General features: G+C 47.1%; 31 protein-coding genes and 1 pseudogene. 14 read left to right on the top strand and 18 right to left on the bottom strand.

Translation table 11 applies throughout. The annotated features are described in order from the left end of the window. The 9 genes from ABDW33_RS29610 to ABDW33_RS29570 all read left to right on the top strand — a co-directional run. A partial coding sequence (locus ABDW33_RS29610) for a gliding motility-associated C-terminal domain-containing protein (protein WP_343693712.1) occupies window positions 1-613 on the top strand: 613 nt, incomplete at its 5' end. Window positions 614-1,155: 542 nt separating this feature from the next. Further along, on the top strand, window positions 1,156-2,493 hold the full coding sequence (locus ABDW33_RS29605; protein ID WP_343693711.1) for a sigma-54 dependent transcriptional regulator: 1,338 nt from the start codon (window positions 1,156-1,158) through the stop codon (window positions 2,491-2,493). Between the two features lie 160 nt (window positions 2,494-2,653). Then, window positions 2,654-3,004 carry a hypothetical protein gene (locus ABDW33_RS29600; protein WP_343693710.1) on the top strand — a complete coding sequence of 117 codons (351 nt, stop codon included), beginning with the start codon at window positions 2,654-2,656 and terminating at the stop codon, window positions 3,002-3,004. Window positions 3,005-3,187: 183 nt separating this feature from the next. Further along, a complete protein-coding gene (kdpA, locus tag ABDW33_RS29595) occupies window positions 3,188-4,867 on the top strand; it encodes a potassium-transporting ATPase subunit KdpA (protein ID WP_343693709.1) in 1,680 nt (559 codons plus the stop codon). 12 nt (window positions 4,868-4,879) lie between these two features. After that, window positions 4,880-6,925 carry a potassium-transporting ATPase subunit KdpB gene (gene kdpB / locus ABDW33_RS29590; RefSeq protein WP_343693708.1) on the top strand — a complete coding sequence of 682 codons (2,046 nt, stop codon included), beginning with the start codon at window positions 4,880-4,882 and terminating at the stop codon, window positions 6,923-6,925. A gap of 11 nt (window positions 6,926-6,936) precedes the next feature. Further along, on the top strand, window positions 6,937-7,491 hold the full coding sequence (kdpC, locus tag ABDW33_RS29585; RefSeq protein WP_343693707.1) for a potassium-transporting ATPase subunit KdpC: 555 nt from the start codon (window positions 6,937-6,939) through the stop codon (window positions 7,489-7,491). 8 nt (window positions 7,492-7,499) lie between these two features. After that, window positions 7,500-8,099, top strand: a complete 600-nt coding sequence (locus ABDW33_RS29580) for an N-acetyltransferase (protein ID WP_343693706.1) — start codon at window positions 7,500-7,502, stop codon at window positions 8,097-8,099. A 138-nt stretch (window positions 8,100-8,237) separates the two neighbouring features. Then, window positions 8,238-9,362: a sensor protein KdpD gene (locus ABDW33_RS29575; RefSeq protein WP_343693705.1), complete on the top strand. Its 1,125-nt coding sequence runs from the start codon at window positions 8,238-8,240 to the stop codon at window positions 9,360-9,362. A gap of 1 nt (window position 9,363) precedes the next feature. Further along, entirely contained in the window at window positions 9,364-11,058 is a 1,695-nt protein-coding gene (locus ABDW33_RS29570) for an ATP-binding protein (protein WP_343693704.1), read from the top strand. A 170-nt stretch (window positions 11,059-11,228) separates the two neighbouring features. Here ABDW33_RS29570 and ABDW33_RS29565 read toward each other — a convergent pair whose 3' ends face one another. Together ABDW33_RS29565 and ABDW33_RS29560 are read right to left on the bottom strand one after the other, a co-directional pair. Further along, window positions 11,229-11,474, bottom strand: a complete 246-nt coding sequence (locus ABDW33_RS29565; protein WP_343693703.1) for a hypothetical protein — start codon at window positions 11,472-11,474, stop codon at window positions 11,229-11,231. A 73-nt stretch (window positions 11,475-11,547) separates the two neighbouring features. Next, window positions 11,548-11,925 (bottom strand): hypothetical protein, encoded by a 378-nt coding sequence (locus ABDW33_RS29560; RefSeq protein WP_343693702.1) that lies wholly within the window; start codon window positions 11,923-11,925, stop codon window positions 11,548-11,550. A gap of 357 nt (window positions 11,926-12,282) precedes the next feature. Between ABDW33_RS29560 and ABDW33_RS29555 the strand changes: the two genes are divergently transcribed. Continuing rightward, complete coding sequence (locus ABDW33_RS29555; RefSeq protein ID WP_343693701.1) at window positions 12,283-12,939, top strand: NAD-dependent epimerase/dehydratase family protein; 657 nt, start codon at window positions 12,283-12,285, stop codon at window positions 12,937-12,939. A gap of 208 nt (window positions 12,940-13,147) precedes the next feature. On the opposite strand, the gene ABDW33_RS29550 is transcribed toward ABDW33_RS29555, so the two are convergent. Both ABDW33_RS29550 and ABDW33_RS29545 read right to left on the bottom strand, forming a co-directional pair. Further along, window positions 13,148-14,113 (bottom strand): acyltransferase domain-containing protein, encoded by a 966-nt coding sequence (locus ABDW33_RS29550; protein ID WP_343693700.1) that lies wholly within the window; start codon window positions 14,111-14,113, stop codon window positions 13,148-13,150. Window positions 14,114-14,321: 208 nt separating this feature from the next. Beyond that, window positions 14,322-15,026, bottom strand: a complete 705-nt coding sequence (locus ABDW33_RS29545; protein WP_343693699.1) for an SMUG2 DNA glycosylase family protein — start codon at window positions 15,024-15,026, stop codon at window positions 14,322-14,324. Window positions 15,027-15,179: 153 nt separating this feature from the next. On the opposite strand from ABDW33_RS29545, the gene ABDW33_RS29540 reads away from it, so the two are divergent. Together ABDW33_RS29540 and ABDW33_RS29535 are read left to right on the top strand one after the other, a co-directional pair. Beyond that, window positions 15,180-16,574 carry an MDR family MFS transporter gene (locus ABDW33_RS29540; protein ID WP_343693698.1) on the top strand — a complete coding sequence of 465 codons (1,395 nt, stop codon included), beginning with the start codon at window positions 15,180-15,182 and terminating at the stop codon, window positions 16,572-16,574. Between the two features lie 154 nt (window positions 16,575-16,728). Further along, on the top strand, window positions 16,729-17,361 hold the full coding sequence (locus tag ABDW33_RS29535; RefSeq protein ID WP_343693697.1) for an HAD family hydrolase: 633 nt from the start codon (window positions 16,729-16,731) through the stop codon (window positions 17,359-17,361). Window positions 17,362-17,767: 406 nt separating this feature from the next. Here the strand turns inward: ABDW33_RS29535 and ABDW33_RS29530 are convergent, their stop codons facing one another. The 13 genes from ABDW33_RS29530 to ABDW33_RS29470 form a co-directional block, all read right to left on the bottom strand. Continuing rightward, a complete protein-coding gene (locus tag ABDW33_RS29530) occupies window positions 17,768-19,192 on the bottom strand; it encodes a glycoside hydrolase family 30 beta sandwich domain-containing protein (protein ID WP_343693696.1) in 1,425 nt (474 codons plus the stop codon). A 170-nt stretch (window positions 19,193-19,362) separates the two neighbouring features. Next, on the bottom strand, window positions 19,363-21,705 hold the full coding sequence (locus ABDW33_RS29525) for a glycoside hydrolase family 3 N-terminal domain-containing protein (RefSeq protein WP_343693695.1): 2,343 nt from the start codon (window positions 21,703-21,705) through the stop codon (window positions 19,363-19,365). Between the two features lie 101 nt (window positions 21,706-21,806). Continuing rightward, entirely contained in the window at window positions 21,807-23,273 is a 1,467-nt protein-coding gene (locus ABDW33_RS29520) for a RagB/SusD family nutrient uptake outer membrane protein (protein ID WP_343693694.1), read from the bottom strand. 19 nt (window positions 23,274-23,292) lie between these two features. Then, window positions 23,293-26,319, bottom strand: a complete 3,027-nt coding sequence (locus tag ABDW33_RS29515) for a TonB-dependent receptor (protein WP_343693693.1) — start codon at window positions 26,317-26,319, stop codon at window positions 23,293-23,295. Between the two features lie 302 nt (window positions 26,320-26,621). Next, entirely contained in the window at window positions 26,622-28,454 is a 1,833-nt protein-coding gene (locus ABDW33_RS29510) for a 7TM diverse intracellular signaling domain-containing protein (protein WP_343693692.1), read from the bottom strand. 111 nt (window positions 28,455-28,565) lie between these two features. Next, a complete protein-coding gene (locus ABDW33_RS29505; protein ID WP_343693691.1) occupies window positions 28,566-29,657 on the bottom strand; it encodes a hypothetical protein in 1,092 nt (363 codons plus the stop codon). Further along, window positions 29,647-30,732, bottom strand: a complete 1,086-nt coding sequence (locus ABDW33_RS29500; protein WP_343693690.1) for a hypothetical protein — start codon at window positions 30,730-30,732, stop codon at window positions 29,647-29,649. Before ABDW33_RS29500 ends, ABDW33_RS29505 begins: the two co-directional genes overlap by 11 nt. Then, window positions 30,729-34,667, bottom strand: coding sequence for a PAAR-like protein (locus ABDW33_RS29495; RefSeq protein ID WP_343693689.1), 3,939 nt, complete (start codon window positions 34,665-34,667; stop codon window positions 30,729-30,731). Before ABDW33_RS29495 ends, ABDW33_RS29500 begins: the two co-directional genes overlap by 4 nt. Next, window positions 34,664-35,335, bottom strand: a complete 672-nt coding sequence (locus ABDW33_RS29490) for a hypothetical protein (RefSeq protein ID WP_343693688.1) — start codon at window positions 35,333-35,335, stop codon at window positions 34,664-34,666. The genes ABDW33_RS29495 and ABDW33_RS29490 overlap by 4 nt, the downstream gene beginning before the upstream one ends. After that, entirely contained in the window at window positions 35,336-35,821 is a 486-nt protein-coding gene (locus ABDW33_RS29485; protein ID WP_343693687.1) for a hypothetical protein, read from the bottom strand. Further along, complete coding sequence (locus ABDW33_RS29480) at window positions 35,821-37,218, bottom strand: DUF3289 family protein (protein WP_343693686.1); 1,398 nt, start codon at window positions 37,216-37,218, stop codon at window positions 35,821-35,823. Before ABDW33_RS29480 ends, ABDW33_RS29485 begins: the two co-directional genes overlap by 1 nt. 23 nt (window positions 37,219-37,241) lie before the next feature. Continuing rightward, window positions 37,242-39,089, bottom strand: a complete 1,848-nt coding sequence (locus ABDW33_RS29475; protein ID WP_343693685.1) for a phage baseplate assembly protein V — start codon at window positions 39,087-39,089, stop codon at window positions 37,242-37,244. Window positions 39,090-39,235: 146 nt separating this feature from the next. Next, the gene (locus tag ABDW33_RS29470; protein ID WP_343693684.1) at window positions 39,236-39,748 is read right to left on the bottom strand and encodes a hypothetical protein; all 513 of its coding nucleotides are present in this window, start codon (window positions 39,746-39,748) and stop codon (window positions 39,236-39,238) included. 198 nt (window positions 39,749-39,946) lie between these two features. On the opposite strand from ABDW33_RS29470, the gene ABDW33_RS29465 reads away from it, so the two are divergent. Both ABDW33_RS29465 and ABDW33_RS29460 read left to right on the top strand, forming a co-directional pair. Continuing rightward, window positions 39,947-42,337: an ABC transporter permease gene (locus ABDW33_RS29465; protein ID WP_343693683.1), complete on the top strand. Its 2,391-nt coding sequence runs from the start codon at window positions 39,947-39,949 to the stop codon at window positions 42,335-42,337. Window positions 42,338-42,561: 224 nt separating this feature from the next. Next, window positions 42,562-42,948 (top strand): hypothetical protein, encoded by a 387-nt coding sequence (locus tag ABDW33_RS29460; protein WP_343693682.1) that lies wholly within the window; start codon window positions 42,562-42,564, stop codon window positions 42,946-42,948. Window positions 42,949-42,952: 4 nt separating this feature from the next. On the opposite strand, the pseudogene ABDW33_RS29455 reads toward ABDW33_RS29460, so the two are convergent. After that, window positions 42,953-43,213, bottom strand: a pseudogene (locus ABDW33_RS29455) (hypothetical protein); the annotation flags it as partial.

Raw genomic sequence — 43,213 nt, 5'->3', positions numbered from 1 at the left:
TGATGGAACAACCGATCCTGTGAGGGAAGTGAGCACCCCAGGTATGTACACAGTAACTGTCCTTGACAGGTATTGTAACCTGACCTCTTCTGATAGTGTGAGAGTAACAGTGGCAGGTATCGGAGATATCTCCCTGGGCAATGATACGGCGATCTGTATCGGTCAGACCCTGACCCTGAAGGTAGATGCCGGCACCGGCAACAACATCAGGTGGCAGGATGGTGCAACAGTTGCTTCTTATGTGGTAACAGGAACCGGGCACTATAAAGTAACAGTGTACAATGATTGTGGTTCCGTGAGCGACGACATCACGGTTACTTACAAAGAATGTGAAGGTGAACCTATCTTCCCGAATGCATTCACACCAAACGGCGATGGTAAAAACGACACATTCAAACCACACATCACCGGCCCGATGTATGACTATCATCTAAGCATCTATAATCGTTGGGGAGAATTGATCTTCCAGAGTAAAGAAGCTTCCAGCGGATGGGATGGTCGTTATAAAGGCATTTTAGTGGATGAAGGGACTTATGTATGGCTACTGACCTATCAGAAGAGTGCTGGTGGAACGAAATTGCTGAACAAGGGTGTGGTGAATGTAATTAAATAAATTTCTTAGTCATCAATCCGCAGACGGCCCTGGATTGCCAGGGTGTCTTTTTCCTAAGCATAGGGGATACCCCCGATCTTTCCAGGTTGGGGGCATTTTTAGGGATGAACAAATCCCTGAAATCGGAATGATCGCGGTTGAAAAAAGAATTCTTATAAATATGTAAAGTGGGAAAAGGGCCGGACAATACGACATGATTATTACCTGGTACCTATCCCTTTAATCTAGGCCAAAAATACCGCCCCGATCTGTCCAGGTCGGGGCATTTTTTTTTATATCTCACGAAATACATACTAATATTCTATATGCAGCAGCTGGTGCAGGCAGGTTTATTAATATAACAGCAGGCACCCATTGAATGACTTCTAAATTTCGCATCAACCAGATACATCCCTGATCAGAGAAAAGATAAGGTATCTTGTTGCAACAACCCCCAGGCTTGTTAAAATCCGCAGCATGAATGTGTATGTATTTTCTGAAAGAATGCTACAAATACAATAATCCATCGCGGAAACCTTAATTTTGCTCCTCAAATAAACTATATGACAGGAACTGTGCTCATAATCGACGACGAAGAGAAATTACGCAGCCTGATGAAACGCATCATCACCCTGGAAGGTTACAATGTACTTGAAGCCGGCAATATCAAATCCGCGCAAAAGATCCTCGATAAAGAAGAAATAGACGTCGTACTCTGCGACGTAAAACTCCCCGACGGCAGCGGCGTAGATTACTCCAAAACCATCAAAGACAAATTTCCCGCACTGGAAGTCATCCTCCTTACTGCCTACGGCAACATTCCCGATGGCGTGCAGGCCATCAAAAACGGGGCTTTCGATTACCTGACCAAAGGAGACGACAATAACCGCATCATTCCTTTACTACACCGTGCCCATGAAAAGGTACTGCTGCAAAAAAGGATCGAAAAACTCGAAAAACAAGTCGGGCAGAAATATAGTTTTGAAAGCATCCTCGGCAATTCACGCGCTATCTCCGACGCCATCGCCCAGGCCAGTAAAGTGGCACCGGCAGATACCACCGTGTTATTATTAGGAGAAACCGGAACCGGTAAAGAAGTGTTTGCACAGGCTATTCATAATAACAGCAAGCGCGCAGGAAAACCTTTCGTTGCACTGAACTGTAGCGCCTTTAGCAGGGAACTGCTGGAAAGTGAGCTCTTTGGCTACAAAGCCGGGGCATTTACGAATGCCACCCGCGATAAGAAAGGCCTGATTGAAGAAGCCAACAACGGTACTATCTTCCTCGATGAACTGGGTGAAATGCCGCTGGACCTGCAGGCAAAACTGCTCCGGGTATTAGAAACAGGTGAGTTCATTAAGGTGGGCGATACCAAACCCACAAAAGTGAATGTACGCATTATCGCCGCTACCAACCGCGATTTGAGGGCGGAAGCAGAGAAAGGACTGTTCAGGGAAGACCTGTACTACCGGCTGAATGTATTCGCCATTACCCTCCCCCCTTTAAGAGAAAGGAAGAAAGACATACCCGCACTGGCTGAATATTTTATCGCACTGGCTGCAAACAGGAATAACAGGAAGCCCCTGACAATGACGCCGGAATTTATCGATAAGCTCCAGTTACATGAATGGAAAGGGAATATCCGCGAGTTGAAAAACGTACTGGAACGCGCGGTGATACTCGCAGATAATGACGAACTGACCGTAGACCAACTTCCGTTCGACCTGCAGATCGCAGATAAATCCTCAGGCATCCTTTCCGCTTTTGACCTGGCAAGCGTTGAAAAACTCCATATTATAAAGGTGCTGCATCATACAAAGAACAACAAAACAGAAGCCGCAAAATTATTAAATATCGGCCTCGCCACCTTGTACAGGAAGATAGAAGAATATAAAATATAAGTAGGCTGCAAGGTCTATCCAAAATGATAAAACCCTCTCAAAATGAGAGGGTTTTATTTTATGCCAGATTTCACCAACGCCTGATTTTCAAACAGTTAACTCCACTTATTGACCCCGGCACATGAATTGGCTTCACTCCCCCGTATAAAAATCATTTTTTATGAACCAGTATGAAGCCGCTGCGGAAATAGCAGATGAAATACCCTCTATTCAAAAGGAAATAGTCAAAGCACCTGTATTCGGCTCTGCCTACCTCTGTATTAAGATATTGGCTAATTATACCTTGAAAATGATCCAGGACCACGAAATGAGAGAAGTAGAACACACCATGCTCCTGGCCGAAAAAATCTACAACAAAGGTAACCGGCTGGTGAAAACAGCCATCGAAAACGTGTTCATTTACAGCTTCAGTGCCATGAAAATGGTCTGCTCCCGCCAGGAATGGCAGGAGATCCAAAGTAAAATGCCTGTAAATATCTTCTCCGTCTACATTCAACAATTACACGCTTAAATATATGCTTACAGTTATCTACCTGCTCATCATAGCAGCCTGTTTTTACATTTTTTATAAATCTATTGACTTCTTCGAAAACATCTAAGCCATGATGACATTACTTCTGATCATATCCATCCTCGTATTCATTTACCTGGTGTATGTGCTCTTAAAACCTGAAAAATTCTGATTTCTTACACTATGAACAGCGAAATTACGGGTGTCTTAGTCACCTTTCTCATCACCTTACTGATTGCTTTCCCCCTCGGAAAGTATATCGCCAAAGTATTTAGCGGGGCACCTACCTTCACCGACTTCCTGAATCCTTTTGAAAGATTTCTCTACCGCATCTGCGGCATAGATCCCAATAAGGAAATGAACTGGAAACAGCACATGGTGGCTTTACTCACCATCAACCTGGTCTGGCTCATCTACGCCTTCGCGGTACTCCTGCTGCAAGGACACCTTCCCCTCAACCCGGACGGTAACGGCAGCATGACGCCCGATCTGGCTTTTAATACCAGCATCAGTTTCCTCGTCAACTGTAACCTGCAACACTACTCCGGCGAATCGGGCCTGACTTACCTCACACAGCTCATCGTCATCACCTTCCTGCAATTTGTATCCGCAGCGACAGGTGTGGCAGCGGTAGCGGTACTTTTTAAGGCGTTTGCGGGCAAAACGACAGAGAAACTGGGTAACTTCTTCGTTTTCTTTATTAAGACGATTACGCGCCTCTTATTGCCATTATCTGTGATCATGGCGATCGTGCTGGCATTCTCCGGCACCCCTGCCTCTTTCGATGGCAAGGATACCATTACCACCCTGCAGGGTGACACTGTTCAGGTATCCCGTGGTCCGGCAGCCGGTATGATCGCTATCAAGCACCTTGGTACCAATGGTGGTGGCTGGTTCGGGGCCAACTCCGCCCACCCGCTGGAAAATCCCAGCTACTTCACCAATATGGTGGAAGCCATCGCACAATGTATTTTGCCCATCGCACTGGTATTTGCCTTCGGGTTCTTTATCAACAGGAAGAAACTGGGCTACGCCATCTTTGGGGTCATGACCATTGGTATGCTCACTTTGATGATTCCGAATATGCTGTCAGAACTGGGCGGCAACCCGGCGCTCGCTAAAATGGGTTTACATGACCATACAGCCATGGAAGGCAAGGAAGTACGCTTCGGCGTGGCCGCCTCCGCTTACTGGCAGGTGATGACGACCATCATTTCTACCGGTTCGGTCAACTCCATGCATGATAGCTCAATGCCGCTTTCCGGTGCCATGCAATTACTCGGTATGATGGTTAACTGTTTTTATGGCGGTAAAGGTGTCGGCCTGCTGAACTACTTTATCTTCCTCATCATCGCGGTATTCATCTCCGGTCTTATGGTAGGACGTACCCCGGAATTCATGGGGCGTAAAGTAGAAGCCAAAGAAATGAAGATCGCGGCGATCATTGCCCTCTTCCACCCTTTCCTGATCCTGGTGGGTACAGCAATTGCCGCCTACCATCCGCAGGCTGCCTGGCTGAACAATCCAGGTCACCATGGGTTCTCAGAAATATTGTATGAGTTTACTTCCTCTTCTGCCAATAATGGTTCCGGTTTTGAAGGACTGGGTGACAACAATATTTTCTGGAACATCAGCACTGGTCTGATCATGCTGTTAGGCCGGTTCCTGCCAATCATTGGTCCGGTTGCCATTGCTGGTATCCTGGCGAATAAAAAGTATACGCCGGAATCTGCGGGCACCCTGCAAACCGACACCGCTACGTTTGGTATCATGACCTATGCCGTCATTATGATCGTAGCAGCACTGGCCTTCTTCCCTGCTTTGACACTGGGACCTGTGGCTGAATTCTTTCAATTATATTAATCGTTACCAGTCATGTCCAACAATAAATTATTCGAACCTTCACTGATAGCCGGCGCGCTGAAACAGGCGTTCGTGAAACTGTCTCCCAGGATCATGTTCCGCAACCCGGTCATGTTCACCGTAGAGATAGGTACTGCTATCATGCTGGTCGTAACCGCCTATACGTTTTTTACAAAGGATGCATCACAAGGTGCACCTGGCTATAATCTGACGGTCTTCATCATCCTGTTATTAACCCTGCTGTTCGCCAACTTCGCGGAAGCCATTGCTGAAGCGAGGGGAAAGGCACAGGCAGAGAGTCTGCGCAAGACAAGGGAAGAAACCCCGGCCAAAAAAGTACTGGCTGTCGGTGAGATCTTTATGGACGAAATAAAGATCGTTCCATCTTCCCAGCTGCGCAAAGGCGACATTTTCATCTGCGAGGCCGGAGATATGATTCCTATGGATGGTGAGATCATACAAGGTCTCGCCACCATAGACGAATCAGCCATCACAGGCGAATCTGCCCCGGTGATCCGCGAAGCCGGCGGTGATAAAAGTTCTGTAACCGGTGGTACAAAAGTGCTGAGTGATAAAATTAAAGTGAGAGTGACCACCGATCCAGGGGAGAGTTTCCTAGATAAAATGATCGCACTGGTAGAAGGTGCCAGTCGCCAGAAGACACCGAATGAAATTGCTTTGACGATCCTGCTGGCAAGTTTTACGCTGGTTTTCATTATCGTATGCGTGACACTGAAACCTTTTGGTGACTTCTCTCATACGCCTATCACGATCGCTGCTTTCGTCTCCCTCTTTGTTTGTCTTATTCCAACTACGATCGGCGGCCTGTTAAGCGCCATTGGTATCGCAGGTATGGACCGTGCACTGAGAGCGAATGTCATCACAAAGAGTGGCAAGGCCGTAGAAACTGCCGGTGACCTGGATACACTCCTGCTGGATAAGACAGGTACCATTACCATTGGTAACAGGAAGGCGACGCACTTCTGGCCTGCCAATACAGTGGAGCAGAAAGAATTCTTTGAAGCCTGTACACTCGCATCACTGGCAGATGAAACACCGGAAGGTAAATCGATCATTGAATTAGCTGCTGAAAAGGGTATCAAAACCAGTAGTTTAAACGCGAATGGTGCTACGTTTATTCCTTTTACAGCGGAGACACGCTCCAGCGGTTTGAACCTGGGTCATCTACGGATCCGTAAGGGTGCTTATGATGCCATCCGGAATATTGTGCTTCGCTCCGGCAATACATTTCCTGCAGAGACAGAAGAGAAAGTAAAAGAAATTTCCTCCAATGGAGGTACGCCACTGGTGGTAAGTCAGAATGAAATGGTGATGGGCGTGATCGAATTACAGGATATTATCAAACCTGGTATCCGTGAGCGTTTTGAACGACTTCGCCGGATGGGGGTAAAAACGGTAATGGTAACAGGTGATAATCCACTCACCGCAAAGTTTATTGCCGAGAAAGCCGGTGTAGACGACTTTATCGCAGAAGCAAAACCTGAAGATAAAATGATCTATATCCGCAAGGAACAGGAAGGCGGTAAACTGGTAGCGATGATGGGTGATGGCACGAACGACGCTCCTGCGCTGGCACAGGCCGATGTAGGTGTAGCCATGAACAGCGGTACACAGGCAGCAAAAGAAGCAGGTAACATGGTGGACCTGGACAATGACCCGACTAAACTCATTGAGATCGTAGAAATCGGTAAACAGCTGCTCATGACACGTGGTACGTTGACTACATTCTCCATCGCGAACGACGTGGCCAAGTATTTCGCAATCGTACCTGCACTGTTTGTAACAGCTATACCTGCTTTACAGGCGCTGAATATTATGCACCTGAAAAGTCCGGAGAGCGCCATCCTTTCAGCGGTGATCTTCAACGCGATTATCATTCCTGCATTGATTCCGCTGGCATTGAAAGGTGTATCCTATAAACCAATCGGGGCAAGCGCATTATTACGCCGAAACCTGTTCATTTATGGTCTGGGTGGTGTGATCATCCCCTTTATCGGGATTAAACTGATAGACCTGTTCTTATCCTTATTTATGTAAATAGTTCAATCATGAAAAAGTATCTTTTGCCTTCCATAAAACTTACGTTGATTTTAATCCTCTTGCTCGGTGTCGCTTATCCGCTGCTGATAGCGGGTGTGGCACACTTTGCCAGTGGTCAGGGTAAGGGCCGCACCATCACTGTGAATGGAAAAGTAGTGGGCTATGAAAATATAGGCCAGCTGTTTACAGAAGATAAATATTTCCAGGGACGACCTTCAGCGGTCAATTATAATGCAGCTGGTTCCGGTGGTTCGAACAAGGCTGCAAGCAATCCTGAATATCTCAAAACAGTACAGGAGCGTATTGATACGTTTCTGGCACACAATCCCGGCACCCTGCAGGCTGACATTCCGAGTGAACTGGTGACTGCTTCGGGGAGTGGCCTGGATCCTGACATCTCTCCTGCTGCTGCAGATATACAGGTAATCAGGATTGCAGCTACCCGCCATATGAGTGTAGCGACTATACAAAAACTGATTGCTGACCATACGGATAAATCGTGGTTAGGACCAGATAAAATTAATGTATTAAAACTCAACATCGCGTTAGACGCGTTAAAATAACAAGCACAATGGAACACGACCGGATTATCGTCAGGAAGGCGACCCTTGCTGACATTCAATATGCCGCTACGATCAGGGATGAGATGGAAGCTTCGGCAAAGGCGAGGGGAACAGGAATAGGAAAGCGACCTGTATCTGCTATTATAGATAAGATCAGGCAGGGAAAGGCAGTAATTGCGTTGACTGCTGACAAGGTTTGGGCAGGATTTTCTTATATTGAAATATGGGCGCATGGGGATTATGTATCCAATTCAGGCCTGATCGTGAACCCGGTTTTCAGGAATATGGGGGTGGCGTCAAGGATTAAGAAAAGGATCTTCCGGTTGTCGAGAGAACTGTATCCAACGGCGAAGGTGTTTAGTATTACAAGTGGGTTGGCGATTATGAAGATGAACAGTAAGCTGGGGTTTGAACCGGTGACATTTAATGAGATTACAAATGATGAGCAGTTCTGGGCCGGTTGTAAGGGTTGTGTGAACTACGATATCTTAACGCAGAAAAAATTTAAACATTGTATTTGTACGGCGATGTTATATACGCCGCAGGAGCATGGGGTAACGGGGAGCATTGAAGAGCATGGAGCTGTGAAAATGAGTGTAGTGAGTTGAAAGCACTGCCGGTAAGTGTAACGGCCGTAGCACGGGGAATTCTATTCAGCCTGCCGCAGGCACCGCTTTGAAACTTTTTGCCTTTGCCACAGGTAAACGCAAAAAGTTTCGCCTATTACTAAAACGTTCTTTTTATCCATGACTGAGAAAGAAAATAACGTCCAGCATTTCCTCGACCTGATCCGTCAATCACGGCGGGGAAAATTTAAAGTCTACATCGGCATGAGTGCCGGCGTAGGCAAAACCTATCGTATGCTTACGGAAGCCCGTACCCTGCTTCGGAATGGGGTCAACATCCAGATTGCTTACATCGAAACGCATAACAGGCCGGAAACGCATTCCCTCCTGGAAGGCTTGCCGGTCATCCCCCGCCGGCAACTTTTTTATAAAGGCAAGATGCTCGACGAGCTCGATATGCAGGCGGTGCTGAATCTGCATCCGGAGGTAGTGGTGATTGACGAACTTGCCCACTCCAATATCGAAGGCAGCAAGAATGAAAAGCGCTGGCAGGACGTTATGGAAATACTCGATGCGGGGATCAATGTGATCAGTGCGGTCAACATCCAGCATATTGAAAGTCTGCAGGAAGAAGTAAAAAACATCACCGGTATCGATGTCTCGGAAAGAATTCCGGACAGCATTCTGTTGCAGGCGGACGAAGTGGTAAACATCGACCTGACGGCAGATGAACTGATCACCCGCTTACAGGAAGGAAAGATCTACACGCCTGACAAGATTGCCGTGGCCATGAAGAATTTCTTTCAGCCGGAAAAGATCCTGCAACTGCGGGAGCTTGCGTTGAAAGAAGTGGCGTCGCAGGTAGAGCGCAAAATCGAAACCGCGCTTCCCCGTACGGCACACTTACGCAGTGAACGTTTCCTGGCCTGCATCAGCAGTAACCACGTCATTGCCCGTAAAGTGATCAGGAAAACGGCCAGGCTGGCTGCATATTACCATAGCAGGTTTTATGTACTGTATGTACAGACGCCTAAAGAAAACATGGACCGGATAGAACTGGCTTCCCAGCGGCACCTGATCAATAACTTCAAACTGGCGATGGAGCTGGGAGGAGAAGTACTGAAAGTAAAAAGTAGTAATATTGCCAAAACGATCATGGTTACGGCTGAAGAGAAGAATATCACGACCATTTGCATGGGTAAACCTCATCTCAATGTATTAGGTATGGTATTGAACACAGCTGTATTTGCCCAGTTGCTCGGTAAATTGTCTGAATCGGATATTGACGTTATAATTTTGTCATAAGATGCGCCTGAAAACGAAATTAAGTATAGGCATTGGGTTTTTATTTATCGCGATCCTGGTATCAGGATTACTGGGCATCTTCTCCATCAACCTGATGAAGAAGGATGCACATCTTGTATTGAAGGATAATTATGAGACGCTCGTGTATAGCAATAACATGTTGCAGACGCTGGAGCGGTTCCGTACCGATCCAAAGAGCATCCGGGCCTTTGAAGAGAACCTGTCTAAACAGGAGGCCAATATTACCGAACCTGGCGAAGGTGCTGCTACGGGGGCGGTAAGAGACCTTTTTGAAGAATTAAAAAAATCGCCGGGGAATGACTCATTGCAACAGCTGCTGCGTGAGAAAATCTACCTGATCAATACGGCTAACCAGCAGGCAATATTTGCGAAGAACAGTACTGCGATGTCGAATGCCAAACGATTTAGTAATTCGTTAATGATCATCTTCTCTTTGTTGTCATTGATTGCATTTACACTGGCGGTAAATTTTCCGGGTATTATATCTGAACCGATCAATGCCTTATCTGAAGGGATCAAATCGATCGTCAACAAGGACTATTCCCGCAGGATCCATCTGAACCAGCATGATGAATTCGGGGAGCTGGCGCAGGCATTTAATACGATGGCAGAGAAACTGAATGAGTATGAGCATAGTAACCTGGCGAAGATAAAGTTTGAAAAGTCGCGTATTGACACCATTATTAACCAGATGAATGATGGAATCATCGGGATTGATGATACCAGGCATATACTTTTTGCCAACCGGGTGGCAGAGAAGCTGCTCGGTTTGAAAGAGATGGAGATTGCCGGCAAATATGCACCGGATGTGGCGTTGCAAAATGACCTGATGCGTAGTTTGCTGCAGGAGAACAGCCGGGAGAAAGAGTTAAAGATCTTTGCGGATAATAAGGAAAGTTATTTTCACCTGGATGTGATCAATGTAGATAATAATGAGAAGGTGATCGGGCAGGTGATCGTATTGCGGAACATTACGCCTTTTCATGAATTGAACGAGGCAAAAACGAATTTCATTGCGACGATTTCCCATGAATTGAAGACGCCGATTGCGAGTATTAAGATGAGTGCACAATTGTTAGCAGACCATCGGGTGGGTGCGGTGAATAAGGAGCAGGATGAGTTGATCAGGAGTATAACGGATGATGCTGACAGGTTGTTGAAGATTACGAGTGAGTTGCTGAATATGAGCCAGGTAGAAACGGGGCATATACAGTTAAAAATAGCACCGGTGAGTCCTGGTATCATCATAGAAAATGCGACAAGTACGGTGAGTTTCCTGGCGCAGCAAAAGAATATCAGGGTAAAGGTAGAGCAGGCGGACAGGGATTGTAAGATGTTGACAGATCCGGAGAAGACGGCCTGGGTGCTGACGAATTTTTTGACGAATGCGGTGAAGTATTCGCCGGAAGATGATGAGATTGTATTGACGACTTCGGTGAAAGAGCATAATATTTATTTTACGGTGCAGGATCATGGAAGGGGGATTGATGAAAAGTACCTGCCTAAGATCTTCGACAGGTATTTTAAGGTGCCGGGTACGCCTGAGAAGGCGGGAACGGGCTTAGGGCTATCGATATCGAGGGAGTTTATTGAAGCGCAGGGAGGGAAGATCTGGGTGGATAGTAAGTTGGGAGAAGGGGCGACATTTGGGTTTAGTTTGCCGGTGGCGGTATAGGCTTTGATGCTTCAGGCTATCGGAATGAATTTAGTCCCCCGGGATCTGGTGTTTGAATAATTTGGATGAGCTTATAGATGACAGACAGACAACTACTACTATTACAGCCATTCTATTGAATGTAATAGTAGCAGTTGTCTGTTTTTGTTTTTACAATTCCCGGTTGCCTTTTACAAGCGGGCGTATACGCGCACGACAGGTCGTGGCCTTACCACTACGACGCCTGCGGGCGGTGGTGGTGGCAGCAGGGGTCTTGCAACGACGACGACCTTAGCGGGTGGCGGTGGTGGCACTGGTCTTGCTACGACAACTACCCGGCGGGCAGGTCTTACCACTACTACCTGTGCCCTGGCACCAGCACCTGCGAGTGCACTGAAACACAAACTAACAACGGAACAAATCAAGATCTTTTTCATAAAAACCTGGTTTAAATGATATTACAGTGCTTACTTTAATTCAGCCTTCATACTTAATAGCGCTTACGGGGTCTCAGCCCTTGCGATTTTTATAATTCTCTTTCATCTCCTCTCTCCTCGCCTTCTTATCCACCTGGAATTGTTTAAACTGCTCATCGGTTAGTATGGGCTTCAATGCCGCATCCCGTTCCTTATCAGCAGCTTTGAGTTGCTGGAGCTTTGCCAGCTTACCTCCACCGTCCTGCTTAATCCCTCCAAGTTTAGTTAGGAACTGTTGATTGATGTCGTACACCTTCCTGTACTGGTCATCATTCAACGAAAGATGCACCTGCATGGTATCTGTCATCGCCTTTACTGCCTGATCTTTCCGGCTGCCGTCCTGTGCAGATGCGGCCTGGGACATTCCAAAAAGCAGCACAAACACTGCAACTAATCCAATTTTGTTTTTCATGTTTTAGGTTTATAGCAAATAGACATAAATTCAGGGAATCGGGATACGGTTTCCGGGGTGAAACGGACAAATTGAAGGGTGAAGTATCGTACATTTGGAAACCCGGTGTCTGTCTGGTGTTAAAATAATGGGGGTTAGGTAGCTATGCTGGCTGCTATTGCCTGCCGGGTGTTGGTGATGGCGAGGGATGAGGTGTAAGGCGGGGCGATTGTCCCTCCGAGAAGCAGACAAGTTTGGAATTGAAAAACTGATTGCGATGGGTGATCGACAAAGTAGCGCGATTGCCCGTTCGATAAGCTGACATGAGAGGATTGAACACCTCAATACAGCATCAATTTATTACTAAAAAAAGTAATTATGAAAGTTATCGTTACCGGTACGACCGGGATGGTTGGAGAAGGGGTATTGGAAGAATGCCTTCGCCATCCATTGGTCACTGAAGTTGTATCATTTGCCAGAAAACCGTTTGGCAAATCGCATCCAAAGTTGAAAGAGGTCATTCATGCTGACTTTTTTGATATCCGTCCGGTAGCTGACCAGCTGAAAGGGTACGATGCGTGTTTCTTTTGCCTGGGAGTGACGTCTTTAGGTAAAAGTGAAGAGGACTATACCCGTGCCACGTATACCCTCACCCTGCATGTGGCAGAGGTGCTGAGCGGGCAAAATTCCGGGATGACATTTTGCTATGTATCCGGCAGTGGTACGGATAGCAGCGAGAAAGGGAAATTGATGTGGGCAAGGGTAAAGGGCAAAACGGAGAATGACCTGATGCAGCTTCCATTCAGGCAGGTATTTGCGTTCAGACCAGGATTTTTAAAGGCAGATAAAGATGCAAGGCATGTGTTGAAAGGATATAAATATATAGATTGGATTTATCCCATAGGCAGGATGCTATTTAAGAATGGGTTCTGTACGCTTGCAGAATTGGGTAAGGCGATGATTGCAGTGACGGACAAGGGGTACTTTAAGAAGACAATAGAAGTAAAGGATATAGTGGCGTTAGCCGGAGCCTGATCAGGGGAAGTGGAGAGGAAATCCTGTCCGGGTATAAGGCAGCAAATGCAGGAAAGCGATTGCGCCGGTATAGGACGAGTTCAGCTGAAAGAGTCATTACAGGCTGTCAAAACACAAAAGCAAGCCATTATAACTCCTTTATGTTTAAGGAATCATAATGGCCGCTTAAAAAATCATCTTCATACGGGCTATGTGCAATCCGGTTTCATCAAAACGAATACGCCTGTCGTTTTTGCAATAAGGCCTGCAGGTGCTTCACTTCCTGCCCGAACGGGCTCATAATCACCTGTTTTACAGACGACGAAGCCGGTGGGAGTATCTTCGTCAACAGGTTACTGCAACTCCCTGAGGGGCTGCAATCAATGTAAAAACAAGGCCCTGCATTTTCCAGTCTTTCAATAGCCGCACTAAATGCCACCGGCTGCCGTAGTACATCCCAGAAATAATCTGCATCCACCTGGTACATAGGAGTGGACTGTATGCCTGAGACAAAAGTCGCTTCCGGTGCACCATATCTCAATTGCTGCATAATACGGATCAGCGGCGCCCTGGCAGGTTCCATAAGAGGGCTGTGAAATGGGAAACGGACAGGTAACTGGTTATAAGATATGTCATGACTGTCCAGCCACAGTCTTACGGCCAGTAAGGTCCGGTCATCTGCAGATAAAGTGAAGAGTCCTTTATGGTCTACTGCGGCAAGTGTTGTATTCTCATACAATAGCGGCTCCTGCTCGTAGATAGCCGGATCTGTCAGAATGGAGATCATGCCGCCCTTGCTGCAGAGCCGTTCGATCATACGCGCCTGATCAATCATTGCTGTAAGCATTTCTGTCGGAGAGGCCATGCCACTGACAGCGGCAGCGACCATCTCCCCTACATTGCTGCCGACGACGTAATCAGGCCTTATTTTGAACTCTTCCTGCAGGAGGCGGCTTAAGGCATACTGCACCATGAAAAGGGCGGGATTGGTGTAGCGGATATCATCAAAAACACCTTCGCCATTGAGACGGTTACCATACAGGTATTCGACCACGGAAGTGCCGGTGTGGTTGCGGACTTCTTTGTCCAGATGGAGGATGGTGTTTCTGAAGAAGACGTTGCTGTGGTATAACATGGCACCCATGTTATAGTATTGGCTACCATGGCCGGAGAACATGAATACAAAGTCAGGCATAGTGGGTTGGGTTTTGGGTCAAACAATAATACTTTAAGATATAGGTTTTCATGGGAAAAAGCAAACTGAAATTATTACTAATACGTCCTTCTTGGCATGTCACAAAGGTCTATATGCCTGCCGATCAATTGCTGGATTTTTATGTAATAATTGGCAATATAAATAATGATATCCGGCGAGCAATTATACATCCGCGATAATTACCTTTTTACTTTTGGCCATATTCCTCAAAAGCCCCTAAATATTTATCTACAAATTCCTGTTTCCTCTTTGCCCGGTACTGCATCACAAACCTGGGATGTTCCAACGGTACCACCTTCTCAAAGAACTTCTCTTTTTCATTCAGTTTTATCAAAAACTGACTATTCTTCCCGGTTCCCAGGCAATAACACACACTGGTATCCACCCCGAATGCCAATTGCTTCCTTATATTCTCTACCATAAACGGATAAACTGCCTTTGTCAATTCTGCACTGTCATAATAATTATAATTAATCTCCGTACCATCTTCTTTTACTGAAGTAAACCCTAACGGAGACACAGAGGCAAAATAAAAATCATGGTAGAATTTTTCCGGACCCCCATAAGCCGCGATGACATCGTAGATAAACACTGACGATGGCTCGTGGGTTTGTATACCCGAAATGGATATACCGCATACGGATTGTAGTCGTTTGGTATCTGTGAAAGGGATGCCGGTAGCACCGGAACCCAGGCGACCAGGATTGATCCCCATAATGATTTGCCGGGGATGATGGTCGTTGTAAAAGCGGCGGTAAAATTGTTGCATGATGTCCATTACCTGCGGTTGTTCACGGAATGGGTTCATGATACGGATGCCTTTCGGCAACTTGCCGGTGTATGCAAGATGGGTGTTAAAATCGATGACGTGATCTGCGAAGGTCATTTTCATGAAGCGAAAGTAGGTAAATAATTCAAGTTGGGTGAAGAGCCGGGCTCATTCATGGTCGTGCTAAAAGACATGCTTCAAATTGGTATCAAAATCGATTGCTTTATTTGAAGGGTCTTTTTCACGAGAAGAAAATATTCAATAATTTAGTCGTACATGAAGCAACGTTTTGGAATTCTATTCCCCCTGATCCTGGGGACCTTTATGGCGGGAATAGACAGTAGTATCGTCAATGTTTCCCTCCCCACGATGAGCGCACAATTTGGGGTGGGACTGGATGCAATAGAATGGGTGATTGTAGCCTACATGCTGGGGTTTTGTGTATTTATGCCCCTTACCAGCTGGCTCAAGGAACAGATCGGTTTTTACGCATTATACCTGATCAGTTTGTCAATATTCACTTTCGGCTCCCTGTTATGTGCGATCTCTAACAGCCTTCCTGAACTTATTGCTGCAAGGGCGATCCAGTCCTTTGGCGGCGGAGCTATTACCCCTACTGCGATGGCCATACTTACGCTGGTTTTCCCACCCGAAGAAAGGGGAAAAGTTATGGGATGGTGGTCGTTGGGGAGTATTGCCGGACCTGCTATAGGACCGACATTGGGTGGTACGCTCACCAATATTTACGGGTGGCCTTCTATCTTTTATATTAACCTGCCTATCGGGATTTTAACGATTGGGATTGCTGCATATAGTTTACGTTTCTTAAAAGCGTCTGTCCGCCAGCCGGCGAAGTTTGATGCGGGCGGGTTTGGTTTATTTACCGTATTCATTATATTGTTTCAGTATGCGGTGGCGGTATTGCCGGATAAAGGGTTTACTTCGCTGGCAGTGTGGATCCCTTTTGTTGTCAGTATTATCGCAATTGTTGTATTTATCAGGCGTAGTTTGCCAAATGAGCATGCACTTTTTAATCTTCATATTTTCAGACACCGGATCTATACCTACTGTATCCTGATCACAAGTGTGCGATCGGTGGCGATTTATGGCGGGTTATTTCTATTGCCGTTTTTATTGCAGGGGCAACTGGGATTTTCGGAGATTGCTTCGGGACTGCTGATTTTACCGTTTTCTGCGGTGATGGCATTGGTAACGCCTATTGCCGGGTCACTCTCGGATAAGTTCGGGCCGCGGAGGTTGATTGTGGCGGGGTTATTACTGGTCGCAATCTCTATGGTGCAGTTGTCACAGTTGAATACGCCGAATCTCTTTCCTATTATTTCGGCGATGGTTGTACGGGGAATCGGAATTGGCCTGCTGGTGTCGACTATTACAGCGGCGGCGATGAGTGCGGTGCTGCCGGAGGAAGTGGCACAGGCGTCGTCTATGTTTTCGTTGATCCAGCAGTTGAGCGGGACGATTGGAATTGCGTTCAGTGGGTTGCTGCAGCAGTATATTATGCGGTATTATACTGATGGGAAAGGGTATACGGAGGCGGTAGCGCATCATTACGGGATACAGGATACGTTTTTTATAGCGGCGGTGTTGGTGATAGTGACGGTACCGATTGCGATTCGGTTGCCGCATTTTGTGAAACGGCCGGTGAAGTGATTGAGGGGAAATGATAACCTGTCTTTAAACGATCGCTCAGGCTACTGCCGTCAGTATTAAAAACAAGCAACAAAATACTCTTTCAATTGCTAATAGCAGACATACTTTACATCATTCTGCAATAAAATTATTCTATAAAATTAACATTCATACCATGCAGCATTCGGCAAAGATTACGACACTCTTCCTTGACATTGGCGGCGTATTATTAAGCAATGGCTGGGACCGCGCAGCCCGCAAAGAAGCAGCAAAAGTTTTTGATCTGGACATTATTGAACTGGAAGAACGACACCACCTCACCTTCGACACATACGAAGAAGGTAAGCTGACACTGGACGAGTACCTTACCAGAATTGTATTTTATGAGCACAGGGATTTTACAAGGAACGACTTCAAAGAGTTCATGTACAGCCGTACGACACCGTATCCTGAAATGATAGACCTGATCTGCAAGCTGAAAGAGCATTATAAGCTAAAGATCGCTATCGTGAATAACGAAGGCCGGGAGCTGAATGAATACCGCATTCGTACTTTTGGTATTGATAAATTTGTAGACTTCTTTATCTCTTCCTGTTTCGTGCACTTCCGTAAGCCGGATGCTGATATCTGGAGGATCGCACTGGATATTGCACTCGTTCGCCCGCAGGAAGTGTTATACCTGGAGGATCGTTCCATGTTTATTCACGTGGCTGAAGGCCTAGGCATTAATGGATTGTTGCATGAAAACTATGAGAAGACGGTGGAGAAGCTGAAAGAGTGGGGATTGGCATTGCCTCCGCAGGAGTAAAGAGGGATGAATGAATAATAAAAGAGCCTCCCGGCAATCGGAAGGCTAAAGGGGGTGCAAATCAACGTTATAGTAGATTTTACAGTATTTCTATTACAAATATATGTTTAGCCACATATAAAAAGTATCCCACGAACCGTGTAATTTTCGAAAGCCGCATGCCCCTGGTGACCTGAGGACATGCGGCTTTAGGTTATTTTAAAGTTAGCATAATCACAGAAAAAGCTGCTTTTGGGATATTATGGCTTAAATAACATCAGAGGAGATGCCACTTTCTGGTTATTCCCGGCCGAGCTAAGGTGACAGAACACGTTGTTTCCGGCTATTTTCCCTGGCCTACATCACAGAAGTGCTACACCGTGTTCATCTCAACTACACTACCACAACCCCGAATACCGCATTCAGGTTATTTCCACGCCAATGTTACCACCCCTCCCGGCTTCAGCTCATATTGATAAACCCTGCTCCCATCCTGCACAGAAAAAACCTTCGCCTTATCTTCCGTGTTCAACGCCACCAGTACCCGGCTGCCATCCTTATTCAAAAACGCCACATTCTCCAATCCCTCCGGATGGCTGGATGCAATTCTCTTCGCCCCCGGCCGTACAAACTTGCTGAAATGTGCCAGTGCATAATATTCTACATTCTTTACCACGGCACCACTATCAGACTTCACCGTTACTACCCCCCGACAGGTCATACATCCCCTGTTTACCTTCTCTCCTGCCGGACCAGGCTGATTGGTCGTTGGCCCGTTATGCTCGTCCAGTGCCATATTCCAAAGCAATACATTCCTTGACCAGTTATTGACGGTGCCAATCATCAGGTTACCCACCATATACTTCAGGTTACCCGCAAAATCAGGTGCCCAGCTACCACCGGAGCATTCTGTAAAGTATAACCCCTTGTCAGGGTAAGCGTCATGCACCTGGCTCATGGCTCCCACAGACCCTTCGTAACAATGAAAAGCCGCACCAGCCACATATTTGCCAGCTACGGAATCGCTCAGGATAGAAATCGGGTACTCCGGACTATTCCAGTTATGGTCAAATAACAAGATCTCTGTTTTGATACCCTTCTGCTGTAATACCGGTCCCAGGTGGTCCTTTATAAATGTCAGCTGTTCAGGCGCCGTCATTTTCATGGTGGGATAGGCCGCCTCGTACTGCGGTTCATTCTGTACACTCAGGCTAGTCACCTTGATACCATAGTTATCCATTGCCTGGATGTATTTCGCGAAATATTGTGCATAGGCACTATATACGTCCGGACGTAGCGAGCCCCCCTCCAGTTTATCGCTCGTCTTCATCCATCCAGGTGCACTCCATGGGGTAGCCATTATATGAATAGATGGATTGATGGCTACTACTTCTTTCAATACCGGGATTAAAGCGCCCGTATCTTTAGCAAGGCTAAAGTGTTGCAGACTATCATCCCGCTCACCCGCCGGCATATCATCATAACTATAAGGAGAGACTGAGAAATCAGATGCACCTATTGAAAGACGGATATAGTTAATGCCGATACCTTTGTCTGCATCAAATAGTTCGTTCAGCAACGCTTTACGCTTTGGTGCCGTCATGTACTGCTGCATTACATAGGCCGAGGATCCTGTCATGGCGGCACCGAATCCTTCTATCTCCTGGTACTGGAGACTGGTGTCTACTTTCACGTTTATTAATGCCGTATCCTTCGCCTGTTCAAGCGCTGTTTGCGGCTGAAATAACTGTTTTTCATCCGCTGTTGTCAGATAAACTGCTGCATTCTCTTTTTTCTGGGCACAACCAGCCAGTACCGATGCCACGCATCCGGCATACAACCATTTTTTCATGATAGAAAAGTTGAGAAACGGGAACCGGGACAGTTCCGTATTAATAAAAAATTGAAGACAGTAACAGTAGCCTGAAAGCACCTACACCGGTCTCTCACTAAGAATTATAAAGAGGGTGTTTCAAAAGCTGATTTACCAGCTACCTGTCTTTGAAACACCCTCCATTCAATTTACAACGTGAACTTCGCCGTCAGCTTTGCCACATGCACCTCAAAATCACCCGGCTCGAGTACCGGCTTGCCATCTATTCCTGCAAAAGCCAGTTGCTCTACAGGAATATCAAAGGTTACCGTCCTGCTCTCACCCGCCTGTAACAATATCTTTTCAAACCCACGCAACCGCTTCACATCCGGAGAGATCAGTGTCGCCACAAGGTCTGATGTATACACTTCTACCGCTTCCTTGCCTGCTCTGCTACCGGAGTTCCTGACATCCACACTTACCTTCAGTACACGGTTCTCTACCCCTACACGCAGGTTGCTATACTCAAAAGTTGTATAACTCAGCCCACTCCCAAACGCATACTGCGGGTTGTAATCTGCTTCATAGTTATACACACCTTCTGCTTTTGTCTGCTCCTCTGATGGCTTATGAATGTAGCCAATCAGTGCATTTGGATAACGTGGATAAGTATACGGCAATTTACCGGAAGGATTCACATCACCATACAGCACATCTGCAATCGCATCGCCACCAAAATTACCCGGCAGATACCCTAATACCACTCCTTTGACACCTGGCTCAAACCTGCTGATTATGCGCGGACGACCTTCCGTCAGCACCAGCACCACCGGCTTACCCGTAGCGATCAGTTGCTGCGCCAGCGCCGTCTGGTCATCACCTATATACAAGTCATTCAGATCACCGGGTTTCTCCGCATAAGAGTTCTCTCCGAGACACAGCACGATCACATCAGCATTCTTTGCCGCTGCGACAGCTTCAGCCATACGATCAGGTGCTTCTTCATACCATTTACCACCTGCCTTGTAACTGACTCCCGGCACATAAGTCACATTCCCGGCACCTGCTTTCTTTTTTAAAGCCGCCAGGATACTATTATACCGGGCTGTAAACAGCGGTACCTTTTCTCCCTGCCAGCTATAACTCCACGCACCATCCAGTGTCCTGATATCATTTGCATTAGGACCGGTTACCAGGATCTTTGCATCTTTTGCCAGCGGCAATATATTCCCTTCATTCTTCAGCAATGTAATGGCTTCTGCAGCTGCATCGTAGGAGGCTTTTTCAAATTCCTTACTTCCGAACTCAGGATAGTCTTTATAGTTAGTAACCGGTTTTTCAAACAAGCCGAGCTCAAATTTCACACGCAGTATTCTACGTACTGCATCATCCACCCTGGCCTGTGACACCTTACCTTCCTTCACCAGCGCAACCAGTCCATCACAGAAAGGCTCGTAGTTATAAGGGATCATAGACATATCTATACCTGCATTGATCGCCAGCATGATAGCTTCCTTATCATTAGCCGCGATATGATCACGGCGATACAGGTTTTCAATATCTGCCCAATCCGTTACAGCCAGTCCTTTGAAGCCCAGTTCTTCTTTCAATAGTTTGGTAAGGATTTCGTAATTCGCATGTACAGGAATACCATTAATCTGACCGGAGTTGATCATAATTGTATGTGCTCCTGCTGCTACCGCTGCCCTGAATGCAGGCAGGTGGTACTCATACAGCTGTTGCTGGCTGATGTTCGCCGGTGTACGGTCTTTGCCGGACACAGGTGCCTGGTACCCCAGGAAGTGCTTGATACTTGCCGCCACATGGGTCACATCGTTCACATCATTTTTCTCGCCTTCATATCCTTTCACGATCTCATGACCCATTTGTGCACCGATATAAGGGTCTTCACCGAAAGACTCCCAGATACGCGGGAAACGTGGATCAGCACCTAAATCCAGCACCGGGGAAAATACCCATGGTGTATTACTGGCCCGTGTTTCGTACGCTGTTATCTCTGCACCCCTGCGCACCAACGCCCTGTTTCGGGTAGCTGCCTGTGCAATCTGCTGAGGGAACAATGTCGCACCTGCCGTATATGTAGCTCCGTGAATTGCATCAATACCAAAGATCACCGGGATCTGCAACGCATTTCCCTTCATTGATACCTGCTGAATATAGCTCACTACCTCCCACCAACGCTGGGGTGTCAGGGCCTTATTATTAGCGGTGTTCAGTACAGAACCGATCTTGTATTTTACCAGCGCCTTCTGCATTTCTGCGGTATCGATCACCAGCGGATCGAAGCTTGCGAAACGGTTCGGTCCTTTGCCGACTACATCCAGCGTGATCTGTGCCATCTGGCCGACCTTTTCTTCCAGCGACATCTTTGCCAGTAAAGCTTCTACTCTTGAACTAATCGTCGCGGAATCATAAGCCACCACTTTTACCGGTGGCGCGGCTTTTGTTTTTTTCTGCGCGTGTGCCTGTGTGAGGGGACAAATGATCCCTCCCACCATAGCCACCGTTAGCAGACGTTTTCCAAAATGCATGTTGTTGTGTGTTTTAGAATCGCAATTGAATATATTTCTCAGCGGGAACGGTTGAAATTTCCCGCTGAGAAGTTAGGCTCCTTTGATAGGATAAACAATGATCAATATCCTGCATTCTGGCTTAAATTCTTGTTCAACAACCTATCCTGCTGTGGGATCGGGAACAAATACTGATGCTTGTCAGTATTCACACCATAGTTGATGGTCGCACCGGATTCGTTCTTCTGGCTATTCATCAGTGTAACGATATTCAGGTATCCGTTTTTCTCTGCACGCAACAGGTCGTTCCAGCGGGTACCTTCATTCACCAGTTCCAGTCTTCTTTCATTCAGGATAGCCATCGCCAGGTCTGCTTTTGTGGCCGCAGTTGTGTTGGGCAAACCTGCACGGGTACGGATCTGGTTCAGCAAGGTAGTAGCGGCAGCGGTATTGCCCAGTTCATTATTCGCTTCTGCTGCCAGCAGTATGATATCTGCCAGGCGTAACAGTGTGATGTTATCGGTACTGTTCCAGCCACTTGGATCAGGCCATTTATTCATAAATGGTACTTTAGCTGTATAGTCCCAGGCATTGGCCGGACTGTTAAAGCTGGCGTTTGCCACCTGCCAGTTGAACGTTGTTTTATAACGGGTCAGGGTATCGCCGGCAGCTTTGAAAGCCTGGATTAAATCGTAAGAACCGATGTTACGTTTTGCCCACTGATCAGATGGTACATAGGCGAACATTTCCGCACCCCAGAAACTGTAGGTGCTACCGGAAAACTGGATCTCGAGGATGGCTTCGCTGTTGTTCTTGTTCGCAGATCCCCAGAGGTTCGCATAGTTGCCTACCAAAGCGTAGGTTCCGCTGTTAATCACCTTATTTGCATAATTGAGACTGTTTGTATAATCTCCCATCTGCGCATAGGTTCTTGCCAGCATGGCATCGGCAGCACCTTTTGTAGCACGGCCATATTGTCCTTTGTAAGGAGAAGTGGCCAGCGTACTGTCGGCGTACATTAAGTCCGTAATGATCTGTGCATAAACTTCTGTACTGGCAGCACGGGAAGGATAATAGTTACCTCCGTTATCTTCTGATGTAATCAATGGTACATCTCCCCATTCTGTGACTAACCAGTAGTAGTTCATGGCGCGCAGAAAACGGGCTTCACCCAGTATTTGTGCCTTGCGGGTAGTGCCGGCCCATTCATCAGCGTTCAGGCCAGGTACGGCATCCAGGACGGCATTGACTGCACGGATGTTGTTATAGAGTTCCTGCCAGTCGCGCTGTATATTGGTATTGGTCGCCACGTAGGTAAACATTTCCAGTGGCTGTTCAGCAGCGGTATTATCACCGTTTACATAGCAGTTGTCTGAGCGGCCATCTGTATTCATCAGGTTATCGTACTGAAAGAAATTGCCATTGGCCATTACACGGTAAGCACCGGTCAGTCCTTCTTCTGCATCTGTTGCAGAGGCATAGAAACTTCCTGTGCTCAGATCGGATTCAGGTTTTTTATCCAGAAAGCTCTTTTTGCAGGCAGCAAATGCCAGGGCGAAAGAAAGCGTATATAAGAATTGTTTTTTCATTTTTCCAGGATTAAAGCGGTTAGAACTGTACATTCAGGCCCAGGGTATAGGTCTTTGCTGCAGGATACGTACCATTGTCTACACCCAGTGTCATCAGACTTGCGCTGGAACCGGCATTGGTGGCCTGGTTGTTGGTACCTGTACCGAAACCATTGATTTCAGGATAGTAGCCTTTGTATTTGGTCACCGTGAACAGGTTCTGTGCGGTAGCATATACACGCAGTCCTGCGATACCGATGTGTTTCAGCAGAGACGCATCTACATTGTAGGCCAGTGTTGCGCTGCGCAGGCGGAAGAAGGAACCATCTTCTACGTAGTTGCTGGAAATCTGGCTTTGCAGTAATGCGGCTGCTGTAGCATTGGTACTACCGTTGTCCTTTGCACGCGGAATGTCAGTTACATCACCGGGCTGTCTCCAGCGACGCAGTACTGCAGCGCTTTCATTCGTATAGCCGGTGAGATTTTCGATCTCCATACGGGTTTCATTGTACACTTTGTTACCATGTACCCCGTCGAACAATACATCCAGTGAGAAGTTCTTATAGTGGAAATTAGAATTGATACCGTAAGTATATTTAGGCAATGCGTTGCCCAGGTCCATCATGTTGTCACTGTATACCATATTGCCCGTCTGCGGATCTACGCCCAGGGCTTTGTAACCCCAGAAGGTACCGAGGGAATAACCGTTCCTGATCAGGCCTGTGTAGATAGGTTGTTTGCTACCGCCTACGCTTACACCACCTGTCTGGTAAGAAGTAGTTGAATCCATACCGGTGATCTTGTTATTGTTGAAAGAGATATTGGCACTCAGGTCCCAACCCCAGTCTTTCTTGTCTACGATCACTGCGTTTGCACTCAGTTCCACCCCTTTGTTGATGTCATGACCCGGCAGGTTGACAGCGGTTGTGGCGCCGCCGGTGGTGAGTGGCAACTGTTGGGTAAAGATCATGTCGTCCACTTTCTTGTAGTAATAGTCAGCAGAGAAAGTGATCCTGGATTGCAGGAAGCTCGCATCAAAACCGATATTGGATTGCCTGGCACTTTCCCAGCGCAGATTAGGGTTACCTATCTGGCTGCTAGGGCTCACGCCGGGAAGCGCTGCACCGGAGTTAAAGGAGTAGGCAGAACCAGCACTCAGCAGACTGTAGGTAGGATACAGCATGGTATAGGGTGGCAGGTTACCGGTAGCACCATAACCAGCGCGGATCTTCAGGTTCTGTACAAAGGTGACGTTTTCCATAAATTTCTCCTGGCTCACTTTCCAGCCTACGGATACTGCTGGGAATGTACCCCACCTGTTGTTAACACCTACGCGGCTGGAACCATCTGCACGCAGGGTAGCGGTCAGCAGGTACCTGTCAGCGTAAGCGTACATGACACGACCGAAATAGGAATTGGTTGTCCAGTCGTACCGGCCGGTACCGATAGAATAATTCGTGCTTGCGCCATTCAGGGTTGTCACGGTGCCGGAAGCGAAACCGGTTCCATACTGGCTACCGGTAGCGATTTTTTCTTCCAGGGCGGAAGTACCGACTACTACGTTCAGTGCATGTTTTCCAAAGTGCTTGTCGTACGTCAGGGTATTATCCCAGCTGTAGCGGAATACTTCGGAAGTGTTTTCACGGCCTGCACCAGTGAGGGAGATCCCATACAGGCTGGTGTAAGGGTTCAGGAACCATTCGTAGCGGGAATCTTCCATAATGGCGTTGAACTGGCTACGGTACTTGATATTGAACGGCAGAGAAATCTCTGTGTACACGTTGCCCAGGAGGTTGTTGGCCGTGGTTTTGTTTTCTGACTGCCAGATATCTGACAACGGGTTATCGCCGGAGAAGAAATTGCTGTAACCATACACGCCGGGATAAGGAGCGCCCGCAGGCATCTTAATAGGAATATATTCCGGTGTAACGAGGGCTGCGATCACCGCACCGCCGTTCTGGGTAGAAGCGTTCTGTGGAACGGAGCGCTGATAAGAGCGGTTGTAACTGATGTTGCCTCCAATGCGTAACCAATCCCTGGGTTTCTGGTCCAGGGACAGTTTTACGGAATAACGGTTGAAGTTGGAGCCCACCATGATACCGTCCTGGTTCAGGTAGCCCACATTGAAGTAATAAGTACCTTTTTCAGAACCGCCGGACATACCTACGTTTGCGCCGGTTTGCATGGCCTTGCGGTAGATGAGGTCCTGCCAGTTATTGTTGGTAGAATCGAGATTATAATAAGAAGGCAGGCTTGGTTTAGCACCGTGTATATCCGTCATCAGGTCTACCCACTGGTCGTTGTTCAGTACAGGCAGTTTCTTTACGATCTGCTGCATACCGGTGTATACGTTTGCATCTACTTTCATGGCGCCTTTGGAGCCCTGCTTGGTAGTAATCATCACCACACCGTTCGTAGAACCGGCCGCACCATAGATACCGGCCGCGGAAGCGTCTTTTAACACGGAGATAGACTCGATGGTATTGGGATCGATGGTTTTGATATCGCTGGCCAGCACTCCGTCTACCACGTAGAGTGGTTCACCGCCGTTCGGGCTGCCAATACCGCGCACCCTCACGGAGAGGTCGCCACCTGGCTGACCGGAAGGTACAGACACCTGTACACCCGGGGCTTTACCGGTAATAGCTTCGACAGCGCTCACGATGGGACGGCTGGAAATGTCTTTGGTGGATACAGCGGAAATAGCAGACGTGACGTCCTGTTTCTTCTGGGTACCGTAGCCGATCACGACTACCTCACCCAGGTCAGTTTTACCGTCTGATAAAGTAATGTTGATACTGGAACGGCCGTTGATAGCAATTTCCTGGGAGGTGTAGCCTACGTAGGAAACTTCTAAAGTGGCGGTGCCGGGAGCAGAGAGACTAAAGGAGCCATCGCCCTGGCTGGTGGTTCCCTGGTTGGTACCTTTGACCCTGATGGTGACACCAGGCAAGGCATTTCCTTTACTGTCTTTGATTTGTCCCCTGATGTTGCTGTTCTCCTGTGCGAACAACTGGCAGCATAACATTAACAGGAAGGCTGTCAGGAATGTTACCCTTTTTTTCATAATGTGTGTTTACGTCTGGTTTGATTTTGTGGAAAGGATACGACTTGAGTCAGTTGGCTGATGTCAATTTCATAACGCTTTGTGCGGATAAAGTTAAGGGTATTTACAAGTTCCGATCAAAAATATTTTATCGTAAACAATTGAATTTAAGTAACTTATAAAATAATTGATACGCTTTAATACCGTTGGGCAATACGCTTCAAAAGGCTTGATAATGACGCATTACATAATGATTTTCCCTATATCTGGGAGGAAAACCCTGATACGGTTTAATACCATTTAAAAATAATTTGTTGCTATTGTCAACTATCTTCCCGATCATCTAATACAAGGAGACTCCATCCTTGTCCGCTGGCATTTTTGAGGGCTTTTTTTCTTTCTTCCATCATTTTTGTAATACGGGAGGCATAGGACCAGCAGGTACTTTGGCGGATATCGAGGATTTCGGACAGTTTGTGGGAAGAGATCTTTCCCTTACTGCTGTAAACTAAAAAGGTGAGATAGAAGGCTTTATTAATAGGAATACGGATGTTCTGGTAGATTGTATATGCGGTAGCTGATTCTTCATAGCTGCATTTGGTACAGCGTCGGCTAAAGGGCTGATGGCCGGGATAATAATTATCGTTCCCGCATTTGCGGCAATGGAAAGGGCCTGTCCATTTCAGGTCGGCCAGGAACCGGAGGCAGCTTTCCTTGTCGGGATAGATCTTGCTAAACTCTTCAAAATCAAGGGAGGTAGAGAGGGCACGGGCACGGCTCACCTCTTCTACATTGGTTTGCAATTGCTTATTGTGTTGCTCCAGCAGGGCGTTCATGCGGGAGATCTCCGCAGCCTGTTCAGAGATTTCCCGGGTTCTGGCTTTGACCTGTGCCTCCAGTTCTTTGTTCAGGTTGTCTTTCAACCGGGCATTTTCCGTCATTTGCCGGATCATCTGGCGGTGGGCTTTGTCTCTTTTGCGTTTTAGGAGGCGCACCTTATCGCCAACGGCAAAGCTGAGGAAGAACATTTCCAATATAAAGCAGCAACTGAGGCTATAATAGCTGATAGCCCCAAAGTTCAGCCAGGTGTAGCCCAGCATAATGAAGAACTTGAGCATAAAGCCGAGGAAGAGAAATGCATAGCCCAGTACAAAAAACCGGGCGGGCCGGTAGCCTTTGGCCCACACGTAGATGCCGGTATAGAAAGCGACCGCCAGGGGAAGGATCTCTATAAATTTATAATTAAACCAGTATGGGTCGATCAGGAGGCATGCCAGGAAGTAAAGGCACCGGAGTGCAATGACAACATGGACCATGCGGTAAAGAAACGGATGCCGGACTTTGAGGTGGAGCAGGCTGCTGGTAAACAGGAGTGCGAAAATGCTCATCGTGAGGAGTGGCCAGGCGAAAGCCTGTTGGTTCCAGAGGGGCCAGTTGGGCCAGAGCAACTGGTAGGCAATACCATCAGTGCATAGTTCGTACAGGGCTACACTCATCACATATAATACATAATACAGGTATTGACGCTGCCGCATGGCGATGAACATGATCAGGTTGTAAAAGCTGAAAATGAGGATCATACCATAAAAGATACCGAAGGTGAGGTATTCGGAGAGCGCATAGCCTACGAAACGGTCGATGGAGCGCAGGACGATTATAATATCCGCTGTCTGGGAGGATTGGATCCTGAAATAATAGACGGCGCTGTCATGCCGGAAGTTGTCCAGGGGTATTTCGAAGTTCTTGTGGCGAAACCATCTTTGGGCAAAGGGGTATCGGGCCCCGAGTTGCACTTCTTTGAAATGGCCGGCGGTATCGGGCAGGTAGGCCTGGATATCATCTATAGTTTGATCGAAGAATTCGAGCAGGTAGTATTTGTCTGCTTCGGGGTTGTGGCCGATACGGATACGGTACCAGCGAACGGCGCCGAGCTGGCGGTTCTGTGGCGTGCTTTCCAGGCTGGGGCGGAATTGCGCCTGCACGGCAGGCTGTGTAATGTCGTGGATACGCAGGTTGCCTTGCGGATCATTCAGGTATTCGATCTGGGAATAGGTGAAAATGTGTTCGTTCAATGAGCTGTCGATGCGCACTATCTGTTGCCCTCTCGTGATAGTGGATAAGAACAGCCATGCCCCCCAAAGTAACCAATTACGCATAGGGGGCAAAAGTACGGTTATTTGAAAAAAACCAAAGAAGGATGCAGGTAAGTTTTATCCGGGTACTGATGTATGATATACCCGGGCGGTTCCTGCCTGCAAATTGATGACCTACTCTCCGTACAGGTCCTTCACGGCTGGCAGGTTGAAGTAATTTTGCTGCTTCAGGTAATCCTGTATTCCTTTGTCCCTCGGCTCCAGGTTAAAGATCAATTCGGTGGATGGCCAACCTGGTCCGCCAAATTTATCATGGAGTGGAATAAAGATATTATCTACGTAGGCTGCTATTTTCCGCTTTTCATTCAGGGTATAATCATTGTTATTATCTTCATACAGTTTGAAAACAAAATTATACAGTGCGTCTAACAGTTGATGTTCATCTTTGTTTGTGTGGTCTTTTACCCAATTCAACAATCCTTCCCTGATCACCAGTTGTTGTTTACAATCTCTCCGGAAAATAATGCCTGCCACCGTTGCCGCGTGATCATCTCCACCAGTCAGGAATTCCTTCATCACCAGGTCATTGAGCTTTGGATCTTTGGTATAGCCATAAGACTTTACCAACGCTGTCACAAAGGCATCGTTCTTCTGAATGAGGGTATCCAGGTCTGCTTTACTATCATTGAATAAATACTTATTAATCGATACCAGCGTTTGTTTTTCCGCCAGGTCAATTTTAAAATGCTCATTATCTGTGAAAGTACCAAGCCCGGAAATCAGGGGTATGTGTGTAATAAACTGGTATTCCTTTGATACGGATATATCATCGGTCATGAGGGGAAATTGATAGTCTTTATTGGATAACGGCCCTTCCCACAGCATCGTGAATTTCCCATACTCTTTTACCCGGCAACTATTACCGGGAAGGAAATTCTCCGCGAAGATCTCCTGTAGTTTCTTTTGAAAGATATCTTTAGCCGGCGGCACATAGCCTTTTGCTTTGAGGATTTCAGCGATTACAGGCAGCGCGGCATTCATATCCTGCTCCTGGTAATGATAACTGCCGCCGCCTTCATCATCGAGGTGTGCCTGCATATCAGCCTGTTTTTTCAATTCAGGATTGGTGATCACCAGCTCCTGCTGTTGAGGCTGTGCAGGTGCCTGCGACAGTGTGTCCGCTGCCTGCTTATGCTGTGTAGCGGCTGACTGGCAGCCCATACTACCTGTTACTATTGCGATGATAATTAAAAACTTATTCCCCATACAAATTCTTTACGGCTGGTAAATTGAAATACTGCTGTAGTTCCAGGTACTTCATGATGTCTTTATCTCTTGCTTCCAGGTTAAATATCAACTCTTCCGCAGGCCAGTCGCCACCTTTGCCATACTTGTCTTTGAGCGGAATAAATGTATTATCTACGTAAGCGGCGATTTTCCGCTTTTCCTGCTGTGTAAAATCGCTTTTATCTTCATACAGTTTGAAGGCATAGTTATAGAGTGCACTGATCAACCTATGCTCCTTTGTATCTGTATGATCTGCGATCCATTTCAGCAAACCTTCTCTGATGACCAGCTGGTGGTTGCAATCTTTTTTGAAAATAATACCGGCCACTTTTGCCAGTTCGTCATCATCTTCTCTCAGGTATTCATTCATCACAAGGTCGTTGATCTTCTGATCTTTTGTGTAGCCGAATGAAGTGACCAATACCTTCAGAAAGGCAGTATCCTCATTCAGTAAGATCGCCAGATCTGCCTTGCTGTCGTTAAAGAAGTATTTATTTCTGGAGATCAGTTTCTGTGTGTATTTCGTATCAATCTTAAAGTGAACGGTATCTACAAAAGTGCCCAGTGATGAGATCAAAGGGATCTGCCAGATAAAAGGAATTTCCTTTGCCGCCACAACATCGTCAGACATCATGGGGAATGGGGTCTCTATGGTATTTCCTTCGTAGAGCATCGTAAATTTTTCATATTCCTTTACCCGGCAGCTGCCTCCGGCACTAAAGCTTTCGGCAAAGATTTCATGTAGTTTCTTATCGAATGCATCTTTTGACGGTGCCACATATCCTTTCGCTTTGAGAATATCTGCAATCACCGGCAGTGCTACATTCAGGTCTTTTTCTGCATACCTGTAATTGCCACCGCCTTCATCATCCAGGTGCTGTTGTAATTCGCCCTGCTTTTTAAATTCGGGATTAGTCATAATGATTGCTTCCTTTGCTTCTGTTTGTTTTGTTGTATCCTGTTGTTGCTGTCCGTCTGTTACCGCGTGTTCACCAGTTCCAGGCTGACAGCTCAAACATCCCATTATTCCAATTAAGACAATTACATATCTCATTCTGAAAATTTTATGCCGATATGAAAGTGGTCCTGATGCACACTGGCATAGTCGCCACTTGAGTGCTTGATGCCAGCTTTGTACGTATAATTATTTACATAGTTCCACTTAGAAGCAAGTTCTAATAAAAATTCCAGCTTCGCAACAAAATCTTCTGTAGAAGGAAACGCCTTTGCAGCCTGCGACCACATGACCTGGCCGGCTGTATTCGGACTACCCGGATAACGAATATCTACGTCCACTCCTACCCTATGAGAACTGTGCCCGATGTTACGTGCATCATTTGCAGAGATATCATTGTAATAAAGGGTGTCCGTGTATCCTTTTACGGGCAGACAAAAGAAAAAGCCCAGCAGATGTGCGGCCATTTCAGGAGAGGCGTAGTTATCACCGCCTTTATCCCTCGTACCAAAGCGGCCCCAGTTAGGTCCTGTTTCAGGAAAAGGAAGCAAGCGGATATCAACTTTGTTGCCCCTGAAGGTGCTCTTCATCTCTTCTGCATTGATATACTTTGTATACACCGATTTTTTGTTCACGATCACCTCGTACCGGTACTGTCTGGACGCCAGGTTTTTGTATTCGTAGGTGACGGTGAAGTTGTCAACATCAATCCTGTAGCGGTTACAGTCTTTCTCCGGCACGACATCCCCGTATTTACACTCATTCACTTTGAAGACGATAGAAGTATTCTTTTCAAACGCTTCCTTCTTTACACCATAGGCTGTTTTTCCACCGGACAGTTGCTGGTCTGCGCCGACGATGACGCTGATGACGTTTTCATCTTTCTGCTTGTTGGCCACATGCGCGATCTTGTATATTTTCCAGAACGCCATAGAAGCCAGCAGGGAGATCTTTGCATTTGTCCGCAGCAATTCGGGGTTGGCCACGATGTCTCCACCTTCCTTGCTGGTATAGGCATTGGCTACGGTATAGTTGCTTCGGCCGGTGAGCTGCAACGGCCCCATTCCGCGAAATTTCCAGCCGTCTCCTTCCTGTGTATTCCCCAGTTCAACGCCCTTCTCGGATTGCGGACCGTAAGCGTAATTAGCGACTTTCTTCTCCCCTTCTTCGTCCAGCCCGTTTATATTTTCTTCCGTCTGCCGGCCTAATTCTTTTGCTTTTATTTTCCCTTCGGCTGTTCTGAATGCTTTGAACCTGTTCAGCCGCTTGTACCAGTAGTTGAAATTTTCATCTTCTGTAATATTCAGCGTATCGCCCGATTCACCTTTCACCTGTGCGAAAAAATGTGCTTTGTTCCAACAGGTGTTCATATTCAGTTCCGCCATGTACTTGGTGTAGTTCGCTGCAATGGCTTTCAGATCATCTGCATTGGCTTTTGTAAAGATCTGCTGTAACTGGGCCAGGGTGACTTCTGCATTACAGTTGGGACAACCGGTCGTGGTCTGTGCTTTTTGCGCAGGTTCATTCTTCAGTACTGCCGGGGCATTTTTATCTGCCAGTTTATTCCATTCATCGGCTTTTGCATCGGACATCTTCAGGTGCTGGAAGAAATAGATCTGCTCGGCCTTATGGGCATTTTCATCTGCTACATCCTTCGGATACATGAATGATTTGGTTTCATCTGCTTTGATCACAAGATAAAAGGCGCGGTATCCATCATTCCTTGTCTTGTCTCCACTCTTCAGTTCATTTGTATCGAAATTGATCGTAACGACTTCGGTGTTGTCAGGCCTGATCTTTTTAGACTTAATCAGTTCATCCTTGTCTTTATTTTTATTCTCCCAGAATTCGATTGTCAAATCCTTGCCGGCCAGGTTGGCTGTCTGGATCTTAATATCAATTTTCTCACCATACTTGTATACCCTGTATGCCAGGTTACCATTGGATTCAAAGTATTTTACATCTACGATCTCCGGCTTTTTTGAAATGTAGACATACTTACCTGTTTCTGCCCCGCGCATATTACTTTCCTTCGCCGGGAAGATATACTCTTTCCCTTTGCAGGTCAACTTTTTTACGCCGTCAAACTGGAGGCCTGACCGGGTGGGCAGCATGGCAAAAAACACATCGTAATAATCTCCTTCAAACCACAGTTCACTCAGTTTGCCCTTCAGGTCATTTGTATTGATATCGATACTCAACAGGCCATCTGCCCCGAAAGTGCCTTTTTTAGGCCCCAGAATGTAGTTAGGTTCCGTGTTCTTATCAGCTTCCAGGATATGCAGTTCCACCTCCTCATTCGCCGCATTTTCACTTTTAACGATCATTTTGAGCGTCTCATTCCAGCCTGCCTTCGCCTTATATGCACCATCTTTGTCGCCAAAGTACCAGGCGTCGATCTTTGCAAAGTCTGCATTCACTTCCAGGACCTTTGTCGAAGTACCCAGCGAAGCGGTCACCGTTACTTTTCCTTTGTGGCTGGCAAAAACACCGGAGATCTTATCACCTTTACCGGAGGATGGGATCCAGGTGAACGGACCATCTTTAGCGGCGTCGTAAGGCATCTTTGTGATGGCTACGATGTTATATTGCTTGCCAACGATCCAGTTTTTATTCCCATTTTCTTCTTTGACTTCGGTAATGGTATTGTAGGCGACTTCAAACTGCCAGTCGTCTTTCTGATGGGCATTCGGGGCATTCTTCTTTGCATTCCAGGCATCTGCAACGGATACATATGCTTCCACCACATACTTTCCCGGGTTGGTAAAGTACTGGTTGCCATCCAGCTGGAGGGTTTTACCGGTACCCACTATTTTACCGTTCAGCTGCCATTTGATCTGCCCTGCTTCAAAGTCTTCCACCTGTGTGGTATAGGTCATCTCACTTACTTTGAAAGACATACTGGTACGTGGCCGGATGACAGTGGTATTCTGATCGTTGGTCACGGCAACTACGCCATTTGCTTCGGACTTCATTTCCTTTGTCACCACCTGTTCTCCCATTTTTGCGGTCACCGTGTAGGATGTAGCGGAGTTATCGACCTTAAAAGTGATCTTGTCGGTACCGGCATCGGTGGTAGCAATTACGTTGCCCGCTGCATCGGTGACCAGCATAGACACCAGTTGTTTTTCTTCGGCGGTAGGTGGATCTATTTCATATACGGCGCTGACGGTTACGTTCATACCTCTTCTCACCCGGTACTGGTCCTTAACAAAGTGGCCCAGTAACCCGTCCATGGAGAATTCATCTTTGAGTTTGTTGACGGCGACAGTCACATCGACGGAGCAGCTGGGATCGCCTTTTCCATTGGCACCATAGGCCATTACCCGGTAAGTACCGACGGTATCAAAGTTCATGTTGAAATCGGGACCGATGGTCTCGAAGGTGAGTGTACCGGTTTCTGAAAAGCCATGTCCTTTAAACACTTTCCAGCTCACTTTGGCTTTATCTGCATTGCCGGGATTGAAATAGTCTTTCACCCTGAAAGTTACATTTTCATCTACACGGGTCACCAGTTCAGGCACTTTCTTACCACTTTCGACGGCATCTTTTGAAGAAGCAGCTTTCCCTTCGATAGATTTCACTTTCGGGAGCTGTAAATTACTGTCGGGGGGTGCTGCCATGGGGTTCAGGGCTGCCATTGTGGACACTTCCACATTGTCAAAGTGTGCACTGCTTACCTGTGCGACCTGTCCGTGGTTGATGATGGAGATACAAGGTGTTCCCCCCACTGCGCAGGTAGCTTTGCTATCTTCGGTGAGGATCTTTCCGCCATTGGTGAGGGTGATCTTATTATAAAAGCTATCCCATTTTGTGATGTTCACATTACAGGCACTGTTCACTTTACTACAACGGCCAAAGGTTTTTGCTTCCAGCGGCTGGCCAATATCTTTCGTACTGGCAATCGGTTTAGCATCGCCGGTGCCATCATTGATATAATCACGGTCGTTGGAGGCGATCTTCAACTTGTCGGGGGAAGCACCAAAGTCGCATTTGCAGGTAGCTCCCTGTACTACAAAGTGTTTTTCACTCATACTACAGTTTCTTTAATCGGATTACAAACGGCCGTAAGTTGCGTACGGCGGGGACTTCCATCCTGTTCAAAATGCCATTCGGCAGTGATGGTGTCGATCATCTTCGTCATTTTATTGACAGTAAATTTAATATCGTGTTCATAGGGCACCGGTTCTTTGAACGGGATTAGCTGGTATGCTGTGCGGCTTCCGCCCATGGCCAGGTTGCACCAGCAGGTCAGGAACAGATCCTGTTGCAGGGCACGCAGTACGGCATTTTCATCCTGTATTGTCCGGCCGGTGGCACTGATATATTCAGCGGCTCCCTGGCCTGCAAAGTATTCCTGCAGGCGGGGTTCTTTCTCTTCCCATCTTTTCAATATCTCAGGATGATTGAAAATCCGGGTGATGCTTCCATCGGCGGCTACACATACCTGCAAGGGATACAGGAGCTGTCCGCACTGTGCGGCGAGGTCTGCAGCGAGGTAATCGGACGCAGCATCGCCGTTGATCGTCACCTCTCCCCGATCGAACTGAAAGAAGGTCCGCTGATCATCTTCAACTTTCATGCGGCTTACAGACATGGTGAATTCCAGTACAGCCGGCGATTGCATCCTGACCGTGTATTCCACCGGGGTCAGGATATCCACACGGGGCGCCCGCTTACCAAATATGTTAAAGAAGCCCATTTACTGTGCACATTTATTTTCCAGTGTATCCATTTTACTACCGGCAGGGGTATTGATTTCCATTGTCCATATCCCATGGAGAGAATCGCCGATACAGCGTTCGTAGCGGTATTCCCCCCTGTAATCCGCTAGTTCCTGGTTGATATCGTTATGAACATCCCAGTAGTCTTCCCTGCCTTTCTGATAGCTTTTGGTATTGTCAGACAACCGGTAGAACTGAATAAAATACCGGACGTAGTGTGCTTCCACATCTTGTTTGTTCACTGCACTATCGCAATATTGCTGAATGATTTGCCGGATGCTGTCGGCGGAGTTAGGCGGATTCTCAATCAGGGCATATCGGTAAAAGCCGGGGCCATAATTACCGTTCACTTCTACTGTTGCCTGATGATCCAGTTTATCTAAGTATATCACATGCGTGCCGGTTGGTTTCGTCGAACAGGCGAATAATCCACATATCAGTAGTAGTAAAAAAGTATACTTCATTATCGCTTATTTTTCCTTTCCTGTGCACCCTCATTGATATTGCCGGAAAATTCTTTTGTAAATACCATTTTAGTTAAGAAGGGTTTGTAGCCCCTGAGATGTTGTAAGAGGAACCAGGCGCGGAAGCCGGCGCCCCATGAATAGAACTTCTCCATGTCCGGAAGATCCAGACCGAAGTGGTCCCAGAGCTGTACTTCGTAACGTGCTTTGTAGTTGTCGCCTGTTTGCTTAAAACTTAGTAAGGTTACTTTATAGCTCCACACGTCGTTGACTGCGATGGTGAGGCCTTTGATCAGGTTATAGTCCCTGCTGTATGGAAAGGCAGGATGGCCATAGGGATGAGAGGTTTTGTACCCCGCTTCACTACCTGTATAGATCTTTTTGTCTTCCATGTTGATCAGTTCCCCGCCTGCCTTTTTGATACGTTCTGCCATTTCATCTTCTATCCCTGTACAAAAGCGTTGGGTAGAAGGGTTGGCCTGTGCGGCAGCGGTGAGTTTGGCATTTTCGTACACCCCTCCTTCATTCTTCTGGAACTTGCTGATCATCGATTTGATGTTGTCGTTCAGATCGCCCCTGGCCATGGTTTCGACCATGATCCGGAAGTCGAGGAAGAGCGCGTCGTCACTGCTGGCAGCATTGGACAACTGCATAAGGTAACCGGTGTTCAGGATCTGCTTTTCACTGTAGATGGCGCTATAGGCGCCGTTGCTGGCTGCATTGGCATATTTCGCGTCTCTTTTAATATCGAAGCCGTCGTTGACATAAGCATTCTTATAGGCATCCACTTCCCCTTTCGTGTACACCGGGCGTTTAGCTACGCCTTTACCGAAAGCCATGTCATTGGCGATGTCGGTACCATCTTCGTTAAGGCCGGGAGTGCGGTAGACGTCGACAACCAGCGGCAGGTAGATGATCTTTGTAGTGGCGACCACTTTTGTATCCGGCTTGCGGAAAAAGGCATATACGCTCACTTCCTTATCAACGGTATTTCCGTCGACGGTGATAGATTTATAGGCCACACCTTTCTCGACGCGGGTGGTGCCGGTTTTAAAATGGGTGATTGTTTTGCCACCATCAAAGGAATAGGCCCAGGCGACCAGCCGGAGTTGGTTGTCGGGTAGCTGCTCACTGAAGGAAGTTGCTTTGAATTCGTAGGTATTGCCGTTAACAACGCTTTTGGGGCCTTCAACTTTCAGTACTTTGACGGTGGTACCTGCATTTAGTACAACGGGGTCATTTTTGTGAAAGGAAACGCCTTCCTGCTTGCCGTGCAGCTGGATCCGTTTGCCGGACTGCAGGTTTGTTTCACCGGCACTGTTCCAGCGGACTTTCTCACCGTTTTCCGTATAATTTTTGGCGACAATGACGAGGCTTCCCGTACTGTTATCTCCCATGGTTCTTCAATTAAAGATGAGGATCAGAATAGTTTGGATTTCTCTGCGCTCTTGATGGCGACTGATTTTCCTGAGTTGATGGTCATCTCTTCTTTGGAGCTGTCCACTTTCACCTGTTCGGCAGTTTTCTCAATACTTTTAGCCTGCACATCCATATTTTCTGATGCAATTTTGGTAATGTTAGTTGCGCTCAGTTTATAGTCATTCACAGAGTACTGTGTGATGCTGTCACCGGCGTTGTGCATGATATTCATGCCAGCGCTGGCGGTCAGGTCATAACCGGCACTGTTACTGAGGTAGGTACCGGCGGTGACATCTACACTTTCAACTGCGATGATGTTGATATTGCGGGCTTGTATTTTGATGTTCTGGAGTGCTGTGATAGAGATGTTCTGACCGTTGGTATCCATCACGATGGTATTACCTCCTTTGTCGTTGATGGTAATGAATTCCTGTCCGGCAGTATCGTCAAGGCGGATGGTGTGACCGCTGCGGGTACGGATGGCTTTGATATTATTATCGGTATCGCCGTAGTCCGTTTTACCGCCGCCGTTATAGAGTGTACCGGTAATGTAAGGTGCTTCGGGATTGCCGCCTTCGAAATCTACCCATACTTCTTCGCCTGTTTCAGGCAGGAAATAAAAGCCTTTGTCGCCACCGCCATGGGGCTGAATGATGCGGACCCAGGGAGTCATCCCGTTTTGCCAGTTGAAACGAACGCGTACGCGGCCCAGGCCTTTTGGATCGAAATTTTCCACTACGACAGCGCTTTGTGCTTCGCAGTAAGGGATATTTTCGATGTTCATGGGAGGTACGGCGGTTGCTGCGGGGATGCCTTCGAAGAGATTGTAGTATTCACCGTTGCCATCGCAGAAATGTTCCAGGGAGGTAAGCAGGAATTCACCATGATCAGCGGTGGAGTAGATATTTTCCTGTATGCTGATGGTATCTCCGAGCCGCAGGGCAGTACTTTTACTACGCCCGCTGATGAGCACCATCTGGGCCATCTGGGCCTGTTGCTGGCGCTTACCGGTGTTTTCCAGTTCTTCTTTAGCATTACTGCTGAAAGCATGGGGTACCTTGTAAGTGAAGGCACGGTTATAGAGTTTATCGCTGATGTTCTTCGCGGTTTGCGTGTAGTTGTCCAGGTTACCGGGAGAAATACTGTTCGTATTGAAATCCACATCGGAATAGTTCCTGTACTCCTGTCCTTTCAATGCCTGGTTGTTGGGAACAGTTCTGAGGGAGATGTTGTACTCCACGAGGTTCACCTGGTGGAAAAGCGTCACTTTTTGCGGGGTATTCTTTCCGAAGATGATCCGCTGGCCGTTATAAAAGAACCATTCGCCGAAGCGCTGGGACAGGCGGTGCAGGAACTGGAAGCCGGTTTCTTTATACTGGACAATGTATTTTAATTGTGCGGAGTACTCCGGGTTGACCTCGGGAGAACCGGGGAAGGCGCTGCTGGTCTTTAATACAGTGTTGACAATATTGGCAAGGTTCTGTGTTTCGAAAGACTGGATGTGCGGATTGCCATCGAGAAGGATGGTAGGACTGGATGCGTAGACAGTACAGTGCCCGTTGATCGAATTACTTTCTTTGCCAAAGGTAACGGCAGTCACAACGCCATTGAAAGATAGTGGTGTACCATTACCGGTACCTTCCATACTTTCGACGGTCATGCGTACTTCTTTCCCTAAAAAAGATTGTCCGGAAGAAACGGGATCCTTCCCCAGTTTCAGCAACCAATCGTATCCAATCCTGATTTCCAGTGCGTGATGCCCTGTCATGGATTGCTTCAGGTGAAGGGAATGAAATTGCTTGAATTGTTCCTCTCCTATTGATACAGAAGTTTGGGTATATAAGGCCATTCGCTCAATAATTGATATGGTAATGCGGTTAACGAATAGGTTAAGTATTTACAAACAGCCCGAAATTATAAAAAAATTTTGAATCTGTTGTTTAAACAGGCATATTTTAATTATTAATGATTAAAAATAATATCTAAATAATTTATCTACGAAGCGGTTACGAATTCATAGAAGTTAGCGATATCATTGATTGCTTCGAGAACATCCGGATATGCGCGATTTGCATTCAACCAGTAGACGCGGTAACCATCCGGACTACAGGTAAATAATTCATCTTTGATGGCTGAAAGCGTGGCTTCTGCTTGGGGGAACGAAGTATTAAACTGGTAGTTACCGGTACCTGCTACGACTGTCAGCAATCCCACGCTCATATCGGGGCTTTCACCTACTTTGACAAGGTCCTGGTAATCGCAGCATTCCATGTTATTGACGAGGTAGCTTTTGCCGCCGGCTACGACCATTTGATAAGGGAACTGGTACCCTATTGCATCGGGTGTAGGGTCTATCCGGATGAAGGTGGCAGGTCTGTTGGAAAAAGCCATGAGTAATATATCTGTTACGATGCGCTCTTTCCATAATTTCACATGAGGGATGGCAGACAACATAGGCAACTCTATACAAACGCCGGCATCGCCGATCTTTCTAATACATATTTCCATAATAAAGGGGTGTTGGATCGAAGTTAAGGTACCCGAACAAGCAAGTAAGTTAATACTAAGTTAACAAGTTTCTGTAAAAAAAAAGCGGACAGGCGATGTATCAAAAGCGGACAGTGGGTGTTTTATAATTCACTGATAATGAATAATTTTCTTTCTGGCAGGGTTTTTCCGCACTGCTGGAATACTTAACCCAGGGCTATGCACAGGAATTATTTTAAAATGGCGGTGAGGTACCTGTTTAAGAACAAGGTACATTCTTTTATTAATATACTCGGACTCTCAGTTGGGATGACGGTAGCGATGCTGATTGGGTTATGGATCAGGGATGAATTTACGTATGATCGCTTTCCGGTGCATTACGACCGTATTGCGCAGGTGTATAAGAGCCAGGTGTTCAATGGCGACACGAAGACCAGCAAGGCCATCAGTATGCCACTACCGGTGGCATTGAAAGAGCATTACGGGGCATATTTTAAGGCGATGTCCATGAGTTCATGGACCTGGGGGCATATACTGGCAGCTGGCGATAAGCAATTGGTGCAGCGGGGGAACTTTATGGAGGCATCGGCGCCGGAGATGTTTAGTATGAAGATGCTCCGGGGTGATCGTACAGCGCTGGCGGATCCGGGTAGTATCCTGCTTTCGCAGACGGCAGCGAAGGCATTGTTTGGAGACATGAACCCAATGGGGCAACTGGTGAAACTGGACAACCAGGAGAGCTTCAAGGTAACGGGGGTATATGAGGACTTTCCGTATAACAGTAGTTTCAGTGACATTTCCTTTATAGCGCCGTGGGCGTATTATGCCAATAATCCAAACCTGGTAAAGCCAAGGTCAAAGAATGACTGGGGGGATAATTCTTACCAGTTGTATGTGCAGCTGGCGGACCATGCGGACATGGATAGCGTGAGTGCAAAGATTGCGCATGTAACGATGAAGGAGGCAGATGCTTTTATTAAACAATATACACCTGCGATCCTGTTACATCCGATGAGTCGCTGGCACCTGTATGCGAAGTTTAAGAATGGGGTGGCAGTGGGAGAACTTTTGCAGTATGTGTATCTGTTTGGCATTATAGGCGTGTTTGTGTTATTGCTGGCATGTATCAACTTTATGAACCTGACTACGGCGAAGAGTGAGAAGCGGGCGAAAGAAGTGGGTATCCGCAAGTCGATCGGATCGCTTCGGCAGCAGCTGGTGGCGCAGTTCTTTACAGAGTCATTGTTTGTAACATTCATTGCTTATATCCTATCCATTACTTTTGTATGGCTGTTATTGCCGTCTTTCAACGAGGTGGCGGATAAACACATTGCGTTGCCCTGGGATAGTCCTTTGTTCTGGCTGGCCGGCCTGACCTTCACCGCGGTAACGGGAATAATAGCGGGTAGTTATCCGGCGTTTTATTTATCTTCTTTCCAGCCGGTGAAAGTATTGAAAGGGGCCTATAAGGCGGGTAAACTGGCGGCTATGCCCAGGAAGGTATTGGTAGTGTTACAGTTTAGTGTATCTATTACCCTGATCATTGGAACGATCGTGGTGTTTAAGCAGATCGAATTTGCAAGGAACCGTCCGGTGGGATATAACAGGGAGGGATTGGTGACTGTGCCTACGATTACGGATGCAATAGCGAACCACTTCGAGGCGTTCAGGCATGAGTTGATGGCGACGGGTAAGATTGATGAAGTGGCATTTTCCACGAGTGCGGCGACCACGGTGAATAATAATACGAGTAGTGTAAACTGGCAGGGAAAGGATCCGAATATGACCGTTGATTTTGCAAATATCGGGGTCACGTTTGGATACGGCAAAACAGTGGGCTGGCAGTTTACAGATGGCAGGGATTTCGATGCGGGAATGCTGACGGATTCAGATGGGATGGTGATCAATCAGCGTGCGGTGGATTATATGAGTCTGAAAAATCCGGTGGGACAGTATATTACCAAGGGGGGAAGGCAGTTTAAGATCCTGGGTGTGGTAAAGGACATGGTGATGCAGAATCCCTATGAGCCGGTCTCCCCCACCCTGTTTTATATCAGGAATGGGTTTCGTGACAATTATGTCAATATCAGAATCAATCCGAAAGTGAGTCCGCCGGAGGGGGTACAGCTGATAGAAGCAATGTGCAGGAAGTACGATCCGGAAAGTCCGGTGAATTATCAGTTTGCCGACGCGGAGTATGCAGCTAAGTTTAAAGATGAGATGCGTATAGGAAAACTGGCGGGGATATTTGCGGTGCTGGCTGTTTTTATATCCTGTTTAGGATTGTTTGGGATGGCATCGTTTATGGCGGAGCAGCGGACGAAGGAACTGGGGATCAGGAAGATCCTGGGGGCGTCTGTATTTAGTTTATGGGGGATGTTGTCGCGGGAGTTTATTGTGCTGGTGGCGATTTCGTTTTTGATAGCGCTGCCATTGGCACATGTAGGGATGCAGGCCTGGTTGCAAAGGTATACGTATAGAACAGATATGCCATGGTGGGCATTTTTGGTGGCGGCTGGAGGGGCGATGGTCATCACGTTGCTAACGGTGAGTATCCAGGGGATCCGGGCGGCAATGATGAATCCTGTGAAGAGTTTGAGAACAGAGTAATTTTTTATTAAATAATCTGAAGGATATTCAGGATACGCGGTTGGTGCAAAGTAAATTTTATCCGGCGGAATCCGGATGATTGTTGGCCGGAAATTTAATATAACCGGTTTCCGGCGCTTCAACCTACCCTGCGTCCACCTCGGTTTTTGCGTATAAATACTTGATTGTTATGTAATTGAAATCCACTAACTTGCCATCATATTAATCCCAAAACATTTCACTGTATGAAAAAGCTACTCTTGCTTTCATTGTGCGCCCCTGCGGTGTTACTTCTCTCATTTTCATTCCAGCAGGTACCGGGCGTAAAACGCGTGAGCACGCACCTTTACACAGTTTCCAAAGTCGCCAGCAAACGCGTGTCTGTGAGTGACCAGGAAGAGATCAAACGTGTCGTAGCGGAGCACTATGGCATTAAGGATTTCGGTCGTGGAGCAATTACCATTGCGTCCAACAATCCGCTGAACAGGAAGATGGGCGGAATTCTTGACAACTCAATTTACAAAGATTGGGTATCTACCAAGTTCATTTTCTGGAAGCAGATTAAAACACTGCCGGAAGAAGTGATCAAGGCGAACGAGATTATGAGCCGCTATGCACCGGCCGTTAAGTAACTGGCTACAGCGATGGCTGGCGGATAGCCTGTCGGCCATCGTGCTGTTTGGCGCAAGGTGGGGAGTGTGTAGGGTTGGTGAAGGTTGGCGGGAGCAGGCGGTTGGCAGGTTTGGGTGGAGAGTGTGTACGGTTGGTGAAGGTTGGCGGGAGCAGGCGGCTGGCAGGTTTGGGTGGAGAGTTTGTGCGGTTGATGAGGGTTGGTGTGATCAGGGCACTGGCAGGTTTGGCTGGGGAGTGTGTGCGGTTGGTGAGGGTTGGCGGGAG

This window comes from Chitinophaga sp. (assembly GCF_039596155.1).
In the GTDB taxonomy this organism is placed as follows: domain Bacteria; phylum Bacteroidota; class Bacteroidia; order Chitinophagales; family Chitinophagaceae; genus Chitinophaga.
The sequence above is the reverse complement of the archived record's forward strand: the minus strand, read 5'-3'. Positions and strand labels throughout refer to the sequence as shown.

Excerpts from the sequence above, each read along its gene's own strand:
- ABDW33_RS29605 (WP_343693711.1), top strand. The coding sequence starts at position 1,156 with ATGACAGGAACTGTGCTCATAATCGACGACGAAGAGAAATTACGCAGC.
- ABDW33_RS29600 (WP_343693710.1), top strand. The coding sequence starts at position 2,654 with ATGAACCAGTATGAAGCCGCTGCGGAAATAGCAGATGAAATACCCTCT.
- kdpA (WP_343693709.1), top strand. The coding sequence starts at position 3,188 with ATGAACAGCGAAATTACGGGTGTCTTAGTCACCTTTCTCATCACCTTA.
- kdpB (WP_343693708.1), top strand. The coding sequence starts at position 4,880 with ATGTCCAACAATAAATTATTCGAACCTTCACTGATAGCCGGCGCGCTG.
- kdpC (WP_343693707.1), top strand. The coding sequence starts at position 6,937 with ATGAAAAAGTATCTTTTGCCTTCCATAAAACTTACGTTGATTTTAATC.
- ABDW33_RS29580 (WP_343693706.1), top strand. The coding sequence starts at position 7,500 with ATGGAACACGACCGGATTATCGTCAGGAAGGCGACCCTTGCTGACATT.
- ABDW33_RS29575 (WP_343693705.1), top strand. The coding sequence starts at position 8,238 with ATGACTGAGAAAGAAAATAACGTCCAGCATTTCCTCGACCTGATCCGT.
- ABDW33_RS29570 (WP_343693704.1), top strand. The coding sequence starts at position 9,364 with ATGCGCCTGAAAACGAAATTAAGTATAGGCATTGGGTTTTTATTTATC.
- ABDW33_RS29565 (WP_343693703.1), bottom strand. The coding sequence starts at position 11,474 with ATGAAAAAGATCTTGATTTGTTCCGTTGTTAGTTTGTGTTTCAGTGCA.
- ABDW33_RS29560 (WP_343693702.1), bottom strand. The coding sequence starts at position 11,925 with ATGAAAAACAAAATTGGATTAGTTGCAGTGTTTGTGCTGCTTTTTGGA.
- ABDW33_RS29555 (WP_343693701.1), top strand. The coding sequence starts at position 12,283 with ATGAAAGTTATCGTTACCGGTACGACCGGGATGGTTGGAGAAGGGGTA.
- ABDW33_RS29550 (WP_343693700.1), bottom strand. The coding sequence starts at position 14,113 with ATGCCTGACTTTGTATTCATGTTCTCCGGCCATGGTAGCCAATACTAT.
- ABDW33_RS29545 (WP_343693699.1), bottom strand. The coding sequence starts at position 15,026 with ATGAAAATGACCTTCGCAGATCACGTCATCGATTTTAACACCCATCTT.
- ABDW33_RS29540 (WP_343693698.1), top strand. The coding sequence starts at position 15,180 with ATGAAGCAACGTTTTGGAATTCTATTCCCCCTGATCCTGGGGACCTTT.
- ABDW33_RS29535 (WP_343693697.1), top strand. The coding sequence starts at position 16,729 with ATGCAGCATTCGGCAAAGATTACGACACTCTTCCTTGACATTGGCGGC.
- ABDW33_RS29530 (WP_343693696.1), bottom strand. The coding sequence starts at position 19,192 with ATGAAAAAATGGTTGTATGCCGGATGCGTGGCATCGGTACTGGCTGGT.
- ABDW33_RS29525 (WP_343693695.1), bottom strand. The coding sequence starts at position 21,705 with ATGCATTTTGGAAAACGTCTGCTAACGGTGGCTATGGTGGGAGGGATC.
- ABDW33_RS29520 (WP_343693694.1), bottom strand. The coding sequence starts at position 23,273 with ATGAAAAAACAATTCTTATATACGCTTTCTTTCGCCCTGGCATTTGCT.
- ABDW33_RS29515 (WP_343693693.1), bottom strand. The coding sequence starts at position 26,319 with ATGAAAAAAAGGGTAACATTCCTGACAGCCTTCCTGTTAATGTTATGC.
- ABDW33_RS29510 (WP_343693692.1), bottom strand. The coding sequence starts at position 28,454 with ATGCGTAATTGGTTACTTTGGGGGGCATGGCTGTTCTTATCCACTATC.
- ABDW33_RS29505 (WP_343693691.1), bottom strand. The coding sequence starts at position 29,657 with ATGGGGAATAAGTTTTTAATTATCATCGCAATAGTAACAGGTAGTATG.
- ABDW33_RS29500 (WP_343693690.1), bottom strand. The coding sequence starts at position 30,732 with ATGAGATATGTAATTGTCTTAATTGGAATAATGGGATGTTTGAGCTGT.
- ABDW33_RS29495 (WP_343693689.1), bottom strand. The coding sequence starts at position 34,667 with ATGAGTGAAAAACACTTTGTAGTACAGGGAGCTACCTGCAAATGCGAC.
- ABDW33_RS29490 (WP_343693688.1), bottom strand. The coding sequence starts at position 35,335 with ATGGGCTTCTTTAACATATTTGGTAAGCGGGCGCCCCGTGTGGATATC.
- ABDW33_RS29485 (WP_343693687.1), bottom strand. The coding sequence starts at position 35,821 with ATGAAGTATACTTTTTTACTACTACTGATATGTGGATTATTCGCCTGT.
- ABDW33_RS29480 (WP_343693686.1), bottom strand. The coding sequence starts at position 37,218 with ATGGGAGATAACAGTACGGGAAGCCTCGTCATTGTCGCCAAAAATTAT.
- ABDW33_RS29475 (WP_343693685.1), bottom strand. The coding sequence starts at position 39,089 with ATGGCCTTATATACCCAAACTTCTGTATCAATAGGAGAGGAACAATTC.
- ABDW33_RS29470 (WP_343693684.1), bottom strand. The coding sequence starts at position 39,748 with ATGGAAATATGTATTAGAAAGATCGGCGATGCCGGCGTTTGTATAGAG.
- ABDW33_RS29465 (WP_343693683.1), top strand. The coding sequence starts at position 39,947 with ATGCACAGGAATTATTTTAAAATGGCGGTGAGGTACCTGTTTAAGAAC.
- ABDW33_RS29460 (WP_343693682.1), top strand. The coding sequence starts at position 42,562 with ATGAAAAAGCTACTCTTGCTTTCATTGTGCGCCCCTGCGGTGTTACTT.